The following is a 57,671-nucleotide window of genomic DNA, read 5'->3' as shown; positions in this document are numbered from 1 at the left end:
AGGTCCTTCGTATCCGCGTGGCATGCGCTTGCAGTGCGTTGCGCGGATTCTTGAGGGATTCCCCTGGCCACAGTTCTTGGACCAACTCGTCATAATAGACAATTCGCCCGGCATCGAGGGCGAGGGTGGCGAGCATCGATCGAATTTTTCCTGCCCGCAGTTCGGTACGAATCCCGTCGGCGACCACCGAAACAGAGCCGAGGAGGTCGACTCTTACCGTGCTCGCATCGATTGTGGAACCGACCTGGGCGTTATCGGCTTGCTTGCTGTCGATCATTGTTGATACACCGTCCGTGCTGTGAGCCCCGATCAGTTCATAAGGAAGCCAGATCTAGACGGCATTGCTGGCGGACAACGCCTGGCAAACAGTATTGCATGTCACAGTTGAGTCTTAAACGCTTGAGCTTCGCATGTGACGTGTTCCATAACCAAACCACTTAAGTGGTGTGCATCATACCAGATGGAAGTATCTTGCTTCGGGTTCGTCGCCGAGACGCTGCTCGCAACCAGCTGGTCAGATGCTCAGTTTCGGGATCGGGGCAGGTCGGCCGGTCGGGCCCGGGTGCCATCAGCGGTTCGTCAGCGGTCCTGTCAGCGTCGTGGGCAAGAGTCTGACGCCATGGGTTCGACGGGCAACCGCCGAGAATGCCAGGAATTTGCCGCAAACCTCAGGGAAATCATGACCACTGAGCAGTTTCTTCAGGATTTGATCGTCGATTCCTGGCTGGACGGAAATGGTGACGGGTTGCGCGCGGACACTCCGATCCTCGAGCTGAACATCATTTCATCGGTCGAGATCTTCGAGCTGGTGCATGCGATTCAAAAGGAATTCGCGATCGCGATACCGCTTCCGGATATCAGGCCGGAGAACTTCCGGTCCATCGAGGCGATCGCCGGGTTGATCGAGCGATTTCGAACGAAGGGGAAGGACTCCCGATGACCGACCTCACCCACCAGCACGCACCCGTCGACCGGGTCGATTACGAGGTCCTCGACATGCTCGCGTGCAATACCGGCGCCGCGTCGTCGATCGTCCCGGGGGTGGTGCGGGAGACGGTATCCGAACTGGTTGTCACGACGGCGATGACCTATACCCAGTACCGGCGCGACCAGCTCGCGCTCGATGCTGATCTGGAAGGCGACCTCGGCATCGATTCCGTCGTCCTCATGTCGATCATCGACGATGTGGCGAAGGCGCTGTCGCTGCCCAATGGGCTCGCGGCCGAGATTGATGTCCAGAGTCTGCGCGCGCTGATCGCGGAGCTTGCCGCCCGTTGCGGTGTCGACATGATCGAAGCGCAGCAGGACCACGCGCCGTCCGAACCCGTGCCGTTGGCGGAACTGGTTGTCGGAGAGCTGGATCCGATCCGTCCGCCGGGGACGACGCCGTGGGACGACCGGTCGATGCGGGATTTCATGGATGCCAGCGATCCCGATCTGTTCGCCAAGACCGCGGAATTCGCCGCGCACCGCCGGGCGAGGGAGACCGAACACCTCTACTGGTACGGCATGCCGCTACGTTCCCGCTGCGCGAACCGTGCGCTGATCCACGACGAATTGACCGGGCGTACCAGGGAATTCCTGATGTTCGCGTCGAACAACTATCTAGGCCTGGCGAATCACCCCGAGGTAGTCGACGCGATCTGCACGGCGACCCGGCTGTATGGCGCGACCAACACTGGTTGCCGGATCATCGGCGGCACGAACGAGCTGCACAAGGAACTCGAGCGCAGGCTCGCCGCCTTCAAGGGCCGCCAAGCCGGGATCGTCTATCCCGGTGGGTATGCCGCCAACCTCGGCTGCATCTCCGCGCTGGTCCGCACCAGGGACGCATTGATCGTGGACCGGCTGAACCATATGAGCATCGTCGACGGCGCGAAACTGTCGGGTGGTCTGCGAAAGATCTACCGCCACAACGATATGGCGGACCTGGAGCGCGTGCTGGATCGGTGCGCAGGCCAGGCCAGGGGCATGCTGATCGCCACCGACGGCGTGTTCAGCATGCACGGCGATATCTGCGATCTGCCGGAGATAGTCCGACTGGCCCGTTCCTATGGGGCACGGGTTCTCGTCGACGACGCGCATGCGACCGGGGTCCTCGGTGACCGCGGCACCGGCACCGCCGAACATTTCGACATGAAGGGGGAGGTCGATCTCGAGCTCGGCACCATGAGCAAGACCCTCGCGGGCATGGGCGGGTTCGTCGTCGGCGATGAAGAGGTCATCGACTACCTGCGGTTCTACTCCAACTCGTATGTGTTCGCCGCCACCATCCCGGCGGGGGTGGCGGCGGGCATGATCGCCGCGATCGATGTGATGGAGCGTGAGCCCGAACGAATCACCGTGCTGTGGGCCAACATTCGCCAACTGCACCGGTACCTCACCGATGCCGGGTTCGATCTGGAGGACTCGCGCAGCGCGATCGTTCCCATCGTCGTCGGCGACGAGCGCCGAGCGATGGAAATGGGCCGTGCGGTCCGCGCGCGCGGCTTGTTCTGCCAGACCGTCGTGTTCCCCGGCGTCGGGCTCGGCCATGCCAGGCTGCGCGTCAGCGTGACGTCGGAGCACACGGCCGAGGACCTGGCGCTCGCCGCGCAGATCTTCATCGACGCCGGGCGGGAGACCGGGGTGCTGCCGCCGTCGGGAACTGAGGCGGCGGTGGGCGGCCGACAGACGATGCAGGAGGCCGAGCGCTGGTGACCGCACGACTCACCGACATTCGCGACGATCGCGTGATCCGCCTGCCGGACATCGAATCCGACGACCACGGCGCCCGCAGCGCATTGGTCGGCCGACGCACGGTCACTTACCGCGAACTCGCAGATACAGTCGACCGGCTGGCGGCCCGGCTGCGGGAACTCGGTGCGGCGCCAGGGGATCGGGTCGTCATCTGGATGGCAAAGGGACCGGAATTCGCGCAGGCCATCCTTGCCGCGCTGCAGGCGGGTTGTGCCTACGTGCCGGTCGACGGCGGTCATCCGGCCGCTCGCCTGGACGCGATCCTGTCCGATACCGAGCCGATCGCACTGTTCACCGACGCACGGCATCTGCGGTTGCGGACCGACCCGGCATTGCCCGAGTCCGTGCGCAGCGTCGTAGTGGTCGGCGAGGAGCACGAGGTGCGGCCGTCGATCGCACACGCTCGCGACGCGCCCTTGTCGGACAACAGGACTGCGGTGCCGACCGTCACCTGGGCCGAATTCCTCGGCACACCGCACGATGATGCGCCGCTCTCCGCGCCGCCGACCGACATCACGCCGGATGGTCTGGCCGCGATCCTGTACACGTCGGGGTCCACCGGCGCCCCGAAGGGCGTCCAGATCTCCCATCGCAATCTCATGGCGTTCATCGATTGGGCGCGTAGGGAATTGGCCGTCGGACCCGACGACGTCTTCGCCAATCACGCCTCCTTCAACTTCGATCTCAGCACCTTCGATCTGTTCGTCGCGCTCTCGGTGGGTGCGGCGGTGTGGATCGTCGAGGACGGCGAGGCTCGCGACATCGCGGCGCTCGCCGCAGGCATTCGCGAGCACCGGGTCACGGTGTGGTACTCCGTGCCGTCGATCCTGATGCTGCTGACCGCATCGTGCGCGCTGACACCCGAGGTGATCCGCAGCCTGCGGTATGTGTTGTTCGCCGGGGAGGTGTATCCGACGCCGCGGTTGCGTGAACTCGCTGCGGCGCTTGCCGACTCGGTGCATCCGCCGGTGCTCTACAACCTGTACGGTCCGACCGAGACCAATGTCTGCACCTTCCATCGGGTGACCGACACAGACCTCCTTACTGACGATCCGGTACCCATCGGCCTGCCGGTCGGCAACGCCGAGCTGCTGATCGTCGACGCGGACGGGCGGCGACTCGAGACGCCCGACGCAGTGGGCGAGCTTGTGGTGCAGGGGGATTGCGTCACCCCGGGATACTGGCGCCGGGACTCGGAGCCCGCGGCCGAGCAGCATCGACACGGACGACATCCGACCGGTGACCTGGTCGCCCTGGTCGATGGCAGGCTCGTCTATCGCGGGCGCAAGGACCGCATGGTGAAGCTGTCGGGCTATCGCATCGAGCTCGGCGAGATCGAATCGATGGTGTTGCGGCACTTGTCGATCGACGCGGCCGCGGTGGTGGTGCTTGGGACGGGCGCCAAGGCGCGGCTCGCCCTCTTCTATACCGTCCGCGCCGGAGCCCCCGAGCCGACGCTCATCGATATCAAGGAGCACTGTGCGCGGCACCTGCCTCGATACATGGTGCCGCGCACCGTCACTCGCATGACGGCGTTGCCGCGCAACGGCAACGGCAAGATCGACTATCGGTCCTTCGCCGAGGTGCCGCCGACGCTCGCGCGCAGGCGGTCGAGCGCAAGGCGCGACGAGCCGCGAAGGGGCCTCTCATGAAGTTCGCGACCGTGGCCAAGATGGCCACCGACGGCAATCTCACGCTGCTGATGTCGCTGGCGGCGAAATTCGCCAAGCCGCTGTACCGGGCCAGCTTTCTCGTCGGCGCCTGGCGCGCCGGGATACTCCAGCACCTTGCCGACCAGCCCCGCGCGGTGGAGGCCTGCGCCGACCTACTCGGGGTAGCCGGTGACCGGCATCGGTTGCGTGCCTGGCTCGAGCTCGGCGTGCGCTTCGGTGATCTGGCCGTCGAAGACGGTCGCTATCGGTTACGCAGCCGCACCGCCAAAGCGCTCGCCCGGCCCGGAAGCGACGCTGCCGCAGCGGCTTTGGCAGAGGTCGTGTTGTTCCACGCACCCGCGCTGCTGAATGCGCCGGACATGCTCCGCACCGGTAGGCGGCTGACACTGTCGGATCAGGACGGCTCGATCATCGCCCGATCGAGCCGGGTCGTGCAGCCCTTTGTCGAGGAGGCCATCGAGCGCGTGCTCGACCGGCAGGCGCCGCTGCGGTTACTCGACATCGGCTGCGGCAGTGGGATATACGTTCGGCACGCCGCCATGCTGAACCCGAGGCTGACCGCAGTGGCCATCGATTTCCAAGCTGAGGTTGCCGCCGCGGCGGCCGCCAATGTGCTCGCGTGGGGTTTGGCCGACCGCGTCGAGGTGCGGCGCGCCGATGTGCGCGAGCTGTGGCTGGAACCGCAGTTCGACGTGATCACGATGCACAACAACATCTACTACTTCCCCGTCGCGGAGCGGGCCGCGCTCCTCGAGCACGCGCGGTCGCTGCTCGCGCCGGGTGGACGACTCGTGCTCACCACCTCGTGTCGCGGTGGCACCCTCCCGATGGAGGTGTTGAACCTGTGGTTCGAGTTCGCCGACTTCGGCGGCCCGCTACCGGATGTCGCCGAACTGACCGGCCAGCTGCAAACGGCGGGCTTCGCCGAGATCGACATGCGCCGCCTCATCCCCGGCGACCAGTTCTTCGTTTTCGTCGGAGGCAATCCGCTGGCTGCGGTGCTCCCTGAGCCAGGAAGGCGGACCGCATGACCGGCACCGAGGAGGCGGCCTACGTCAGCGCCGTCGGCGCCGCCGCGCGCGATCTTGTCGTCGTACTCGGCGGGCCGCGCAGATATGCGCCGGAGTCGTTGGGCGGCAAGGGCGCTCGGCTCGACGAGCTGATCAGGGCCGGGCTGCCGGTGCCGGCGGCCTACTGCCTCACGACCGGGTTGTTCGAGCGCTTCCTACGCGGTCTCGGCCTCGATTCGGCGGGCCGGGAACCGGGTGGGATGCGCGAGGCGATCCTTGCGAGCGAGATCCCGGAGGAGATCGCGATTGCGGTGCTCGACGCCTATGCGGAGCTCGGGTGGCCGCGCGTTGCGGTGCGCTCGTCAGCGGGACGGGAAGACTCGGCCGCGCAATCGTTTGCCGGACAGCACGACACGGTGCTCGACGTGAGCGACGGGCACGCGCTACTCGAGGCGGTCAAGGTGTGCTGGGCATCGCTGTGGTCGGACCGGGCCGTCGCGTATCGCGCCGACGCCGACGCGGGCGCCATCGCGGTGGTGATCCAGCGGATGATTCCCGCCGATGTGGCGGGCGTGCTGTTCACCCGTGACCCGATCAGCGGCCGCACGGACCGGTTCGTGGTCGATGCCTGCTTGGGGCTGGGCGAGGGTCTGGTTGCGGGCAAGGTGACCGCGGATTCCTTCGTCGTGGATCCGGGTAGTCGGGACGTTGTCGAGCGCACCGTTCGCTACAAGATCACCAAATGCGCCGTGGTTCGGCCCGGTGTCGTGGAATTGGTCAAGGTGGCCGAGGCGGATCGCGCCGCATCGTCCCTGACTCCGACGCAGCTGAACGAACTCGTGGAACTGGCTGTACGAGTGCGGGATCACTATGGGGCCGACCAGGATATCGAGTGGGCGCTGTGCGACGGCGCGCTCCATCTCTTGCAGGCGCGTCCGATCACCGTAGGCCCGGTGCGGGTCGCGACGGTCAGTCCCTACGCCGAACCGCAGCCGGACGCCGTACAGCACGGGACGCTGTGGTCTCGCATGGACATCGGGGAGATCTTCACCGGCGCGATGACGCCGCTCGGCCTGTCCTTCGCCCGCTACTACCAGTACCACGTGCACGGCGCCTGTGTACGCGGCGCAGGCGTCCGGGATACCGGTGATCCGTCCGTGCAGATGGGCTACTTCCAGAGCTATGTCTACCTGAACGTCTCCTATGCCAGCTATCTGCTGAGCCAGAGCCCGGCGATGCGGGATCAAAGCGATGCCACCGAACGCTTCGCCAGCGAAGAGGTGGACCTGACGTCCTATCGAAATCCCTTCGGCAGCTACAGCATCGGGCCGGACGGTTGGCGATCCGCGCTGTTCTGGCTGCGGACCGCCGCCGCCGAACTGCGGGATATGCGCAAGCGCACCGTGCGGATGGTCGACGCACGACGCTACGAATACGACCGCGCCAGCCGAATCAGGATCGGCGAGTTGGACCGTCGCGAACTGGATATCGAAATGCGGCGCCGCCTGGCGCATTTCCACGATATGCATGTCGGGTACATGCCGTACTTCCTCTATGCCTTCGGCTATCACGACCTGCTCGCGCAGCTGTGCGTTGCCTGGCTCGGCGATGCGGGCGAGCGGCTGCAGAACCGGCTCAAGACCGATATGTCGAACCTGCGCACCGTCGAATGTGCGCGTGAGGTCTGGCAATTGGCCCAGGCGGTCCGGAATCAGCCGAGGGTGCTGGAGATCGTGCGCGCCGGCGCGCCGACCGACGTAGCCGTCCGGCTGCGCGCCGACGCGGCCGGATCGAAGTTCTGGGCGACGCACATGGAACCCTTCCTCCGCGAGAACGGTGTGCACGCCCATCAAGAGATGGAGCTGACGAATCCGCGCTGGATCGACGACCCCACCTACGTATTTCAGTTGATTCGCCGTTATGTCGACGACGGCTGCTCGATCGACGACGTCCTCGAATCGGTGCACGACGCACGCGACGACGAGGCTGCCGCGGCCGTGCGCGGATTGAGCTGGCCCAAGCGTCGCGTGCTGAACGGCGTGATCTGGCTGTACAAGACGTGCAGTTCGCTTCGGGAGACCGCCAGGGTGTCGATGATCGGCTCCATCTGGCTGGTGCGTTCCGCGGTCTACGAGGTGGCCGACCGCTTGCTCGAGACCGGGGTGCTGCGCTCCGTCGACGAGGTCGCCTACCTCGACTTCGCGGACATACTGCGCTATCTGGCGGGGGAGCAGGATCCGCGCGAGATCTTCTCCCGCGCGAACCTGGAGGAGGCCATGCGAATCTCCCGAAACCACGGTCGAATGCCCGCGCCGCCACTGAGTTTCATCGGCGAATGGGATATCACCCGCTCCGTCAAGCCGCCCCCAGACGGGGCCAGGCTCGATGGTCTCGGCACCAGCCAGGGTCGTGCCGTCGGCCGCGTCCGCATCCTGGACGACTTGGCCTGGCAGGCAGACGAATTCCAGGCCGGTGAGATCTTGGTGACCCAGTACACGGATTCCACCTGGACTCCGCTGTTCGCCGTAGCGGCGGGCATCGTCACCGACATCGGCTCGATGCTGTCGCACAGTTCCATCGTCTCGCGGGAATTCCGGGTGCCCGCCGTCGTCAACACCAAATACGCGACGCGCGTGCTGAAGACCGGAGATCTGGTGGTGGTGGACGGGGACCGCGGCGTGGTCGAGGTGATCGAACCCGCCGATCCGCTTGGACGCGGATAGTCAGGGAGCCGCATGCCGCATTTCGACCGAGAACCGATCGCGATCACCGGTATTGCGTGCCTGCATCCCGAGGCCGCCGGTGTCGACGAGTACTGGAAGCTGTTGACGCGGCCTGCCACGGGAGCCAGCCAGGACCGCCTGAACGACGCGGATATCGATCTGGCCCGGTTCGGCATCCCGCCCGCACAGCGCGGCGCGATGAGCAGGCTGCAACTCCTCATGCTCGACGCTGCGCATCGGTGCCTGGCCGACGCCGGATACCCGGCGCGACCGCTCGCCGAGCGCACCGATGTCATCGTCGGCACCTGCTTCGGCTCGGATCGTCAGTACGCCAACGCACTTCGCGTCGAAGGTGCGCGATATGCGCGCCATCTCGGGCAGGTGGTCGCGCTGGATCCCGACGACCGGATCAGCGGGCGAGCCGAGCAGTTGCCCGCGCAGCTGCGCGCCCGGCTCACTGAACGACTCGGTGCGTCGCCGCACGACCGGGTCGGCGAGATGGCGAGTGCGATTCCGGCCCGTATCGCCACCGCATTTCGGCTGACGGGTCGCACGATCGCGGTGGAATCCGCCGACGCGACCCCGTTCGTCGCGCTGCGGCACGCGGTCGACAGCTTGCGCGCAGGCACCGCCGAGGCGGTCCTGGTGCTGACCGGGCAGTGCCGAGAGGGTGCGCTGATCGGCGAAATGCTGGCGGCCAAAGGACTTTCCGCGAACGACATGTTGGCCGAGGGCGTCGTCGCGCTGCTGTTGAAACGCCGATCGTCGGCGCTGCACGATGGTGACCGAGGCTATGCATCGATTCTCGAATGCCGGGTGCGGCACGACCCGCACCCCGGCGTGCTGCGCTATGCGACGGAGGCCGAGCAGTACTACCGGGTCGCCGAGGAGACGCACGCGGCGGCGGGCATCGCGCCCGAGCAGCTCGGGTACATCGACTGGGTCGGCCCGTCCATTCCCGCGGTGACCGCGGCGGGCGTCGATGGTCTCGGTAAGGTCTTCGGTGCGGCCGCGTCGGGGTCGGTGCGGTTCGGCGGCAACGGCGATCGGCTCGGCCACGGTTTGGCCAACGCAGGACTGGCGAGCATCGCGAAAACCGCTCTCGCGCTGGACCATCGCGCATTGCCGCCCGGGTCGCTGCGCGGCGCCGACCTGGCCGCGACGCCGTTCCGATTCCCCGAGGATCTCGAACGATGGCCTGCCGAAACGGAATCCGAGGTGCGATATGCGGCAGTGTGCGGGACCGCGCTCGGTGGCACGGCCTCCTATCTGCTCCTCGAAAGTTACGAACGCTCGTCGCCAGGGCTGCGGCCGAGACCGATGCTCGTCCGGTCGGCACCTGCGACGCCGGAAGCCATCGCGATCGTCGGATTCGGCGGAGCCTTCGCGGACGCACCGGACGCGACCGCCTTCTGGCAGAACATCAGATCCGGTCGGGACAGCCTGCGGCAACTCCCGGACGACGTGCTGGATCGCGACCTCTACTTGGCGCGGGGCGCGCTCACCCTCACTCACACCTACTGCGCGGTGGGTGCGGCGGCGTCGATACCCGAACAGCCGCCGACGTCGCTGCACCTCACCCCACGCCGCTACCTGGCGATGGATCGCGCCCAGCGGCTCGCGCTTTCGGTCGCCGAGGAAACGCTGGCTCGCTACGGTCGGCGGCCGACGCTGTGCGCAGGCGATGGCACCGTGGTGGTCGGGAGCACGCTGAGTCTGTCACGGGAACGCAGTCTCAACGCGGAACGGTCGGTGGGGGAGTTGGCCGATGTCGCTGCGGCGCTGGATGAGCTGGCGGACCTGCCGAGCGAGGACCGCGATCGCATTCTCGCGCAAGCCGGCGAACGATACGTGACCTGGTGTGCGCCCGCAATGCCCGCCGATCTCGACGGCTGTCTAGCCAGCGGCGTCGCGGCCTTGGCTGCCAACGAGTTCCGGCTGTCGGCCGTACCGCTCGTGATCGAGTCGGCCTGCGCTTCGACGCTGGCGGCCATCGATTACGCGGTGACGGCATTGCGCGCAGGCTGCGTCGACTACGCCATCGCCGGTGGCGTCGAATTAGCCTGCAATCCCCGTGATCTGGTGCTCTGTTCGGCGCTCGGCATGCTGTCGCGCAGCCGGATCACGCCGTTCGATGCCGAGGCCGACGGATTCAGTCCCGGCGATGGCTGCGCCATGTTCGTGCTCAAGCGGCTCTCCGACGCACAGCGCGACGGCGACAAGATCTACGGTCTGATTCGTGGCGTCGGCGCGGCCAACGACGCGAAATCATGCATCGCACCGAATGTCGACGGACAGGTGCTTGCCATGCGTCGCGCCTTCGGTCAGGTGGAATTCGAGCCCGCGGCGGTCGACTACCTGGAGGCGCACGGTACCGGGACCCGAGTCGGTGACCGGGTGGAAATCACCGCTGCTGCAAAGGTTTACGGCGGGCGTATCCAGCCATTGGTGATCGGTACGGCGAAATCCTTCATCGGCCACACCTTCGCCGCCGCGGGCGGCGCGGGACTGCTTCGGACCCTGCAAGCAATGCGGGCCGAGACCTTCCCGCCCACTGTGTTGCATACGCGCAATCCGGAATTGCCGCTCGAGCAGATTCCTGCGGTGCTACCGAACGTTGCCGCGCCGTGGCCCGCGGTACCAGGTCGACCGCGCCGTGCCGGGGTGAGTTCCTTCGGCACCGGTGGGATCAACTACCACCTGCTCATCGAGGAATATCAGGAAGACTCCCACCGGGACAGTGCGTCATGAACTTCGACCTCCCACCGGAAACCGAGGCTATGTGCGCCGCGGTGACCGCGTTCGCCCGCCGTGATCTGGGTGGCCCGAAATCCTACGACCCGGAATCGTTCGACCACGACGATTTTCGGCGGCGCTGGCGGCTGGCAGGCAGGCAAGGCCTCGTCGGCGCCACGGCGCCGAGCCCGTACGGCGGCAGCGGACTGGATGCCCTCACCGCCACCGCGCTCATGGAGGCGCTCGGAAAGGGCTGCACCGATACCGGTTTCGCCTTCTCTGTCGCGGCCCACTTGTTCGCCTCGGTGATGCCGATCGTGGAGTTCGGCACGGGCGAGCAACACCGGCAGTGGCTGTCCGGGTTGACCTCCGGTGAGCTCATCGCGGCGCACGCCATCACCGAGCCGAATGCCGGATCGGACATCTTGCACCTGGCCGCGCGCGCCGAATGCGGCGGCGACCATTGGATTCTCAACGGCGTCAAGGCCTTCACCACCAATGCGCCGGTCGCCGACGTCTTCATCATTCAGGCCGCCACCGAGCCGGGTGGTGGCTACTTCGGGCTGACCGCCTTTCTCGTTCCGGCCGGGACGCCGGGGCTGCAGGTCGGTGCGCCGCACGACAAGGTCGGTCTGCGCGGTTCGCCGACGGCCGATGTGCACCTCACCGACTGCCGTATCCCGTTGGACGGGGTGCTCGGTGGGGTGGGGGCCGGGGCGAGTGTGTTCGCCGGTTCGATGAAGTGGGAACGCACCTGCCTGTTCGGCGTGTATCTCGGCGCGATGCGCCGTGTTGTCGACAGCACGATCGAATTCGCCGGGGAAAGAACGCAATTCGGTTCGCCCATCGGCGAATTCCAGTCGGTTGCGCACCGCATCGTCGACATGGTCGCGACCCTGGAGACTGCCAGGCTGCTGCTGATGTTCGCGGCCTGGGAACTGTCTCGGGGTGCTGACGCCGCGGTGTCGTCCGGACTGGCGAAGGTGGCGGTCAGCGAGGCCGCGGTGAAGATCGGACTGGACGCCGTCCAGCTGCGCGGCGCGCTCGGGGTCACCGCGGGGGATGCCGAAACGCTGCTGCGCGACGCACTCCCCGCGCGAATTGTCTCCGGTACCAACGAAATTCAGAAGAACAATATCGCACGTGCGCTCAGGGTTGGTCGCCGTGCTCGTCCGCGTCGCTGAAGGAGCCACAGATCATGGAGCTGATCGTGCATTTGATCCGGTTGCACGCCGATACCGACGCCGCGGCGTTCGAATCGTGGGTCCGCGAGGTCGACTACGCGACCTGCCCTGAGCTGCCGAGTATTCGGTCGTTCAGTGTGCAGCGGATCCCCGATTCGCCCCGCAACTACTTCGAGGTGATCCAGGTCGATGACCTCGCCGAGTTCGAGCGCGATACCCGAACCCCGGCGTTCGCGAGACTGGTGGCCGCATTCGACACAATGGCCGCGGTGACCACCGAGATTGCCGGAACACGGGTCGGCCCCGGCTACTACGCGGCATGACCGCCGCGCCCCGGCGTCTCAGCTCAGAGCGCCAGCACAGCCGGTGGCCTGCGTGGTGCGGGCAGGAACCGCACGGTGGGCCGCCCGAGTCTGGCGACGAAAACGACACGGCCAGGCAGCTGGAACTCGGTCTGGAGTTCGTAGCGCAGATCATCGTGTTGGACGACGACGCTGATCGGGTGCATGGCCAAACCGGCGCCGGTGACCCGCAGCCAATAGTCGCCGAGCAGCGCACCCGCGTCGACCATATCGAAATCCGCATTCTCCCAAGGAGATACGCTGACCGAGACGATGGCGGGCGTGCGCAGCACCAGCCCGGCGAGCTGTCCGGCGATGGTCCGCGGAAAGCTGGTCACGCTGAGCACAGCCATGGCGGCCGGGGTGAACATCAACCGCCGCAGCAGCCGCTGTCGGGCCGAGAGTGGTCCGAACAAGTGGGTGAGCGTGAAACCATCGCCCTTTGCTGCGGCTTCGGCCTCGCTATGCCTGAGGTAGGAATGTGTTTCGCGCCAGGCGGCACGATGCGTGAAATCCCGTTCGGCATGTCGGGCGACGAACGCGGCGAACCGGTGCAGGTCCGGGCCGGAGCTCAGGTATCGGATATGCAGCTGCGGCGTGGGATCCACCTGGGCCGTACCGTTTCGGACGCCCGGCAACCCAGCACGGTTGCGTTGGCCGCGCCGCGTGCGTTTCGCCGCGGTGCGGTTCTCCGCGAGTTTGTCGAGGAGGATCGGTGCGATCGGGCCGTCTTCGTAGGGCCCTCTGTTCGTCTGTCGCCGCATGGCAAGGGTGCGCACTTCGCCGAGGGTTTCGGTCGGCTCGGGGTGCCAGCGAAAGTGCGTCAATCGCAAGGGAACCCACGTCGCTGGGAGGCCGATGCCTGCCAATTGTGCCGGATCGGGGTGCATGTGGTGGCACGCCACCCACCCCTGCGCCGCGAGCGCGCGGTGCAGCAGGTGCCAGAAAAGGCCACAGCTGAGCCGCATTTCGGTGTGGTGCGTCGGCAGCGCGGCGATCTCCCTGGTGCGGTCGACCGCCAGGATGAGGGTTTCGGTCGCGGCCTGGTCCGCCGTCGGTAGGGCACCGATTCGGGTCGCGATGTGGTCGCGTGCGGCGTTGCTGACCAATCGCGCCACCGCCCACGGTTGGCAGTTGTGCGACGAAGGGCTCGTCATCGCGATGGCGAGCGCGGACGTCATGGCTTGGTCGAAGGAGACGAATGTTGCTCGCGGTGAACCGGCTTCGTAGATGATCGGCTCTGCCACGTGGACTCCGCCTTTTCGGGTAATTGGCGTGCTGCGGACTATGTCAATATGCCCACCATCGCTGACAATAGGGCTGATAAACCGCTGACAAGTTGCTGACGAGCGCGTATGCCGCCGACATTGCACGATTCCATTCAGAAAAGTATTGACGGGTCTACGGAGCCGAGGATAGATTGGCCCGGTCGCTCGATCCGGCAATTATGCGGCGGCTGAATCTGGTTTGCTGGAAATTGAGGAAAGCTGTGATCGGGTAACTCATTCGGCCGCTGGACAAACGAATCGCAAAGAGGTACGCATGCAGCCCTTGTCCGTGGACAACGCTGTCGAAGCTGGTAACTGGGTCGATCTTGTCAGGACACGGGCTCGTCGGCAGGGAAACCAAGAAGCATATGTATTTCTCGATGAGAACGGCCGGGAAGCGGATTGTCTGACATTCCAGGAGCTCGATAACCGGGCGCGGGCGGTGGCTGAGCGACTGACCGAAACGGTCGGCCGCGGTGAACGCGCCCTGCTGCTCTATCCGGCCGGATTGGACTATGTCGCGGCCTTTTTCGGATGTCTGTACGCGGGCGTGATCGGCATACCGCTGTTTGCGCCGGGGCGTAACCGATCAGCCCACATCGCTGCCATCGCGGCCGATGCTACGGCCGCGGCCGTGTTGACCACCGCCGAGATCGTGGCTGCGGGGGATACGGGCTTGCCCTTCAGTCGATTACCGCATATCGCGACCGATACGCTCGGCCCGGCGCAAGGCCGCGGTACCGCCGTTGCGGGCATCGTCGCTTATCTGCAGTACACCTCGGGTTCGACATCGGCGCCGAAGGGCGTGGTCATCGATCATGCGATGAGCATCAACCATTGCGGACAGCTGGCCCGGGCTTGGCTGGTCGACAACGAGAGCGTCGTCGTCTCGTGGCTGCCGCACTTCCACGACTACGGCCAGGTGAACGGTATTCTGCTGCCGGTCTACGCCGGTTGCCGTGCGGTGCTCATGGCGCCGACGACATTCGCGAAGAATCCCATCCGGTGGCTGGATGCCGTCACGACCTATCGGGGAACCCACAGTGGTGCACCGAATTTCGCCTTCGACCTGTGCGTGGACAAGACGACGGCCGCGCAGCGTGCCTCGCTGGATCTGCGCAGTTGGCGGCACGTGGGCAACGGCGCGGAGCCGGTGCGCAAGGCCACCTTGGACAGGTTCGAAGCGACGTTCACACCGCACGGACTCGACGGCGCGGTGCTCACCCCCGGCTACGGTCTCGCGGAGGCAACGCTGGTCTTGACCTGTGGTGGCTCGCACGAGCGTCGAGTGGTGCGACGCTTCGACCCGCAGGCTCTCGGTCGGCGCAGAGCCGAAATCGCCACCGCACCAGGTGGACTCGAACTCGTCGGCGTCGGCGCCCCGGTTCCCGGCACCGAAATCGCCATCGTCGACCCGGAATCCGGTCGGATCCTGCCTGACGGCGTGGTCGGCGAGATCTGGGCGGCGGGACCGAGTGTGTCGCCACGGTATTGGGGCAAGCACGACGATTCCGCGCGGACATTCGGCGCCAGGTTCGCCGGCGGCGAGACCCGCTGGTTGCGCACCGGCGATCTGGGCTTCGTCGACGACGGCGAGCTGTTCGTCAACGGCCGCTTGAAGAACATGATGATCGTCAATGGTGTCAACTATTACCTGGAGGACATCGAAGCCACCGCGGTCGGCAGTGCCGAGGCGTTGCGGGCCGGCGGCGTGCTCGCCTTCGGTGTCGGAGAGGCCGCGCAGGAGCGGCTCGCGCTGGTCGCGGAGTATCGCGCCGACGGCCAGGTGGCGCCGCACCAGTTGGCCGCGACGATGCGCGACGCGGTCGCAAGGCGGCACGGAATCGCGCCGATCACAGTCGTATTGATCGTCCAAGGCGCGGTGCCGCGGACGACAAGCGGAAAACTGCGCCGCCAAGAGTGCCGATCGGAATTCCTCGCAGGCCGGTTGCCGGAGATCTACCGCTGGACGGAGGCGACGACGGATACCGAGCCGTTGACAGCGGTCGCCCGTGTTCCCGTTGCTGGTCCGCAGCCGAACGGCCTGCCCACCATGACCGAACTCGTGCGACAGGGTCTGCTCACCCAGGTGTCCGACTGGATCGCCGCCAATGCCGGGCCCGGCGCGCCAGCCGTGGAGGCCGACCGCACGCTCGCCGAACACGGCTTCGGATCGGTCGATCAGATGAACCTGCACCAGCACCTCGAGGACTGGGCGGGTAAGCAATTCGCGCCCGAGCTGATGTGGGATGCCGAATCCATCGGCGCCATGGCCAGCGCGATCGCGGAAGTGCTGACCGGCGTCGAGCCCGGCGAATCGAGCACCGCCGCAACGCAACACGAAGCGGTGGCCTGAGATGCGCCTGCGGTCCGCAGTGGCCGGCCTACCCTCGCGCGTCGTCGACAACGCCGAAATCATCGACCTGATCGGGCAACACAGCTCGGACGGCTTCGACGGTGATCTCGACGGCATGTTGCGGTCCGTCGACCTGTACCTGCGCTATGCGGGCTCACGGGAGCGACGGTGGCTCGACGCGGGCGAGCGTCCGATCGATCTGCTCCGCACCGCGGCGAACACCGCACTGGCGCAAGCAGATACCGGCGTCGACGAGATCGATCTGCTGATCTACACGGGTATCGGACGAGGTTTCCTCGAACCGGGTGGGGCCTACCATTGCGCGGCCGCGCTCGGGCTGGTGAACGCGCAGTGCTTCGACATCATCGACGCATGCATGAGCTGGACCAGGGCCGTGCACGTCGCGGAGGCGCTGATGCGCGCAGGTCGGGCCACCGCGGCCCTGATCGTCAACGCGGAGTTCAGCCTGCGCTTCGGTGGCCACGTCTTTCCTGACCTGTTCCGGGTCGAACGGGCCGAAGCGCTGGCATCGATCTTCCCGGCCTACACCCTCGGTGAGGCCGCCACCGCGACCGTGCTCACCGCCGACGACAACGAACCGTGGGACTTCCAGTTCACCTCCCGCCCGGATCTTGCCGCGCTGTGCAACGTCACGCTCCCCGGCTACGAGGGCTTTTGCGATCCCGACGACAAACTTGCCGCCAATGGCGTCGGACGGTTCAGCTCCTTCGGCTTCGAGATGCACGAGGCGGGCACGGCGGAGGTGCTGGCCGTCTTCGAACGGCTCGAGGTGGACCCGGAAAAGGTGGCGGCGCTTTTCACGCACGCATCGAGTAAACGAGATTGGCAGGCCATGGCCGACAAGGTCGGCCTCGGCGAGGTGATCCACCATGTGTATCCCGAGACCGGCAACATCGTCTCCGCGTCGGTACCGGCGGCGATCGCCTCGGCGATCGATGCGGGCGCACTGCGGCCGGGTGATCGCGCGGTGGGCTGGGTCGGCAGCGCGGGCATGTCCTTCGCTGGATTCTCTTTCGTATTCTGACGATCTCTCCGAACGGATGAATCATGCTCGGACATCTCACCAAAGCGGCAGGTTACGGGCTACTCGGCGGCGTCGAATACCTGCTCGGCGCGATACGCGGGCGTGGGCGCGGCCCCGAGCAGCGCCGGGCGGAGGTGGTTCTGGCCTTCTTGCTCCGGATGGGTCCGATCTACATCAAGATCGGTCAGATCGCCGCGACCAGATCCGATCTGCTGCCGGAATCGTGGGTGCAGACGCTGCGGGTGCTGCAGGACCAAGCCCCGCATATGCCGGTCGACCAGACCAGACGCGCGATCGAGCGTGAGCTCGGCGCCGCGCTCGAAGCCACGTTCGTCTCCTTCGATCCGACGCCGATCGCCAGCGCCTCCGTCGCACAGGTGCACGTGGCCGAGCTGTCCGATGGTCGCAAGGTGGCGGTCAAGCTGGTGAAGGATGCGGTGCCCGAGCAGCTCGAGCAGAGCCTGCGTGCGCTCGCCACGTTGGTGCGGCTGGTGCATCTCGCGGTGCCGCCGGTGCGGAACCTCAACCTGCCCAAGCGATTCGAGGAGCTCGCCCGGCTGCTGCGGCCCCAGGCCGATATGACGCACGAGGCCGATCGGCAACAGCGGATATACGCCAACTTCCGCGCCCACCCGTTCGTGAAGGTGCCCGCCGTCGTGCCCGAACTGGTGACCCGGCGCATGCTGGTGATGGAGTACATGGACGGCATTCCGGGCAAACACGCTGACACCGTGCCGTTTCCGCGCGCCAGGCTCGCGCAGCGGTTGCAGGACGTCATCTACACCATGCTGTACATGCACGGCATCTGCCACGGCGATCCGCATCCGGGCAACGTGATGTTCACCGAGGCAGGCGAAGTGGTGCTGGTGGACTACGGCGTGACGGTGGAGCTGAGCGAGGACGAGAAATGGGGCCTGTCCTCCTTCTATTACGCCTGCAGCCGCAAGGAATGGGAGATCGCCACCGACCGGTTCACCCGGCATTTCGTCATCGCGGGCAAGCCGCTGCACCAACGGCGTTCGGCCTACGACGCGCAGATGATCGAGATACTGCGCCACCACTTCGATCTGTCCACCAACCGCTGGTCGACCGTCGCCTTCTTCAACGACGTCAATGCAGTACTACGCCAGTATGATTCGCGATACACGACCAATTTCACCAAGGTCGAGCTCGTCTTCCTCTCGGGCGAGGGCTTCGCAACCCAGATCGATCCCGATATCGACATCTGGTCGAACGCAAGGAATTTCACCGACCGCTACTCGCCGTATGTGAGCACCGAGGTGGCACAGCGATTCGAAGCCGAGTTCACATTGCAGATGCCGACCTCGCTCGGCCTGCGCGACCGAGCGCGGTCGAGCCTGGTCGCGCCGACCCATATCGACCGCTACTTCTTTCCGAGCGGATTCCCGGTGTTCGTCAAGGAGGCCGCGGGCGGCAGCATCAAGGACTTCGACGGCAACGAATACATCGACCTGTCCGGCGGATACGGCCCGCACCTGCTCGGCTACGCGCATCCGGCGATCACGTCCGCGATCACCGCAGGCGTCGATCGCGGACTGGTCAACGGCATCGGCCACGTCGCCGAGATCGAGCTGGCCGAACTGCTTGTCGACGCCTTTCCCGCGGCGGACAAGGCGATCCTGTGCAACTCGGGCACCGAGGCGATCCTGTTCGCCCTCCGGATCTGCCGAGGGTATCGGCGGCGTACCGCGGTAGCGAAATTCGAAGGCCACTATCACGGCTTCGCCGACCAAGGCATGGTCAGTTCCTGGTTCCGTTTCTCCGGCGACCGCCACCACCCCGAACCCGTCGCCGGGACACTCGGCACCGACCCGGCGACGGTGGCGGGAACCGTTGTCCTGCAATACGGCGACATCGGCGGGCTGGACCGGTTGCGTGCCCATGCCGACGAACTCGCCTGCGTCATCCTCGAACCCATGCCGACCTCGGTGGTCGCGCTCGACCTCGAATTCCTCACCGAACTGCGGCGGGTGTGCACCGAACTCGATATCCCACTGGTCTTCGACGAAGTGGTCTCGGGATTCCGCGCGGCATACGGCGGCGTGCAGGTGCTTGCCGATATCCACCCGGATCTGACCTGCCTGGGCAAGGTGATCGGCGGCGGCCTGCCGTGCGGTGCGGTGATCGGCAAGCAGGCACTGATCGACATGGCGAAGAGCTCGCAGGACCCGTTCAACGACTACGAGAACAAGGTGTTCGCCGGCGGCACCCTGAGCGGCAACTCGCTCACGTGCACAGCAGGTTTGGCCGCGGTGCGCCACCTCGGCACCCATCCCGAGATATACCCGATGCTCGACGCGAATACCGCGCGGCTCGCGGAGGCGATGCGCGAAGCGGTGCGCCAGCGCGAGCTGGCCTGCCGGATCAACGCGCGAAATTCGATGTTCTCCTTGAATTTCAGCCACCGCGAGGCCGGCCTGTATCGAGAACGCATGGCGGGCAGCAACTTCAAGGCGACCATCGCGCTGGCCTACTACATGCGCAAACATCAGGTCTATCTCCCTGAGCTGCACGGCTTCCTGATCAGCGCCGCCCATTCGATCGAAGATCTCGATCAGGTGGCGCACGCCTTCGAGAAGAGCCTCGACGAAATGCTGGCCGACCAACTGTTCGTCACCTGAGGCGGCCGCATGCCTACTTCAGCGTGGTAACAACGACTTTGGTGGCGTCGGCGATCTGCGCGTTGGCCGGTTCGGCGTGTTCCTGGTCCTTCGCCGACAGGACGGCGATGACGAGGGGCGCGTGGCCGGGTGGCCAGGTGACGGCGACGTCGAGGGCGCAACCGTAGGCGGGGGTGCCGGTTTTGTCGCCGACGCGCCAATCGGCAGGCAGGCCTGCGCGGATGCGGGCGGCGCCGGTGGTGTTGGCGACCAGCCAGGTGGTCAGTTGGTCTCGTTCGGGTTTGGCCAGGACGTCGTCGACTACCAGCGCGCGGTAGTCGGCGGCCAGTGCGGCGGGAGTCGTGGTGTCGCGCTCGTCGCCGGGGATGGCCGTGTTGAGGTCGGTTTCCCAGCGGTCGAGCCTGGTGGTCTGGTCGCCGATGGAGCGTAGGAACGCCGTGAAGCCTTCGGGGCCGCCGAGGAGTTTGAGGAGTTGATTGCCCGCGGTGTTGTCGGAGACGGTGATGGCGGCGTGGCAGAGTTCGGCGACCGTCATGCCGGTGTCGACGCGGGTCTCGGTGATCGGCGAGTTGGCGACGATGTCGGTGGCGGGGAAGCGGATGACCTGGTCGAAGTAGCCGGTGGACAGCGGGTGATCGCGGAGAAGGCCGCCGCACGCGAGCCCCTTGAACGTGGAGGCAATCGGGAAGCGTTCGCCGTCGCGCTGGGCGACGGTGCGGCCGGTGCCGGTGTCGACGGCGAAAACGCCAAGGCGCGCACCGTATTTCGCTTCCAGGTCGGTGAAGGGCGCGAAGGATGTCGCCTTGATTGTCTGGGTGGGGGCCGTTGTCGTGTCCGAGTCGGTGCCGCACGCGGCGACCGTGAGGGCGGAGACGGCGAGCGCGGCGGCGAGCAGCCTGCGGCGGCGGAGGGGGTTCAGCACGGGGTTCGTCACCACCGCAGGACATCATCGCCGGGATGGTCGGGGCCAATATCGCACCCTGGCGTGTGCGAGTCGAGATCGGTATCGACACTGGTCGGACGCGCGGTGCGGCCCGGATATGCGGCGCGGTTCGGCTGCGGGGCCGGGGCAGGACGGGCGCGCTGGTTCAATGAATCGCATGGATCTGATCCGCCACCTCAGCTTTTTCGTCTCCGTCGCGGACGAGGGGCACTTCGGGCGGGCGGCGGCCGCGTTGGACATGACCCAGCCGCCACTGTCGCAGGGACTTCGTCGCCTGGAGCGGCATCTCGGCGTCGATCTCATTCATCGCACGCGGCAGGGTGCGGTGCTCACCTCGGCGGGGTTGCAGATGCTGCCGCGGGCTCGGCTGCTCGTCGACGACGCCGAACGCTTCCTCGCGGAATCGAAGCGGATCGCACACGCCCGTGGCGACGTGCATTGGGGTGCGACCGCGGCTTTGCCCGACCGGGTGGTCACCGCCTGCGTGACCGCGCTGCGCAGCCGGGTCGAGGCGGGCGCGGTGGTGTCGACGACCGTGGGAACGACCGTAGACCTCGTTGCCGACGTTCGGGCGGGTCTGTGCGATGTCGCGGTGATCGAACATCCTGCGCTCGTCGACGGGCTCGAGGCCGGGCCGGTGGTCAAGGTGCCGCGCTGGTTGGTCGTGCCGTCGGAGCATCGCAGCGCCGTTGCCGAGCGGCCGACTTTCCGGATGCTTGCCGATCTGAGCTTCGCGCACGCGCCGCGGGCTGCCAATCCGCCTGCGTACGACACTGTTCTCGACCTGCTGCGGGAGCGAGGGCTCGACACGTCGACGGTGGTGGCGGCGGACGAGCGCGCGGTCCTCGCCGCCGTTGCTGCCGGGATGAGCTTCGGGCTGACCGCGACGCCGCCGTCCGCGACGCCGGGTGTCACGTGGCTCGGCATGGCGCCGCAGGCGGTGGCGCTGCGCGTGCGGGTGGTCCGGCGGGCCGGGGTCGACATCGATATCGACGTGGTGGATCGCGTGCTGTACCGGGAGCGACTGCAATGAGAAGGGCCGTGCTCGGGGACGAGCTGACCGGCGTGCGTGCCGCGGAGCAACGCATTCGCGCGGTCTTCGCCGATGCGGGCTGCACCGGGTGGCTGCACGCGCGTCGCTGCACGGACTCCGGCGCCGAGATCTCCGTGGATGGTCGGGACCGGGTGGTCACCGCGTCGGTGTACAAGTTGCTGCTGTTCGTCGCGTTCTGCAGGCACGTCGACACCGGCCGGATCGACGCCACCGAACGACTGACGATCCTGCCGTCCGACTGCACGCCGGGCCCGACCGGCATTGCCGCACTGCATGATTCGGTGACCATGAGCCTGCGCGATCTGGCGACGTCGATGATGACGGTCTCGGACAATGCCGCCGCCGATGTGCTGCTCGGTCAGGTCGGGCTCGGCCCGGTCGCCGATCTGATCGACGAACTCGGCCTCGCCGAAACCAGGGTCGTCGGCGGCACCGCCGACCAGCATCGCAGCCTGGTCCGCGACACCGATACCCACAGCACCGCAGCGGCTTTCGCGGCGCTCGCCGACAACGACGACGCCTGGTCGGTGTCGGCCTACGACCCGTCGTACACCAGTGCGTCGACGCCGGAGGAGATGACCAGGTTCCTGCGGGCGCTATGGTCCGGCACGGTGCTGTCGCCGGAGCAGACCGAGTTCGTCAAATCAGTGATGCGCAAACAGGTTTGGGCGCATCGCATCGCCGCGGCCTTCCCGCACAGCACCGTGCGCGTCGCGGGGAAGACCGGCACCATCGGAGTGATCCGCAATGAGGTTGCGGTGGTGGAGTTTCCAGGCGAATACCCCGTCGCGGTTGCGGTGTTCACCCGGGCGGCCCGTGCCGACCCGAACTTGCCCGTCGTCGATGCGGCGATCGCCGAGGCCGCCCGCATCGCGGTCACCGAACTGCGTCGGCCACTTTCGGAGGAATGAGCGCTAGCTGGGCTTCGTCGCCGCAACGGCGTACAGCAAAGGGATGCGAGTGTCTGTCGGCGGTAGGCGCCACCATCCGCTGTCGTCGTCGCGGATCATGCGGTCGAATCGGGGATAGGGCAGTAGTTCGGTCTCTCGCAGTCGGGTAATGGTCAAGCCTGCGTTGATCAATGCGGTGACGACCTCGCCGATGCCGTGCGCCCATTCGTAGACCGCGGCTGCGGCGACCGGAAGTTCCGGGCCGTCGGTGTAGGTGTGGGTGCTGGTGTGATCGATGGGGCCGCGACCTTCCAGGTAGTCGTTGCGCAGCAGCAACTCTTGCCGGTTCGGGTCCGGCTTGGGGCCGAGAGAGGCGAGGATGGGGTGGAATTCGACGATGTAGGCGACGCCGCCCGGCTTCAGCAGCTCGGCGACCACCGCTGCCCAGCGATCCAGATCCGGCAGATAGCACAGCGAACCCTTGGCCGCGTAGACGATGTCGAACGTGCGGCCGCCGAGCGCAGGCACCGCCTCGTACACATCGGATTTCACGTAGTCCACCGCGACACCGTGCCGGTCTGCGATGCGGCGCGCCTGCTCGATCGCCCGGCCGGAGAAGTCGAGTCCGACGGTGCGTGCGCCGCGTCGGCCGAAAGCGATTGTCTCCGTACCGAGGTGGCATTGCAGGTGCACCAGGTCGCGGTCGGCGAGTGGACCGAGGTCCTCCCATTCGAACGGCGCGAACCACGACTCCGCCGGGGTCGTGCCGTCCGCGCCGTAGAATCGGGAGGCCGCGTGGATCGGGGCGCGGGCGTCCCAATTCCGCTCATTGGCGCGCATCAGTTCGACAGTGCCAGAATCGAATCCGCTGTCCATCTCACCCCTTGTCTCGTTACCGCATACGTCCCGCAGGCCACCATATCGACTCGTCGCCGAACCCATTGGCGCAGTGCGGGGTACGCGAACGTACCAGTGATGTGTGCTTATCCGACAAGCGTTGATACCCGGCTCATCAATCGTCCGATGATCGCCGGTTTTTGCGACGTTATTCTGACGACACTCGGTCAGATCCACGATAAGTGGATGGGTGGCTTCGTCGATGAACCGCTGGTGCCTCTGGTGAGTTCGGCAAGGAGCGTGGCAATGTCCACCGGTGTAGCTCCGGAAGGCTCACGAGAGTCGCGGCAACACAGGGCGACCGCTTTTCGCGGTCGGCACGACCGGGCACGCGAGATATTGGCTGAACGGGTTGCCGCCGGGTCGCCGAACATGGTCTTGGCGAGCACCTACGTCCCGCCGGAGGGCGCCGTGGCCGCATACCTGCTGCACCGGCTGCTCAGCCGCGGCGATTCCACCGGCACCGCATGGCATTCGGTGTTCGTGAACTCCGGTGTCGAGGCGCTCGGCACCGTGACGAAGTACGTGCGCAACCGGCACAATCGCGGCGCCGCCGAGGGGATGTGCCGCATCCTGGTGCTCGACCCGACCTGGACCGCGCGCTACGCCTTCGGGCATACGGTGCCAGGGTTGCGCGCCACGGTCACCGACGGCATGGCGATCGTCGGCACCCCCGGCGAGTTCCTCGGCCTCTGTGGCGCGGGCTGGAATGCCTATGTGGTCGTCGTCGACGGGCTCACCGACGATCAGCTGGCGCCGGTGCGCACTGCGCTAGAGGCGGTGCGCGCGAGCGATTGTCCAGTTGCTTTCGGCCTGCTCGGTGACGTGGCGGCGCTGGCACCGTTGCGTTCCTCGGTGGCTTCCGCCGATATCGTGTTCCTGGGTGAGGTCTGCGTGGACAACGAGATGCCTTGTGGCACTGTCTCGTTCACGCGAGAGATGTTTGCGCTCTGGAACAACACGATGGACAGCATCGCGCACGTGTCGACGTTCGGCGGCAACGGGCTCGCCATGCACATGCTGTGCGAGACGTTGACGCGCTGGCGGCCGACGGACCGGCACGAACGCGCGGCGATCGAACGAATGCGGCGGGGCAGGCTCACCCGGAGCGCCCGGCTGCGCATGCACAGCAATACTTGGCAGACCAGGGCAATCGATCTTGCGGCCATCAACATGACGTTCGACCGGGCCGAGGGAGTCACCTATCGTCGCGGCGAACAGTCCTATGTCGACCTGGCTTCCGGCACCGGTCCCGCGTTCCGTGGACACAACGTGCAATCGATCGAGGCGATCCGGACGGCAGGCAGCGCGGGCGACGACAATGCGCGCCTGGAAAGCACGCTCGCGCGGCTCACCGGTTTGCCGTTCATGCTTCCCGCGGTGAGCGGGCAGAGTGCTGTCGATCTCGCCGTCCTCGCCGCGCTGTGTTGCAGGCCGGGCCGCGGCGCTGTGCTCACGCTGCGTGGCAACTATTCGGGCAAAGGCCCCATTTCGCTGGCGTTGAGCAGGACGAGTTCGTTCTTCCGCGACCGGGACGAGCATGCCTTCAGTCCCTACCCGGTCGAGGTGATCGAGGTCGATCCCGAGGACATCGCCGGGGTGCGGGCGGCGCTGCGCCGCGACGATATCGCCCTGGTCTGGTTGGAGATCGTGCAAGGTTACGACTGTCGCGAGATAGCGCAGGAGGTCCTCGACGAGATCGAGCTTCGGCGTGCGACCGCCGGGTTCCTGGTCGGTGTCGACGAGATATTCACCGGCTTCTGGCGGTGCGATCTCGACCATTTCCTGGCTTGCACCGGTCGCGGGTTCCGGCCGGATCTGGTCGCCTTGTCCAAAGGGCTGAGTGACGCACTCGTGCCGATCGGCGCCGCCATGGTCTCCGCCGATGTCTTCGCCACGCTCACACGCACGGCACCGGAAACGGCGAACTGGGTACGCGCGCACTACCGCAACGACATGGCGGCCGCGCTGGCGCTCGCGGCGATCGAAGCGGCCGAGCCCGCCAGGCGCGACGCCGCGCAGGTAGCGGAGGCCATGGAGGCCATGCTGCAACGCGCCTCGCGCGCACCGTTGTTCGCGGGATATCGGCGGGTCGGCCTGCTCGGGCGGCTGGTGCTTTCGCCGCGGGCGATCGGTGCGCGGCCGCGGCCTTCGGTGCAGAACTATGCCGAGGCGGTGATCGCGCGGCTGATCGTAAAGCAATGCGGCGCAATTACTTTGCAAATGCGGATCGTGCCGAGTGTGGCCGGTGACGGCGCCGCCGAGTTGATCGCGGCCATGGCCGAAGTCGGTGAATTCCTGGAACGAATGCCGCGGTGGACCGTTGATCGAACCACGCTCGCCGCATTAGCGGGCACCGTCGGCCGGGAAATTGCTGCGACCGTGTTGCGGATGCGTGAGGCATACGGTGATCGAAAGGGACGCATTGCGAATTGATTATCGGCCGCCATGAATCAGCAATGTGCACAGCAAGAATCGTTGATTTGTACATTGTTTCGTCGCTGAAACAAAGCGGTGTCCGAACGGTAGCGTGCTACCCTGGTTTGCGTTCGCTGGTTAATGATGGGAGCGTGAGATGTCGTGTCACGCAATGGAAACGGGCCAGCGGATCTCCGTGCTCGGCAATCGTGCGACACAATTGTGCCACTCGTCCCCATTCCGACGGTGAACGAGTGCCGTCCGCAGGGCGCCGCGACGTATAAACAGGTCGTCATCCGCGTCGTGGTCTGTGCGGATAGTCCGCTGATGCGCAGAGGGCTGTGCGCGCAATTCGACCGCGAGCCGGATATTCATGTGGTGGACGATGTTTCGGGCGGCCACAGTCTGCTCGGCGCCGTCAAAGCGCACGCACCCGACGTGGTATTGCTCGTCGGTGCGATCGAAGGAAAACATCGCCTCGCCGAGATTGTCGCCGCCTCGAAAGTAATCATGGTCTTGACCGAGGAAGATGTCGCACGCGCTGTCAAACTCGTTCGGGCCGGGGTGCGTGCGCTATTGTCCTCGGGCTGCTCGCCGTTCGAGCTGCTGTGCGCTATTCGGGTGGTCGCGGTCGGCAATCGGCTCGTGGTGCCGCCCCAGATCGTCGGCGGGCTCGACCATGTCGTTGCGCCCGCGGTCGCGCGGAACTCGGATATGCAGGTGGCCGGGAGCCTGACCCGGCGCGAGGCGGAGGTGCTCGGGCTGCTCGCGCACGGTCGGTCGAACGCGGAAATCGCACGGCAGCTGTCGGTTTCGGCGACCACCGTGCGCAGCCACGTCCACCACGTGCTGCAGAAGTTAGCGGTCGGCACGCGCGGACAAGCCGTCGCGGTGGCCTATGAAACCGGGTTGATCGCGCTGCTCGACGACAGCGCGGGCAACGGGCACGCCCGCGGGCCGCAACAGAGCGTCGAGGTGCGCCGCGCCCCTCAGTGGCCATCTGAGAACTCCGCGATTGGTCGGCGTGTGGCGCCCGGTATGTAGGGGACTCCCGGCAACCACCGTCTGGCACGCGCGATCAGCGACGCTGGTTGGGCCGAGTTCGCGCGGCACGTTGTCAGTGGCCCATGCCGAGCCCGCCGTCGACCGGGATCACTGCGCCGGTGATGTAAGCGGCATCGTCACCGGCGAGAAACGCCACTACCCTGGCGATCTCGGCGGCGTCGGCGATCCGGCCGAGCGGGATCTTCTTGGTGACCTCCGCGCGCCACTTCGGCGTCAGCGATGCGGTCATGTCTGTGTCGACGAACCCGGGGGCGACCACATTGACAGTGATGTTGCGGGAGCCGAGCTCGCGCACCAGCGACCGCGCCAGCCCGATCATGCCCGCCTTGGACGCCGCGTAATTCGTCTGCCCCGCCGAACCGAGCAGCGCCGTCACCGACGACACCAGGATGATCCGGCCGCGCCGCTGCCGGATCATGGTCCGCGCGGCCCGGTTGATCACCCGGAAGGTGCCGACCAGGTTGGTGTCGACCACGGATGCGAAATCGTCCTCGGTCATCGCTGCCAGCAGCACGTCCTTGGTGATGCCCGCGTTCGCGATCAGGACGTCGACCGGGCCGAGTTCCTGCTCGACCATGGCGAAGGCGGCGTCGACCTGCCGCTCGTCGGTGACATCGCATGGCACGCCGAACAATCCGTCGGGCGGTGCACCCTTGCGCGTCGTCACCGCCACCGCCTTGCCGCCGCGCGCGAGTTCACGGGCGATGGCCAAGCCGATGCCGCGGTTGCCACCGGTGACGAAGGCGGAATGGTTCATCAGCGCATGTCCTTCCGCGTCAATCGGACCGTTCGCGCAGGATCGCGGCGAGGTCGAGGGTGCGGACGGCACGCAGCCCAGGGAGCAGTGACACGGTCGCGACGCACACGACGGCGAGCGCCGCGATGCCGAGCGTGCCCGGCCGGACGACCAGGTCCAGCTGGAATTGGTCGTTGCGGTAGGTGTCGAGGAAGCTGCGGCCGCCGAGGACGCCGAGAACCAGGCCCGGTGCCACGCCGAGCATGGTCATCAGCAAGTTCTCGCCGGTGATCAGCCGCGCGACCATGCCGGGCGGCATCCCGCCCGCCCGCAGCACACCCACCTCGCGCCGCCGCTCGACAATGTTGATGGACATGGTGGTGAAGATGATTGCGAAGGCCATCAACCCCCCGAGCGCCAGCATCACGCCGATGAACACGAAGAAGAATCCGGCGTAGCGGTCGATGAGCCGGTTCACCTGATCGAGGTCCTCGAAGGCCGCGATGTCGGGGCGATCCGACAGCACACGGCGGATCTGGTCCGGATCGGTGCCCGGCGCGAGGCGAAGCAGTGCGGAGTTGACCGGAACGGGCGCACCGGCCAGCGCGTCGAGTTGTTCGATGGTGCAGTAGGCGAAGGTGCCGATCGGCTCGTCGAGCACACCGGCTATCGGCACCTGAACAGCCTGTGCGCCAGACACATTCACCTCGACGGTGGCGCCGAGATCGACGTGCAGCAGCGGCCGGATGCCCTTGCCGACGAGGATGCCGTTCGCCGGACGGGCGGTGGGTGAGCCTGCGACGGGACGCAGTCCGTGCATCGTAGTGTCCCTCGGCAGCGCGATCAGCACGGTCGAATAGGAATTGCCGCCCGAACGCAGGGTGACGGGAAGCTGCACCATCGGTTCGGCGGCGGTGACACCCTCGGCCGCGGTCAGCTCGGCCAGGCGGCGCTGATCGACCGGAGTGGTGAAATCGACTCGCGCGTCGGCGGTTTGCACCTGATGGAAGGACACGTCCAACGCCGTGGTCATGGTGTCGAGCATCGTCCACGAGGTGAGGATAACCAGTAACGACAACGCGGTGCCGAGCACGGTGCTCCAGGTCCGCCGTGGGCTGCGGCCGATATTGCGCAGGACGAGCAGCCAGCGTGCCGGGAGCCGGCGCAGCACCGGAATCAACCGCTCCGGCAGGCTGATTCGGCCGGACCCCGAGGGTGTGGCACCGCGCATCGCCGTCGCAGGCGGGGTGCGGAATGCGAGCAGCGCCGGCGCAAGCGCGCCGAGCGCTCCGGCCGCGACGCCGAAAGTCACTCCGCCGAGCAGGGTTATCGGCAGCACCTCGACCACCGCCGCCGACGCGGGCAGGTCGATCGCCCGAAGGTAGACGCTGGTCAGCGCGCCGGATCCAGCCAGCCCGAGCAGGATTCCGCCGAGCGCACCGGCCAGCCCGGTCGCGATCCCGTACTGCAGGTAGTGCCACAGCAGCGTCGCGCGACCGACACCGCCTGCCAGCAGCACACCGATGACCGGACGCTCGGCGCACACCCGCCGATGCAGCAGCACATAGGCCACCAGACCGGCGACGCTCAGGAACAACAGCGGGAACAGGTAGGAAAGCTCACCGAAGGCGTTGATGTCCATGCGCAGCAGCCAATTCGACGGCTGGTCGGCCCTGCTGACCACCTCCTCAGCGCCGTGCGCGGCGGCCAAGTCCTTGATCCGGTCCGCCGTGGCGACGCTCGGCGGTTCGGCGAATCGGATCAGTGCCTGTTCGGTGCTCTCCGGCGCAAGTGCGGTGGCCAACGGCTCCGCCGCGAAGAGCACGCCGAAGTTGTCGGGCAGCGGAAACATGTCCCGGCGGCTACGGGCGGGCCAGAGATACTCGGCCGAGGACGCGACGCCCGCGACCGAGACCTCGCGCCAGCCGTCGGTACCGAGCACCGAGAGCGTTGCGCCACTGCGCAACCCGAAGTGTTCGGCCATGTGGTGCTCGACCAGCACTTCGTTCGCGGCAGGATAGTGGCCGGACAGGATCGTCGGCGCGTTGACGGCGGGCGGCCGGTCGGCGGGCAGGCCGACGAGCCGGCCGCGCAGTTTGTCCGCGCCGACGCGCAGCGGCAGATCCGCCTGTCTGCGCACGACGGCATCGGCGACGCCAGGCACGGTCCGCGCCTCGGCCGCGAAAGCTGGTGCCGCGCCGCCGGTCACCCAGACATCAGCGAAGCGCTCCGTCTCGAACGTTCCGCTGTAGGAGGCGTTGAGATTTCGGTACGCCCCGTAAGCGGCCGTGAACAGGGCGACGCCGAGCACGATGATCAGCGTCTGCGCGGCGAACTGCGGCCACTGGGTGCGGATGTCGCGCAGCAGTTTCCGCCGCAGCGTCGGATGCCAGATCACCAGGAGACCTCGCTCGCGGTCAACGGGGCGTCCTGGCGGACCGCCTCGACGATGTGCCCGGAGCGCATGCGCAGCACGCGGTCGGCGATGGCGGCGATCGCGTGGTTGTGCGTGACGAGCACGACGGCATGACCGTCGCGGTGGCAGAGCTCTTGCAGGAGGGTGAGCACGGTGCGACCGGTGTCGAGATCGAGTGCGCCCGTAGGCTCGTCGCACAGCAGCAGTCGTGGCCGGTTCACCAGTGCCCGTGCGATCGCGACCCGCTGCTGCTGCCCGCCCGACAGCTGCGCCGGAAAACGGTGCGCGTAGTCGGCGAGGCCCACCTCGGCCAGCACCTGATGCACCCGGACCGCGACCGAGCCGCCGGTCAATTCGGCGAGGACCGCGATGTTCTCGGCGGCCGTGAGTGTCGGCACGAGACCGAAGAATTGGTAGACGAAGCCGAGCGATTCCCGGCGCAGTGCCGACATCCCCTTCGCGTCGAGGCCGGTGAGCGCGCGGCCGTCGATGGTGATCGCACCGGAGGTCGGGGTCTCGATGCCGCCGAGCACGTTGAGCAGTGTCGTCTTGCCGGATCCCGACGGCCCGAGCACGACGACCAGTTCGCCGGCGGCGATGGTCAGATCGCACGCCGCGAGCGCGTGCACCGCAGTGCCGCCGCTGCCGAACGTCTTCGAAACATCGTGCAGCACAGCCAGTGCAGCCTCCGCGGGCAGCGTGGCGGTGTGGTGCTCGCGGCCGGGGGAGTGTGCCATCGGCTACGCCGGCCCGCGGGTGGCGTGGACGCGGACCTGGCCGAGCCTGCCTGCCGCTCCCTGCTCGCCGAGCGTCTCGAAGAAGGCAAGCCCGTCGTCGAAAAGCTTGTCGCCGAGCACCTCTCGGCCTTGCGTCTCGAAGATCCGATAGGACTCGGCCCAGCGCCGGTTGATCGCGACGAACATCGCGGTGCTGTCCTGTATCTCGATGTCGACAAATCCGGCGTGCGCAAGCAGGCGCCGATATCCTGCGGGTGTCTGGGCGAACAGGCGGCCGTAGACGGTCAACGCCCGCAGCGTCTCCGGGTCACGCGGAAACGGGCCGGTGAGCACCTCGTCGGTGAAGGCAAGGCGGCCATTGGGTTTGAGCACCCGCGCACATTCGGTGAGGACCCGGTGCCGGTCCGGTACGATGACGAGGCTGTCCACACTGAGCACGGCGTCGAATGTCGCGGCAGGATAGGGCAGGTCACGAGCGTCGCCGTGGTCGAAACGGATCGGTGGCTCGGTGGTGACCCGTCTGGCGATGTCGATCGCGGGCTCGGAGTAGTCGAGGCCGGTGAATGTCGCGCCGGTGGTCGCGGCGAGGTAGCGCGCGATTCCGCCGGTGCCGCAACACAAATCGAGCACGGCTTGCCCCGGCGCCAATCCGGCGGCGCGGGCGATCTCGCGCAGCTGGTCCCTGGTCGTCCAGCTCAGCTGGCCGACATAGCCGCCCCAGTTCCGCCAGAGATAGGCCATCATGGCCTGCCCGGACGGGGTGAGCGTGATCTGACGGTGGGTCAGGTCGTAGATGCCGCGGGTCTCCTCGATCACGGTGCGCACGAGAGCTTCTCCTAATCGTTGGTTCTCATGACGTCAGCGACGCGCCGCCGTCGGCGGTGATGGTCTGGCCCCTGATCCAGCTCGCGTCGTCGGTGCACAGGAACGCGACCACCTTGGCGAGGTCCTCGGGTCTGCCGATCCGCTTCATCGGACCGACCTCGGCGACCTGGCGCATCCACTCGTCGGCGCCGGCAAGCGCGCGAATGGATTCGGTCTCGATGAGCCCGCCACAGACCGTGTTGACGTTGACGCCCGGCGCGAGTTCGACTGCCAGATATCGACCCATCGATTCGATGGCGGCCTTGCACACACCCATCCCGCCGTAGCTGGGCAGATAACGGCGGCTACCCATGCTCGACAGCAGCACGATGGCGCCGCGCCCCTCCGGCATCAGCTCGTAGGCCGCGCGGCAGCCGAACAACGCCGCGGTGATGTTGGTGTCGAGGGTGTAGCGCCAGTGCGGGGCCTCCATGGCGAACAGCGGTTTCATGATCGCCGACGCCGCGTTGTTGATGTAGAAGTCCAGTGCGCCCCACTGCTCGGCGATATCCGCGAAAAGCTTTTTCAGCTGGTCCCTTTCGCCGACATCGACGCGAAGGGCGAGTGCGCGCCTGCCCTTGCGTTCGATCTCGGTCACCACCTCGCGGGCCGCGGATCGTCGGCGCCAGTAGGTGAGGATCACGTCCGAACCGCGGTCGGCGAACTCCAGTGCGATCGCCCGGCCGATGCCTCGGGAACCGCCGGTCACCAGGACGGTGCGCCCTGCCAGATCCGCTGACATACCCGTTGCCTCTCTTTCGATCTCACACCGCGCCGAGGACCAGCGCGGCGACCTCGGGCCCGTCCACGTTGCGGCTGAGCGTGAGCAGATACGGTGCGTCGAGCGCCGACGGCCGGTCGACGATCTCGACCTCGCGCGCACAGTTGTCGGGCACACCGAGATTGAGTGTCGGCGGGACGATGCCGTCGCGGATGCTCAGGCAGGCGAATGCCGACTCGGCGACATCGGTGGCGGGGCCCATGTGCCCGGTCGCGGCCTTGGTGCCGGTGAGGCGCGTCCGGCGTTGGCGCGCCAGGGTTTCCGCGATGCCGCGCAGCTCGGAACGATCGCCGTCCGCGGTGGCGTCACCGTGTCCGTAGACATAACCGACCTGGCGGGGATCGACGTCGGCGTCGGCGATCGCGCGCGCGATCGCGTCACGGACGCCGCTGCCCTCGGGATCGGGGGCGAGCGGACGCCCGCGATCGGTGGCGGCGCCGAAGCCGACGATCTCGGCCAAGACGTTCGCGTCGTTGGCGCGTGCCAGGTCGAGATCGGCGAGCACGAGCGCGGCCGCGCCCTCGGCACAGACGTATCCGTCGCGGTGCAGGTCGTACGGCCGGACCGAGCGAACACCGTCGCGGCAGGCGGAGGTCAACCCGAACTCGTGCAGGGCCAGCCGCGCGAATTCATCGGCGCCCGCGTCGGTTCCACCGCAGACGGCGACGTCGACGCGACCGTCGCGCACAGCGCGGAAGGCCCGGCCGACGGCACACAGACCCATGGCCGATCCGTCGACCAATGTGCTGTTCGCGCCGCAGATCTCGTGGCGGATGGTGATCTGGCACAGCGCGGCATTGGGCAGACCGGAGAGCAGGAAGTCCGGCTTGGCCCGGCGCAGCGCGGCCTGGCCGAGCTGGTGGTAGTCGAGCGTGCCGTCCGAGCGGCGTGCGGTGGCCAGCACCGGCGCGAACCGCTCGAGATAGTTCTTCTCGTCCTCGTTTTCGTTGGAGCCGATGTAGATGCCGCGTCGCGGCGCCGCGGCTGCACGGAAGACGGGTCCCGCGTCCGCGACCGCCAGATCTGCCGCGAACACACCGAGCCGGGAGGCCCTGGTGAGTCGTTTGAGATGCTTGCGATCTATAGGGGCAATCGGGTGTTCGGCGTCATCGACCGCGCCGAAGTACCCGAGCTCGGGCGCAGAGTCGTCGTCACGGCGCCGTAAGCCGGTCTCGGCGGCCAGAATTCGCTGCCACTGTCGGCGATAGTCGGTACCGAGGCACGACAGCACGCCCGCGCCGACGACGGCCACCCGGCGCCTCATTGCCCGTTCACCTTCGACCCGTTGAGCAGCAGGACCTGATAGTGCCGACGGGTGGCCTCGGGATCCTCGAATTCGGCCAGTGGATAACTCCGGCAGCGGAAGGTCGCGGTCGCGATCTTGCGGCCGTGGGCCTGCGCCGTGCCGCGGAACTCCATCTCGGTCCCCGGGACCGGCGAGGTGCCGCCGTCGAGGTTGTCCACTTCGACGGTGAGCCGGTCGCCCGGCACGGCGAAGTCGATGAACTTGCTGTGCTGTACTGCGCTGAGCACGACCGTCGTCTGGAACTCGCTGCCGATGACGACCAGCCAGCGCGCGAGTTGGGTCATCGCCTCCAGCACGAGCACACCGGGCAGAATCGGCTGCTGGGGAAAGTGATCGGCGAAGTAGTCTTCGCTCATCGCGGCATTCTTCACACCGACGGCTCTGCGTCCGCCGTCCAAATCGGTGATCGCGTCAACCATGAGGAACCGCACGCCGAACTCCTATCCCACTCCGCCGACCAGAATGGCCTGCCCATTGAGGTATGCACTGGCTCGCGCGCCGAGAAAGACCGCGATATCGGCGACGTCGTCGGGCGCGATCGGGCGCGGCATGGCCGCTCGTCGCGCGAGATAGCCTGCGACCGCGCGGATATCGACGTCGAAGCCGCCGAAGTACTCCCGGCTGACGCCGCTGTCGGCGAGCGTCGGGCAGATCGCGTTGACGCAGATGCCGCGGCGCCCGACCTCCTGTGCGACGCTGCGGGTGAAGCCGATGACCGCGGCCTTCGCGGTCGCGTACGCGACTTCGTCGGCGCCACCGGTCAATCCGAGCGCCGAGGACACGGTGATGATCCGGCCACTGCGACGTGGCAGCATCCGGCGCACTGCCTGCCTGCTGCAATAAAAGACGGTATCGAGGTTGGTCCGGAGCATCCGGTGCCAGTCAGCGTCGGTGTGGAAGACCAGCGGCGAGCGCAGTGCACCGCCCGCGTTGTTGATCAGGACGTCGATCTTGCCGAAGGTTTCGTCGGTGTGCTCGAACAGCCCGGCCACCTGGTCCGGCGCGGTCAGGTCCGCGACGAAGATGGAAATCGGCACGGCGGCAACGGCTTCGACCGCCTTGGCGGTGGTCTTCAGCCGGGTCTCGTCCAGATCGGTGAGCACCAGCGACGCGCCTTCTTCGGCGTAGCGCGTGGCGATGGCCGTGCCGAACACGCCTGCGGCGCCGGTCACGAGGGCGACGGAATCACTGAGCCGGTTCATCGGTGCACCGCCCCGGCCAGCAGCACGTAGGCAACGGCGTAGTCACCGTCGTGGCTCAGCGCCACTGCGGCGCCGGTGATGCCGAGCCGCCGGGCGAGCGCCATCATGCGGTGGTGCAGCAGCAACCGTGGTGCTCCGGTGGACCGGCAGACCTCGATATCGCGCAGGCGCTTGGTCGCAGGTGGCACGCCCAGGCCGACATGTAAGGCCTTCAACGTGGCCTCCTTGGCGCTGAACCGTGCGGCGAAATGCGGTGCCGGGTCGCGGAATCCGGTGCAGTAGGCGATCTCGTCGGGTTGGAACACTTGATCGGCGAACGCGGTGCCCGCGGCGAGCAACGTGCGCACCCGACCGACCGCGGCGATGTCGACGCCGGCCGTCATCCCGGTGCTGCCCGAGATCGCGGGCAGCAGAAACGATGTCGCTACGGCCCGGGTCACGACAGTTGCTCCGCGTCGTGCGGGGCGCCTGCCACGCTGACGGTCGCACCGTAGTGCCGCTCGACGGCACGCCGGTAGGCCAGGTTCAGGCCGATGACGGCCCGCTTCTTCGCCGCGGACTGCGGGCCGGGCAGCGGGGTGTTCATGCGATAGCGGCGCAGCCGCTGCCGGGTGATCTCGCGGGAATAGGCTCTGGTGTAAAGGTATTCGAGACCTTCCTCGAGCTGACCGACGGTCATCGACACCGGAGCCACCGAGGCACGCAGATGCGAGGGCCCGCCGGGGCCCGGGTCGACCATGCGACCCTCGCGCAGATGCTCCGCGTACAACGGCACGCCCGGTCCGCTGCCGAGCGGATTGAAATGGCAGATCTCGATCTCGTTCTCGACCACGAACTCCAAGGTCCGCTCGAACACGTCCGGTGTATCGCCCGCGAAGCCGAAGACGAACGACCCGATAACCCCGATGCCCGCATCGTGCAGGCGGCCGATGAGCATGCGGTAGTCGGTCGGACGGCTCCAGCCCTTGTCCGAGGAGATCAGGTTCTCCGGGCGCACCGACTCCAAGCCGAGGAAGACGAGCATGCAGCCCGCGCGACCGGCCGCCTCGGTCAGCGCCGGGCGTTGGGCGATGGTGATCGTCGCCTGACTACCCCACAGCAGCTGCCTCGGCTCCAGCTCCGCGAACAATGTCCGCGCATAGCGCGGATTGCCCACGATGTTGATATCCGAGAACTGGACGAAATTGCCGGTGCGCGCGTCGATCTGGGCGAGCACGTGCTCGATCGGGCGGGTGCGGAACGCCTCGTGGTGGTACCGGGTCTCGATGCAGAAATTGCACGAGAACGGGCAACCCCTGGTGGCTTCGACCGGAAACACATAGTCGTGTGGCGGCAGATGTGCGGGACCGTACTGCGGCAACGTCGCCAGATCCACAGGGCCGCCCAGGTATTGGGGGAGCAGGCGGCCGCTGCTCGCGTCGTCGAGCACCTGCGGCCACACCCGCTCGACTTCCCCTCGGATCACCGAGGCGGCGCCGATGTGGCCTGCCTCGGGGTCGTAGCTGGGGAAGTAGCCGTCGATCACCACCGGTATGCCCAGTGCGCTGAAACCGCGCACCAATTCGCCGGTTCGGCGCTCGCCGAAGAACTTCGAGGTGACGGCCACCAGGTCGACCTCGGCGAAGCGGGCGAAATCGGTGATGGGCGTGGAGTTCTCGTCGATCACCGTCACTTGATGCTCGACCGAGGTCATGGCCGCGCGATAGGCGAGGTTGACCGGAACGGGATTGAGCATGCGGTTGCCGTAGATCACGCTCTTGTCCCGGACGTCGGGGTTCACGAGTAGTACGTGCATATGCGCCATCCTCAGACTGGTGTCATCGCGTCGTCGGCGGCGCGGCGCACCACCAGGGTGCCGTTCTGTCCGCCGAGACCGAACGAATTGGTCAGCGCCACCTCGACCGGCAGCTGCCGCGCGGCGCCTGGCACGTAGTCGAGATCGCACTCGGCATCGCGATGGCGATAGTTGACCGTCGGCGGCACGGTGCCGGTACGCACGCTGAGCACGGTGCTGATGAATTCCACCGCGCCACAGGCGGCGATGAGATGGCCGGTCATCGACTTGTTCGCGGTGATCGCGAGTTGTGCCGCCGCGCTGCCGAAGACGTGTTTGATCGCGATGGTCTCCACCCGGTCGTTGAGCAGGGTGGCGGTGCCGTGTGCGTTGACGAGCCCGACCTGCGCCGGGTGCACGTCCGCGTCGGCCATGGCCGAGCGCATCGCCAGTGCCGCGCCTGCGCCGGCCGGGTGCGGTTCGGTGAACCGGTGTGCGTCAAGCGATCTGCCGAATCCGGCGACCTCGGCATACCAGGGGGCCGAGCGGCGGCGGGCGTGCGCCTCGGTCTCCAGCACGACCATGCCCGCGCCCTCACCGACGACGAAACCCGTTCGGGTGGCATCGAACGGCCTGCCGGTCCGGCCGGGAAGATTGTCGAAGGACGGTGCGCCGAGCGCAACGAGCCCGGCCATGCCGAGCGGGTTGATCATGGAATCCATTGCGCCGCACAGCACGACGTCGAGGTCACCGCGGCGGAGCTGCCGGAATGCGGTGCCGATCGCGTGTGCGCCCGCCGCGCAGGCCGAGGTGATCAGGGTGGTCGGGCCCGCGACACCGAGGTGACTGGCCAGCAAGCCGATCACCAGGTCCTGTGGGTCGCGGATCAGCGACACCGGATCGATCGCCGCCAGATCGGCCAGCGGCATCGGCACACGGAACCGTCCGTCCGCCCCGAGATGTCCGGCGATATCGACCATCCGGACCAAGCCGAGCCCCGCGCCGAGCACCAGCCCGACCCGGTCGGTGTCCGCCGCGATCGGCTCGCCCGACCGACGCAGGCCGCTGTCGGCGAGCGCCATGGCGCAGGCCGCGAGTGCGAAGCGCGCCTGCCTATCGTCGCGTAGTGCTGCCGGAAACGGCCCGTCCCAATACTCTTCGACGTCGAAGTCGGCGACCTCGGCGGCGATGCGGGTCGGCAGCGAGGACGCGTCGAACAGGGTGATCGGCGCCTCGCCGGAGATGCCTGCGACCAGGCTGTCCCAGAATTGCTTGTGGCCCAGCCCGATCGGGGTGACCGCGCCGAGTCCGGTGACCACCACGCGATTCACGAGATCACCGGCTCGGTCGGTACGGCCCTGATCTGTTCGAGCGGCCAGCCGGAGTAGTAGCGGAACCGATTCTCCTCGGCCGCGATCTCGCGGGGATCGGTGATGTCTTGCAGGACATAGTTGAACCGCGCGACGCGGGCGATCGGCGTCGCGTCGTCGTAGGCCGCACAGCTGAGCTGGGCCCACCGCTTGCTCAGACTGAGCATCCGCGTCTCGACCCGCATCGCCTTGCCCGGCGCGAGCTCGCCGACGATCTCAGCGCGATCGATAATGCAGAGGAACGCGGAGACGGTGAAATCGGTGCTGTAGTGCACCAACCAGCCCGCAACCTGCGCCATCGATTCGAGCAGCAGCGAACCGCTCAGCAGCCTGCGGCCCGCGTAGCCCGCGCCGAGATGATCCTCGGTGAGCGAGACGTGCTTGACCGCGACCATGGTTTCGCCCTTGGTCGCCTCGAGCACCCGGTCATAGAGCAGGAAACGCATCACGCCACCTTCGCTTCGTACGCTCCGAACACGACGCATTCGCTTTGGCCTTGGAAGCCGGCGGCGAGGCACGCGACGGTATCGCCGTTCTGTACCTGTCGTGGGTCGCCGCGTACCAGATCCAGGTCCGAATCAAGCTCGGGATTAAGGAGATTGGCGACCGGCGGGACATAGTGCTCGGTAAGGGTGTGCACGGCGAAAACGCTCTGCAACGGCAGCGCCGCGGCCAGCGGATGGCCGGTGGCGCCCTTCGTGGACGTCACGGGAACTGTGCCGGCGTGCGTGCCGAGCACGGCGCTGATCGCGGTCGCCTCGATGCTGTCGCCCGACGGCAGTCCTGGCGCATCGGCGTACACGCAAGCGAGCCGGTCCGGTGTCACCGCGGCGTCGTCGAGCGCCGCGGCGAAGGACCGTTCGATGGCCCGGCGCGGCGGATACGGTTCCCGATCCGGCGCCCCGAGGGCGGCGCCGTGGCCGAGCACCTCGGCGAGAATATGTGCGCCCCTTGCCTTGGCGTGCGTGAGTGTCTCCAGCACGAGCATCGCCGCGCCCTCGCCCGGCACGGTTCCGGTGCGGTCGCGATCGAACGGCCGGCACGACACGGCAGCGGGATCGGTGGTCGTCGCGACGATGCCGAGGTAGAGAATGCGTTGCAGCGCGGACAGATTCAACCGGGGGCTGACGCCGCCCGCTAGCATGACCTCGGCCTCGCCTTCCTGCAGCATGCGCAGCGCGGCGCCGATGGCCTGCCCGCCCGCTTCACCGAACGGGCTGAACGAGGCATTCGGTCCGTGCAAGCCGTACTGCATGGCGATCTGGCAGAGCGTTGCGTTGTTCAGCATCACGATCGACACCATGGGGGAGATCGAGCGCCACCCGCTGCCGCAGAACCGGTCGACGTCGAATCCGCCTGTCCCGTCCATGGATCGGCGTGCCGCGAGCTCGAGATCGGCGATGTCGTAGTCGATCATCGTGACGCCGAGGGTGATGCCGGTCGCGTCGGCGTCGATGGTGTCGCGGTCGAGCGCGGCGGCGGCCAAGGCCTGTCCGGTCGCGGCGAACGCCATGTGCGTGTGCAGCCGCATGGCGCGGGCGGCTTTGCGATCGGTGATCCACTCCCGCGGGTCGATGCCGCGTACCCGGCCGGCGGCCAGCGGCCGGTCTGCGTCGTCGTGCAGGGTGAGGTTTTCGGCGAGATCGTGCAGCGGTGCGACGCCGGATGCGCCGCGCAGCAATGCTTTCCACTGGCTGCGCGGATCGTTGCCGAGCGCGGACACCGCGCCGACGCCGGTCACCACCACGCGGTCACGCATGACCGTTGCCCTCCGCAGCGCCCGGCCAGCGGCGCAGCACGATGCTCGCGTTCTGGCCGCCGAAGCCGAACGAATTGCTCATGGCGACCTGTACCTGCTGCGCACGAGCGACATTCGGCACATAGTCCAGATCGCAGTCCGGGTCCGGGAATTCGTAGTTGATGGTCGGCGGCACCAGTCCGGTGTGGAGCACGTGCAGGCAGGTGACGCATTCGATCGCGCCCGCGGCGGCGATCGAGTGACCGATCATCGACTTCTGCGAGCTGATCGGAATCGAGGTCGCGCGATCGCCGAAAACCTTGTGTACGGCCCGGGTTTCGGCCCGATCGTTGATCAATGTCGAGGTGCCGTGCGCGCTGATGTAGTCGATGTCCTCGGCGCGTAACCCGCCGTCGATGAGGGCACCCGACATCGCCAATACGGCGCCCTCACCGTGCGGCGGGCTGTCGGTGATCCGGTAGGCATCACAGGAGGTGCCGTACCCGGCCACCTCGGCCAGCGGTTGGGCGCCACGGCGGAGTGCGTGTTCGAGCTCCTCGAGGACGACGAACGCGGCGCCCTCGCTCATCACGAAGCCGCAGCGTCGGCGATCGAACGGACGGCTGGCCGCCGAGGGCCGGTCGTTGAACTTGGTGGCCAGCGCGGTGAGCAGATCGAACGATGAGATGCCGAGGAAACTGAGCAGCGAATCGCAGCCGCCAGCGAGCACCACCTCGGCGTCGCCCTCGCGGATCCACAGGGTCGCCTCGCCGATCGCCTGGGTGCCCGACGCGCACGTCGCCGATACCGTCATGGTCGGCCCCGCCGCGCCGCACGCGTTGGCCAGCGTCGCCGCCGGCGCGTTCTTGCGCAGGGTATGGCGTTGCGCGGCAAGCATTCCGACGAACTCCCGGCCAGGACCGCCTGCGCCCGTGGTGAGTTGCCTGGTGTGCAGAAGCCCGTCCAGCGCGCCGATGTCATACATCTGACCGGACGTGCCGACACACACCCCGAACCGCTCGGCAGGCGTCTCGGTCAGCCCAGCCCGGTGCACCGCGGCGGTGCCAGCGGCAAGCCCGAGTTGGACCACCCTGGGTGCCGCAGCAGCCAATTTCTCGGCGTCCGCCAGATATCCGGCCGCGGCCGCCGCCGCGAGGAACCCGTCCTCGACCTCACCGGCCACCTGCGAGCCGAGCCCGGACGCGTCGAATCGGGAGATCGTGCGAATTCCGGAGCGGCCGTCGACGAAGCCACGGAAGGTCGTCTCGGCGTCCCAGCCGAGTGGAGTCACCATCTCGGCCGCGGTGATGACCACCCGCCGCGGGTGCGCTTCGCCGGGCATCGCTCACTCCGAGATCGCGCCGGCCGGCGCGGGATCGCCCGCCTGTGCCGTCGCGGCGGCCGCCTCGGCGGCCTGCGCGCGACTCTGCTCGACCAACCGCGCCACCTCGTCGAGATCCCGGATCTCCTCGAACCAGTTCTGGTTCAGCTCATCTCCGGGGATCGCGGTGAGTTCGGTGGCGCACTTGTCGCATTCGGCGTGGAACTCGCCGTCCGCGTTGCGCACGAAGGTGCGGTTGCCGCCGCAGGACGGGCACGTCTCCGGGATGGTGTCGAGCAGCCGCTTGCACAGGCCTCCCCAGGTCTCGACCGTCCATAGCGCGGCAACGTCTTCGACCCGCATCCCCGGCTCGACCTTGCTGAGGTCGACACCGAGCAGGCGCTCCCGGACCAGGTAGGCGCCGAGCGGGGTCAGCCTGCGCAACGTATCGACGGCAGCGCCCGCGCCGAAGACGTCCTCGGCCTGTTCGTTCAGATCGTCGCGTGGCACGGAGATCGGCAGGAACTGCTCGAGCCGGAACGTGATGTCCAGGAAGTCGATCGATTCCGCGCCGAGCTCCGGAATCAGCAGTCTGTCCGACGTCACGTCGTCCAGTTCGACGGCGAGCGCCAAAGCGACTGCGCTGCGTACGATGTCGGAGAGTTCGTCCGAACTCAGCATGGAACTCACAGCGTTCCTCCTCGGATCGATGTACGGGGGGTTGGTTCTGTCTGGGGGTGGATTCAGCCCTTGGCCGTGAGCCGGGAGTACCGGGCAAGCACGCCGTCGAGGCGTCGGTAGAGCTCGTCGACCTCGTCGGTCGTGATGGTGAGCGGCGGCACGATGCCGATGGTTCCGCCGAGGCCTTCGGCGCCCTGGCTGCCGATGATCAGTCCGCTCAACGCGAGCCGGTCCTCGATCACCTGCCATTGCTGTTGCGGGATCGGCTCTTTGGTCGCGCGGTCCTTCACTAGTTCGATGCCCATCAGGAGTCCCGCGCCGCGGATGTCCCCGACGATCGGGTGCTCGCGCAGGTTCTCGAACTTGTCGAACAGGTACTTGCCGGTCTGGCGCACCTGGTCGACGATGCCGTCGCGCTGCATGATGTCGAGGGTGGCCAGCGCCGAGGCGCAGCACAGCGGGTTGCCGTTCGTCGTGCTCCCGGTCGCGATGAAACCGTCCACCGCGGTGAGGAATTCGCGATACACGGCGTCGTGTACGACAACGGCGCCGAACGGCAGATAGCCGCTGTTGATGCCCTTGGACAGCGCCAGGAAATCTGGACGCACCCCGAAGTAGTCGGCGCCGAACCATTCACCCAACCTGCCGAATCCGGTGATCACCTCGTCGTAGGCCAGCAAAATGTCATTGCTGTCGCAGATTTCGCGAAGCCGTTCGTGATATTCGCGGGTCGGCACAATTGCGCCGCCGACACCGAGTGCCGGTTCGATCAGGACACCCGCGATATTTCCCGCACCGAGCCGCTCGATCATGGTCTCGACGGCGTCGGCACAGGCGAGGCTGCATGTTCCGGCGCAGCCGGATTCGCAGCGGTAGGCGTACGGCGATGGTGCGTGATGGAAGCCGGGCATCAGCGGCTCGAATTGCTGACGGAACCGGCGGAAGGCCGAGCCGGTGGCGCTCAACGCGCCGTAGGTGACGCCGTGATAAGCCCGATCCAGCGCGATCACACCGAGTTTCGTGGTGTCCTGGCCGAAACGGATCCGTTGATACTGGCGCATCATCTTGAGAATGGTCTCGTTGGCCTCGGATCCGGTGGAGGCGTAGAAGACGGTGTTCATCCCCTCCGGCGTCACCGCGGCCAGCCTGCGGGCGTATTCGTCGGCGGCTTGATGCGTTGCGCGTTCGATGGGGAAGTAGAGCAGTTTCCCCGCTTGTTCGCGGATGGCCTCGATGATTTCCGGATGCGCGCCACCGAGGCTCAGATTGCACAATCCGCCGAAAGCGTTGAGATACTTGTTGCCTTCGGTATCCACCACCCACACGCCGTCGGCGGAGGCGATACTGATGCCGCGCTTCCGGAAACCGCGCATATTGGTGAATCCGTGCCAGAATGTCGAATCTGTCTCCGACTCAATCTGATTCGGCATGACACTCCTCGCGTCGCCATTTCGAAGACGGACCGGAATGGAAGATGTTCTGAGCGAACCGGTCTCGTGTTGGAATGACGATAGCGTTGGGTACGGACCCGTTTCCTCAGCCGTACGATCACACCTGACTCAACGCTTGGTGGATGCTGTCGCGGCGCTCAGCTGAGCATTGAGAGAATCTGTCGATGAGACGGCCAACGTTGCGAGATCCCATCCGGCCCTGCGACACTGGAGTCCGGCCGCAGTGGCTTCGGCGAGGATGGTACGCATGTCCATCGCCCACCACTCCTGGGTGCTGATCGACTCCCGGACCGTCCGATCGTCCCGCAGCACCCGGCAGATCGTGGTCAGCTCGATCCGGCCGGAAACCGCCGCAGGCCGTGAGCCGAGCCAGATCTCGTGCCTGCATTCGCCGAAGCGCGCTGCGCCGACCCGGATCGGCCGGACCGTTCGCGTCGCGGGAAAGGGCGCGGCGTCGACGACGGCACGGCAGCCGGGGGCGAGTCGGTCGGCGAGCAACTGCCACAACCGATGTCGATCCTGCGGCGTCAGATACCCGAGCACGCCGCAGGCGACCACGCCGCCGAGTCGGTCGGGGAGGGCGGTTTCCTCCAGGGTGGTCGCGGCGATCGTCACCCGCCGCGCGAGCGCGGGATCCGCTTGCACCCTGCTGGCGAGTGCGGCCCGCATGGCAGGGGAGGGCTCGATCGCGAGGATCGGCACGTCGGCCAGTGCGGCGCCGACGATCTCGACGACGAGGCCGGTGCCGGCACCGACATCGACGATCGGTGAATTCGTCTGTGCGGCAGGGGTCATGGCGTTCGCCAGTGCGGTGGCGCGCGGCTTCCAATAGGGGCGACCGGCGATGTCGTAGAACTCGGCGGCGTCGCCGTAGATATCGGCCATGACGGTTCACCGTCCCCCGGTCGGCAGCGGTTGCGTGCGCAGGCGATGTTCGAGGATCTGTTGCATATTGCGGAGTTCCAGCACGTCGCACGCATGGAACAGTGGCCACATCGTGCCTGGCCAGCTCCGGCGGCCGCGGGGAGACAAGTGCGGGTACGGATTCTTGTCGTAATACGGGTGCCGCCAGATCGTCCACGACACGAGCGCGCCGCTGCGGTTCTGCACGTGGCGCGCGGACAAGACGCGGCCGCAGAACACCATCCACAGATCCTCGCCCTGGTCGAACGCCGATTCGTAGTCCACGGTGCCGACCTCACGATTGCCGATGATGCGCAGGTGGATCTTGGTGTCGGGATCGGTGGCGTCCTCGCCGATGTAGCGTCCGGTGTCGCCGTCGGGCCGGAAATTGCGCATGCTGTAGGTGTATTCCTCGACGCTGCGGATATCGACGAGATAGTCGTAGAGCACCTCCGGCGGACAGTCGACGTATTGATGCACGGTGTACACGTCGGCGTCGACGGTGCGGCCACGCAGCTGCTTGGTCAGCGCGAGCAGCGTGGCGGTCGCGTCGGCGCGGGAGACCGTTTCGCACCGGAACAGTCCGGGGATGTCGTCCAGCGGCATGGTTGTCATGAGATGCTCCCTCGGGATCTACATGGGGATGTTGTTCCAGCGGTCGAGTTCGCGGCAGATCACCGGTGTCGGGAAATAGCGCAGCCCCAGATCGCGAAAGTGCCGGGCGATCGGCGATTCGAGCATCATCACGTCCCCGACCACTCGGGCACGGTGCTGTTCGGCGTCGACCCTCGGCATGCGGCGGCGGGCGAATCTGGTGAGGGCGATGTCGATGTGCGCGGTGTCGACCCGCACCAGCTCGTCGTCGAGCACCGCTGCCGACTCCATCGCCAGCGAGGCGCCGATGCCGGTGGTCGGAACCAGCCCAGCGGCGGCATCGCCGAGCAGCACGATTCGTCCCCGGATCCACTGGGGCACCGTGACTTCCACCAGATCGATACATTCCACCCGGTCGGCCTCGCGCAGTGTGCGCAGGATCAGGCTGTCGCGGCTCTCATCGTTCGGCGGCCATGGCTCGGTGCCTGTGTCGTTGAACGACCGGGAGATCGCGACGAAGCAGGCGACGCGATCCTGTGTCGGATAGGCCGAGACGATCTGGCGCAGACCCCACGTTTCGTGCAGCTCGCCGGGCGGCGTCACACCGCGCCGCGCCCACCAGCACCAGATGCGCCAGCCGAATCGGTGCTCGGCGGTATGCAATTCGGCCTGCTGCCTGGTTCGGGAACGGATGCCGTCCGCGCCGACAACCAGATCGAAATCGCGCTCTCTGCCGTCGTCGAACCGGACGCGCACGGTCGAGCCGATCTGGCGCATCATGGCCACCTCGGTCTCCAGATCGACCGGTGTGCCGCCGTTCGCCGACTCCAGGATGGCGAGCAGCTCGGCGCGGGGCGCCGCGCGCGGCAGGCCGTCTCGCTTGCCGAGCCGGTCGAGGTCGAAGGTGCGCAACACCTTCCCGTCGCGATCGTGCACGACGTAGCGCTGCAGTGGCGCGCTGGTGTGGATGAAGGAGTTCCACAGGCCGAGACCGTGCAACACCCGACTACCGGTGGGCCACACCGTGATAGCGGATCCGGCATGGCCGTAGCTGCTGATCGTGTCGATCACGGTGGGGCGCAGCCCGCGTTGGCGCAGCCGCGCGGCCAGGGTCAGCCCGGCGATGCCGCCGCCGACGATCAGGATTCTCACCTGGTGGCTCCCTGAGGCAGCGGCGCGGAAAGCAGTGTCGCGGCGGCGGCTTCGCCGGAGCGGCAGCATGCCTCCAGCGAGGTGCCGAGCAGATAGTCACCGGCCAAGGCGATGCCGGTGTGCGGAGCGGTCGCGGCGGTGAGCGCGTCCAAGAAGTCGCCGTAGTGCGGCAGGTAGCCACAGTATGCCTGCGGCCAATGCCGGATCGCCGCAGCCGTGCTGGACTGCGGTGCGATGCCGAGGTGGTTGCGCAGTCGCCGCTCGGTGTCGGCGACCAGGTCGAGGACCTCGGTGTCGGTGGGATCGGTCAGGCGGCCGCGTCTACCGGAAAAGGTATAGCGGACCAGGTTTCTCGTCGCTCTGCCATAGCTGCCCGCGTTGCTGCACGGCTGATCGTCCAACGCGATGGCGCGGACGTCGGCGGCGAAGACATCGTGCACGTAGTGCACGACGGCGACCGTTGCCGGGAAGTATCGGACCGAACGGAGCAGTCCCGCAAGGGGTTCCGACAGCGGCGCCAGCATCGGCGCGGCCGCATGGGCCGGGGTGCAGACGGCGACGGCGTCGTAGCGCGTCCGTGTCGGTCTGCCGTTGGCGTCGACGAGGTCGAGGAGCACGTCGCCGTCGGCCTTCGTGATGCCGGTAACCGCTGTGCGGTACCGGATTTCGACGAGCGACTCGACCCGTGCCAGCAACGCGGAGAGTCCGGTGGTCGGCTGGTCGAAGCGGTCGATCAACATGCCCATATTGACGGCGAAGTTGCCGAAGTAGGCTTCGTCGGGTTCGGCGCCGTTCATCCGGACGGTGATCGGACGCAGGAAGTGGTCGGCGGTGTTGCGGTGAAAATGCGCGGACAGCGGCCGATCGTCGTGGCGGCCGAGCTTCCTGGCCAGATCGGAGCCGAGGAAACGCGCCGACTCCGTTGTCCGCACCTTTCGCGCGATGCCGTCCAGTTTGATCAGGTCACGCCAATCGCACATGCGCACAATGGCGCCCATCGCCTCGGTGCGATTCTCGCTGTCGAGGCTGACCAGCTTGCCTGCGACGATCCGCGAGGTGTTGATGCCGAACGGCTCATATCCGGTACCGCCGAGGCGTTCGAGCAGCGCGCGCAACCGGGTGTAGCCGCGCCCGATGTTCTTGCCGCCCAACAGCACTTCGCGGTCGCCGAGTGCGGCGACGCCGATCCGGCCGCCGATCCGGTCGTCGCGTTCGACAATCTCCACCGCGCAGCCGGCCTGATGCAGCGCCAGCGCGGCGGAGATACCGGAAACACCGGCCCCCACCACCGCGACTCGGTCCGGTGTCGTCATCGGCTTGCCCTCCTCAGCCTGAACCGGATTCGTCGAGCACGTCCAGGGTGATCGCGCCGAGCGACTCGCCCGCCTGCTCGAAGCCGACGCGCACCCGATGTCGGTCCGAAGTCGCACCGGCGGAAGTGGTTTCGGCTACCGTTGCCTGGCATCGGGTGAGCAGATCGGGTTCGCAGAAGTTGCCGAAATCGACATCGCAGCCGACGATCAGGCAGTGGTGCGCCGCGGTGCCCCTGTGCTCGACGAGCGTCGCCAAGCAAGCCTGCCTGGCAGCCTCCAGCATCAGCATGCCCGGCACGTGATCCATCGGATGGTCGAAGAAGAACGGATGGGCGGGATCGAAGGTCAGCAGGAACGTCATCCCGCTGTCCGTCGTCCGCGCCCCCTCGGCGAGCAGGACGTTCTTCGGATGATGGCGACCGACCCGGTCTGGGGCGAGCATGGACGAGGGATCGACCGCGCGCGTCGGTTCGGGGTTGCGTCCGAGCGTCTTCGTGCGCGCCCGCTGGCGGATGTACTCGTAGTAATGCAGTGGTAGCGGCAGCCAGCGCCCGCCGGCCCGCGCACACTCGTTGCCGTCGACGATGATGGTCACCGGGTGCTTGGCGAGTCCCTCGGAGGTGCGGGCGTTGACGATGGTCACCACCCGCGCGGGATCGGGTCCGGTGCGCAGTCTTTCGGGCGCGAAGACGTCGATGCGCATATCGCGAAAGACCAGGAACTGGTTGTCCGGCACCTTGACGAATTCGTGCGCCACATACTCGGTCACCTGCCTGGTGACCTCCATGATCGCGATGGTGTCCAGATAGTCGGGATTGCCGCCGTCGTTGAAGAGCATGTGGCTGCGCGGGAGCATCGCGGCGACTGCCCATTCGCGCTTGCCGATGACCGCCGCGTCGGTGAGGAATACTTCGTTGACCGCGCTGCGATGCACCAGCGAGCGCGGCACCGTCTGTTCGAAGCGCAACTCCGACAACGCGTTTCGATCACCATCCGGCGTAGGCCGGGTTGTCACTGCTGTGGTGTCCACGGTTCCCCTCCTGCGAGGCGCTTATCCGTGCCGCAGCCGCCTGGCTGCGCGTTCGTCTCTCGGGGAGCGTATCGACGGGGCCGGCGCGAATCATCGTGCGTTCGCTGACGTGATCTCAACGTCTGACCGAATACCGGTGCCGCAGCGGGCGATACGCTCGTGCGGTGCTCGATACGCGCTCGGCCCAGTGTGCGTTGATCTTCCCGGGTCAAGGCGCACAGCGACCGGCCATGGGCGAGCGTTGGCGGGATACGCGCCAGTGGCGCATCGTCGGTCAGGTATCCGAATGGACCGGATACGACGTGGCCGAGTTGGTGCTGCGCACCGGCGAAGAGCGGTTGCGGAGCACCGATGCGGCGCAGGTGTCGATCTTCACGATGTCGTTGATGGCGCTGGACTATTTGACCGAGCACCGGCTGATCGGGCAGGTGCGTGCGTGCGCGGGGCACAGCTTGGGGGAGTACACGGCGTTGGTGGCGGCGGGCGCGTTGTCGCCCTCTGCGGGTGCGCGACTGGTTGCGGCGCGTGGCGCGGCGATGCGGGTCGCCACCGAGCGGCTACCGGGGACGATGGCGGCGATCCTCGGCGCGGGTAGCGATGTCGTCGAACAGTTCGCCGCCGCGGCGCGTGCGGAGGGTGCGCAGGTGTGGGTGGCCAACGTGAACGGGCCGCGGCAGCTTGTGGTGTCCGGGACTTCGCCGGGTGTCGACGCGGTCGCTCAGGCGGCGAAGCTGGCCAGGCTGAAGGTCGTGCGGATTCCGGTCGGTGGGGCGTTCCACACGCCGCTGATGGCGTCCGCGGCGCCGCCGCTGCGCCAGGCGTTGGACGCGGTCGACTTCGAGGCGACCGGAGTCGACGTGGTCGCGAATGTCGACGCCGGCCTGTATTCGGCTGCGCGGTGGCGTGATCTGGCGGAGCGGCAACTGACCGCGCCGGTGCGGTGGACCGCCGTGCTCGCGACGCTGAGCAGGCTCGGTTGCACGCGGCTGGTGGAGGTCGGGCCGAGTCGGGTGCTGGCCAAGGCGATCGGGCGAGGCGAACAGGCACCGTCGGTGCGGTACTTCGGCTATCCAGGAGAGTGGGAACCGTGAGAGGCAGCTTCAGTGGCCGGGATCGCCTGACCGAATTGGATTGTGTGCATTTGCGTCTCGACAGCATCGGTCATCCGATGCACTGGATGCTCGGGCTCTCGCTCGAACCCGGCGAGCCGATCACCATCGAACAGCTGCGTGCCAGGGTGGCCATGCGGGTGCGCGAGCACGAGATGTATCGGCTGTGCCTGCCGGAGCGGCTTCGCAGGCGCCCCGCGTTCGTGCATGCCGACGCCGCGGAACCACACACCAGGGTGCGGCGAGCGGTGGTGGCGGATCGCATTGCGCTGTTGCGTGCGGTCGAGGAACTCATGGCGACGCCGATGAGTCGCACCGCGCCGCTCTGGGACGTCACGCTCGTCGATGAGGAGGATCGAGGGAGCCAGACGGTGCTGCTCCGGGTGCACCACTGCCTGAGCGACGGCGTGGCCGCACCGGGATTCGCTGCCCTTGTCGTCGATGCAGACGGGGTCGGTGATCACGCCAGATTCGTTACCGCGCCGCGGTTTCCGTTCAAGCGGGCGCTCACGTGGCGCACCTGCGTCGAGATGCCTCGGCAGTATTGCGCCGCGCGTCCGGTGCGCAGAGGCGGGCGGGCGGCGCCCTTTCCGCCGGCGGACTGCGTCAGGGCGGTCGCGGAATTCTCGATTCCGATACGGCGGTTACGGCAAGGCGCGGCGAGCGCAGCAGGGTCGAGCACCGAGTATCTGCTCGCTGCCGCCGCCGAAGCCTATCGGCAGATGACCGCGCGGGCCACGACCGACGGCCTGCGCATCATGGTGCCGGTGACCCTCGACTCTGAGTTGCGCCACACCGGCAACGCCACCGCGTCCGCGTTCCTCGATGTCGACACGTCGGGCGCGCGAATGACCGATCGGGTTGCGGCAGTACGGGAACGGATGGCCGCCATCGATCCGGTCGATCAGGCGCGGGCGCTCGCGTCGGCGAGTGTGGATCTGCAGTACCTGCCGTGGCGCGGGCAGAGCTGGCTGATGGCTCGGATGGTGCGCGACACGTGCCAGCTCAGCGTCAGCATCACGCCGGGATTCACCTTGCGGTACACCGTATTCGGGCGTGCCGTGCGTACGACGCTGCCGTTGTCGCCGCTGATGGCCGACGAGCTAATGGTGACCGCGTTGATCCTGCGCGATCAACTGACCGTCGGCGTGGTGGCGGACCCGCGGGTACTGCCCTGTGCTGTCACGGATTTCGCTGAGTGCTTGCGCGAGCTGCTGCTCGATGCCGACGAGGTGTCGCGAGCCGGCTAGTTTGTCATGGCTGCGGATTCCAGCGGGTGATCTCCGAGATCACCATGTTCTCGGGCATCGCGCGCACCACGGCGTTGCGTACCGCGGTCCCGAATCTGGTGCGGCGCTGCATGACAGGGATCAGCCAGCGGGAGCGATTCTGCACCGCGTCGACTCGGGTCCGGCGGCGGCCGACGTACCGCCGCAGCGCGTCGGGTACCTGGGCGGCATCGACCTTCGACAGCTCCTCGGCGAGCACGAGGGCGGACTCCATCGCCATCGATGCGCCGACACCGGCCGTCGGCAGGAACGCCGCGCCCGCGTCGCCGAGCAACACCACTCGGCCGAAGCGCCAGTTCGGCAGCCGCAGATCGTCGAGATCGAAAGAGCCGACACGGTCGATGTCGCCGAGTGCTTCGATCATCCAATTCTGCTGTCCGGCAACGCCGTATAGCCGGTCGCGCAGCTGCGTCGGCGTGGTCGGTGCGCCGGAGGCGCGGAGGGCGGCGGCGCAGCCGACCTGTCCGGTCGTCGGGTTGTAGCCGAAATATCGTCCTACACCCCAGAACTCGTGGGACTCGTCCGGAGCGACGCCGAAACCCGGTGTCCACCAGGTCCACAGCCGGAGCCCGCTGCGACGCATCGGCACGTTGCCTGCGACCAGCCTGCGTATCCCCGAATCGATGCCGTCGGCGCCGACCACCGCGTCGAACTCGGCTGTTGTGCCGTCATCGAAACGGACCAGGACGACGTTGTCGTCTTGGTCGAGGCCGGCCACTGTGCGCGCCATGCGCACCTCGGTGCCCCCGCCGAACGACCCGAGCAGTTCGATCAATTCGGACCGCCGCAGCGCCCTCGGGACACCGTCGTCGCCTAGGCGGCCGCGGAAATCGAAATCGCGCAGCCTGCCGCCGCCGTCGGTATGGGTGGAGTAGGCGTTGATCGGCACGGTCAGCGCCTCGAACCGGTCACCGAGTCCGAGGTGGTCGACCACCAAGCGTCCCATCGGCCACAGGGTGATCACGTAGCCGACATCGCCGTACCTGGCCACCTTCTCGACAACCGTCGGCTCGATACCGTTGCGCCGCAACGCCGCAGCCAAGGTGAGGCCTGCGATACCGCCGCCGACGACCAGAATTCGCGGTGTGCCCGGCATCATGATCGTTCCTTCCTCGCCGATCCCGCCAAGCGTATTTCCAGGACCGGACCGGATCATCGTCCGACAGTTGATCTCTGCGCCGAACCGGACCATTCGTTGAGCACAGTCGGATCATTGGGCCCAGGACCGCCGCGACGCCGGTCGATACGCTCGCTGTGCCACCCGCATTCCGAACCTCGCGCGGCTGAGGAGGTCCCTTGACCGACGCCACGTTGCACGTGCTGCTCGACATCTTCGAGACCGATCTCGGCATGGAAGTCCCACACGCCGACCCCGCGGAAATCCTCATCGGCGACCTGGGATTCGACTCCGTCGCCGCCGCCATCGGGATAGTCGCCATCGACGAACGTCTCGGTGTCCGCCTGACCGAACAGGAGTTGGTCTCCTGCTGGACGATCGCGGACATCGTCGACCTGATCGACGCGGGCCTGCTCTCGAAGAGTGCCGCGCCTGACCCTCGGCCCGAATAGGTTCACAGAGGCTCGGCGCTATTCACAAGGGTTACAAACTCTGTGAACAGTCGAGATGGTTTGTGGGAGTTCATTCCGGTCGCCCGGATCGCGGACAGGCTGCTGAATCCGGGGGGCCGTTCGATACGACGGGCAGCACTTGGTCTTCGGGCGACGATGCCGGGATCGGGTGCTGGTTCGTTCAGCGGACTGCGCCTGGACTGGTGGTCGCTCGCTGGGCAGCATGGGTTGTGTAGTCGCAGAGCCGAATTCGATGGCGGCGACGCTCCATTTTCGGGCCATCGACCCGATGCATCCGTGCTTCCGGGTGGTTCACGAAAGGGCATGTGGGACATGAGAATCGCATCATTGCTGCGTTCGGCGGCGGTTGTCGCCGCCGGTGTGCCGATCCTGCTCTTCTCAGCGGGACCCGCATACGCGGGCACCCAATGGTTCAGTGACGGGGATCCCTACACCGTCACCGTCGCATGCGCCCTCGACGACGCCCAAGTGTGGTGCGTAGCCTCCTTCGCCACATACCAGCTCCCGATCCCGGCCCCGACCTGCGAGGCGCCCGCCGTCCCATTCCCGAAGTTCACCCTCGCCAGAACCGGCACCACCCAACTGAGCTACGCATGCGGAACAGGCATCTACCGCCCCGGCCCCCAATTGCCTCCCGGCAACACCATCACCAACGGCCCCATAACCTGCACCGGCCAACCCCCAACCCAGGGCATCCAGTGCACGAACGGCCAGCACACCTTCCGAATCTCCCGCACCCAATACACCTTGACGTAAACCCAAATCGACTGCGAGGCAGGCCAGTAGCCGAGGTCGACACCTCCCGGGTAGCGGCGGAGTGCCCGCAACCGCACCCACGTCCCACTCGACGAGACACACCCGCACGCTACCCACGCGAACGGGACATGGCTGCACCAACTCTCGCGCCGGAACCATGCCTAGCAGGCGAGCCTCGCATCGACGTCAGAGAATTGGTCGTTGACCCGCATTGACGGGAGAGAAATGGTTGCCGAGCGGCGTTGACGGTAGTCGAATGGTTGCCGAGCGGCGTTGACGGTAGTCGAATGGTTGCCGAGCGGCGTTGACGGTAGTGAAATGGTTGCTGCGCGCCATTGACGGGAGTCCTATGGTTGCCACCCGCCCGAAAACGGCCACCATACGACTCCCGCCAACCTCCCTCGAGATCACTTCCCCGAAAAGATCTTTGAACCGGACCACAGCCAAGCAACCCGGCTGGGACGAGAGAACCCGTGACTGACTGCGGAGGTCAGCCGGGTACGGCACACGACGCCACCACGCTATCCAGTGCAAACCCCGAAACTGTCCTGCTCGCCAGGAGACCGTTCAACCCGCGGATAAAACCACCACCCCAAACGCAACACGCCCTACGAAACCCACACCAACCCCCAAAGCCGCGCGTCCGAGACCGCGCGCTTCCGAGGCCGCGGCCCCACGGGTCGGGTTGGATTGTGTCCGTGCCGCTTTGGGCTCGGCGAAGGCAAAGCTCCTTCGGCTCCACGGTCTCCTGACGAGTACGGCAGCCCAGGGTTTGCACCCGATTAGCGTGGTTGCGTCGTCTGCCGTACCCGGCTGACCTCCGCAGTCGCTCACGCGTTCGCTCGTCCCAGCCGGGTCACTTGGCTGTGCTCCCGTTTCGAGAATCCCAAGATCAAAGATAGAATCACCACCCCAAACGCAACACGCCCTACGAAACCCGCACCAACCCCAAAGCCGCGCCCGTCCGAGGGCGCGCGTCCGAGGCCGCGCCCCACGGGGCGGGTTGGTCTGTGGCCGTGCCGCTTTGGGCTCGGCGAGGGCAAAGCTTCCTCGGCTCCACGGTCTCCTGGCGAGTACGGCAGCCAAGGGTTTGCACCGGATTAGCGTGGTTGCGTCGTCTGCCGTACCCGGCTGACCTCCGCAGTCGCTCACGCGTTCTCTTGTCCCAGCCGGGTCACTTGGCTGTGCTCCCGTTTCGAGAATCCCAAGATCAAAGACTCTGTCCCGCATACCGTTTGATTTCCCGAACAGCGAATCGCCGACGAAACCGTGTGCGGGAAGGCAAAGGTATGCGGGTTCGGGGGTGGGGGCTCGGCGGCTACTTGGAGTGCTTGATCTCCGAGTCGTTCTCTTGCTCGAGCTTCGTGATCTTTCCGGCCTGGTCGTCTTGTTGCTGGGCGAAGCTGCCTACCGCGGAGTGCAAGGCATTGCCGATCTCTGTCGCGGCAGGTGCGGCTTCCTTGAGGCGGGCTTGGATGTACTCTGCCGCTTTTGTGTACGCGTTCCAGGTCCCGATGAACAGGGGGCCGAACTGCAGTTGCGAGTACTTCAGCTCGTCGATAGACGTGGCTGCTTTCGTCAGGGCCGGCGACACTTCGTTGATCCAGGATTTGGATACGTCCTCGAGTGCGCCGAGTTCTACCTTCAGGTCTTTGGTCATGACATCTCATTCCCTCATGAGTTCGTGCCGGAGCGCTGATCGACGGGCGGCCTCAGTCCGGGGGCTTGGGGGTCCATATCGCAAATTCGGCCTCCCTGGACGGGCTGCCGTCCCACGGGTGAGCTTCGAAGTTCTCGTCGGTGATCAGGACGCGTTCCTTAGCGGCCACCAGTCCACCCATGTTGTTCACGTCCAACACGGCCGTTCGTTGCCCGATTTCCGTCTTCTTCAACAGATGGGCGACATCGGTAGCGATCGGGCGCAGGTGGTCGGGGAGAGTCGGGGCCGGCATGCGGAAAGCCACAGTGACCCACAACTTCCCGGCATGTCGACTCGACGGAGATGCGTACACATTGAAGTAGCAGGTACCCAACGGAAGCTGCAGTTTTGCGAATTCCGTCGACAGGGCCTGTGCGTCAGGCCCGTTCGGTTCTGCTGAGGGCGGGCACTTCTCGGCCGCTGCGGGCGGCTCTTGGATGCTCGAGATCGTTGTGTCCGGTTTCGGGCTGCAACCTGCTATCACGCAGACGGCAGCGGCAAGAGCCGCAATCGTGGTGACTCGTGATGCGCTCATTTGTCCTCGCCGTCCAAATGCCAGTCGTCATCCTTGTTGTCGAACTGCGTCTTCTCAGTGGTCGGCCAGACGTCCTTGCCGTCTTTGGAAATTCCGATGCCGGTCGGATGCTTGATGAGATTGGTGAGCTCGTTCGACGCCTTGTACACCTTCGTCTCCACTTCGACGAACTTGGTGATCGCCTCGACCACGAGCTCAACGGCAGCCACGACGGCATTGTTGAGGTTGTTGACCGTCCAGATGGAGGCAGCGCCTGCCGTTGCGGGTGTCTCAGCCGCGAACGTTGCGACGTTCGCAATGATCGTCGCCAGCTTGTTGACGATCAGCGTGTACAGTCCGCGCCCTTCTTCGGCAACGACCAACAGCTCGTCGTGGATCTTTTCGCACATCGACCGCATGGTCACCATCGCGGTCTGCTGGCCTTCCTTCGTGGTCTTGTAGGCCTTGTATGCGCTACCGTCCCACCGGCCTTCGAGATTTACCGTGCGATTGTTCGAGAAGCCGTAGGCATTGCCGACTTCGGTGCCGACTACCTGCCACTTGGACGCGTAATCGACGAACAACCAAGGAGCCCACATTCCCTCAGTGGCTTCCTCGAGCTTCTTGAACAGCTCTTTCAGCTTGTCCTGAATATCATCCCTGACATCAGTCACGATCACCCATGCCGGATAAGAAAACCATTTGAGATCGTCCACCGTGTCATTGATCGTGTCAGGAACCTTCTTTACTTCCTCGAGCTTCTTTTCGTAATCTTTCCTGAGCTTTTCAAGAACTTCTGTGGTCAGATTATCGCCCATTACACATCCCCACTCATCAAGACTCGTTCCTCAGCAGATACCGTTCGTGCTCGACCATGCGACCTGCCAGCTGCTTGGTGGACTCTTGATCGAGGTAGACGTCCCGGACGATTTCGGGTCGCTTGGCCCTGATCTGCGTGCAGCAGTCGAGAATGTCTTGCGCGATGTAGTTCGGGTCGATCGACGCGGCCCAATTCGGATCCAGTTTGATCGCAACGAGTTTCGACAGTGTCGCGGTGACGGTCAGCGTCGGTTCGCCGTGCGCGTTGTATCCCGGCCCGTGCACCGTGTACGGATGCTCGATGTACAGGTGGTCGTAGAGTTCGCGGAACTCGTCATAGGTGCGGGTGCGCAACAGCAGCGGCGTGGCGTCGCGGAGCGACGGGACGGTCGTCGGCGGCAGCGTCCTGGCCTCGATCAGGCGCGCCGCCAGCTCGACCACCGCGTAGTCGTAGGCGTCCATGATCGACTTCGCGTACTGCGGCGGCTCGTAGGTGTTCTGCCAACTGCGGCCGAACTTGATGCTTGTCGGGAGGCGGTCGAGGCCGACCACCACGTCTACCAGGGCAGGCTTGGGCGGCGGCGTGATACCGACGGCGGCGAAGTGGGACTCCGGCCCGCTCGGTGCCGACTGCGGAGCCGGGCTCGGCGGAGGTGGCGGCGTGACGGGAGGCGGCGGCGTAGGCGTGGATCTGGATTGCGGGGCGAGTGGTTCCTCGTCCCAGAACTCATCCGGATCGTCGTAATGGTTGTAGAAGCCTTTGGCAGCCATCACCGCACCTCACTGCGAGCGCCGGCCGCTGATGCGGACAGCATTCTCTTCCCAGGAATCAGCATCAAACCCCCATTCGAGTAACCCACCCACCGCTCCGGCGGCCGAACTTACCCTGTCCGGCCGCATTCGTTTTGTCAAATGGGCAGTTCACGCAGATGTCGCCCTATTCGACAGCTGGCGTGGACAACAACAGCAAGCGCCACAACAACTCCCGCCCGTGCGACCGGTCCGCGCACCGCAGGCCGCAGTGGACTGCCAATATTCTTTGCCGGATTTGGCAGTGCGGTATCGCGGCGGTAGCGCACGGGAGTACAAAACTTCTCCGCAGGCCTCTCTCTGCGCGCATTCGAACGCGCAATGCGGCGGCGATTAGGCCACGAAGCCCTATGGCTGACCGAGCTTTTCGTGCCCCCAGGCCCGACTCTCAGCTGCTCCCGAGCCTCTTGCATTGCCACATCGTCCAGTATAGTCACCTCAAACGTTCAGTTTACTGAACCTTCGTCAAGTCTCTGTAGCCGGAGGAAGGCCCGCATGACCCCCAGTGACCCCTACCAACGCCTCATCGACTTCCTCGACGCCGGCGAAGCGAAGTACCGGCTGATCGACCACGAGCCGGAGGGCCGAACCGACCTGGTGAGCCCCATGCGCGGAAACGACCTGCACGACGCGGCGAAATGCATGGTCGTGATGGTGAAGATCGGCAAGAAGTCGAAGCGCTACGTGCTGGCCGTGGTGCCTGGCGACGCGAAGGTCGACCTCACGGCGGTC

Annotated in this window: 50 protein-coding genes (2 of these 50 cut by a window edge); 20 read left to right on the top strand and 30 right to left on the bottom strand. The window is 66.6% G+C overall.

The window, feature by feature from the left end:
• Positions 1–277: the 5' portion of a BTAD domain-containing putative transcriptional regulator gene (locus tag ACGFNJ_RS32355; protein WP_393456865.1), read on the bottom strand. It extends 593 nt beyond the left edge of the window; only the first 277 of its 870 coding nucleotides appear in the window; its start codon is at positions 275–277; its stop codon lies off the left edge, out of view.
• A 342-nt stretch (positions 278–619) separates the two neighbouring features.
• Here ACGFNJ_RS32355 and ACGFNJ_RS32350 point away from each other — a divergent pair, with 342 nt between their 5' ends.
• The 8 genes from ACGFNJ_RS32350 to ACGFNJ_RS32315 are packed head-to-tail and all read left to right on the top strand — an operon-like array spanning position 620 to position 12,388.
• Positions 620–940, top strand: coding sequence for an acyl carrier protein (locus tag ACGFNJ_RS32350; RefSeq protein ID WP_393456862.1), 321 nt, complete (start codon positions 620–622; stop codon positions 938–940).
• Complete coding sequence (locus tag ACGFNJ_RS32345; protein ID WP_393456859.1) at positions 937–2,700, top strand: aminotransferase class I/II-fold pyridoxal phosphate-dependent enzyme; 1,764 nt, start codon at positions 937–939, stop codon at positions 2,698–2,700. Before ACGFNJ_RS32350 ends, ACGFNJ_RS32345 begins: the two co-directional genes overlap by 4 nt.
• Positions 2,697–4,391, top strand: a complete 1,695-nt coding sequence (locus tag ACGFNJ_RS32340) for an amino acid adenylation domain-containing protein (protein WP_393456856.1) — start codon at positions 2,697–2,699, stop codon at positions 4,389–4,391. The genes ACGFNJ_RS32345 and ACGFNJ_RS32340 overlap by 4 nt, the downstream gene beginning before the upstream one ends.
• Positions 4,388–5,443, top strand: a complete 1,056-nt coding sequence (locus tag ACGFNJ_RS32335; protein WP_393456853.1) for an SAM-dependent methyltransferase — start codon at positions 4,388–4,390, stop codon at positions 5,441–5,443. The genes ACGFNJ_RS32340 and ACGFNJ_RS32335 overlap by 4 nt, the downstream gene beginning before the upstream one ends.
• On the top strand, positions 5,440–8,145 hold the full coding sequence (locus ACGFNJ_RS32330; RefSeq protein ID WP_393456850.1) for a PEP/pyruvate-binding domain-containing protein: 2,706 nt from the start codon (positions 5,440–5,442) through the stop codon (positions 8,143–8,145). The genes ACGFNJ_RS32335 and ACGFNJ_RS32330 overlap by 4 nt, the downstream gene beginning before the upstream one ends.
• A 12-nt stretch (positions 8,146–8,157) precedes the next feature.
• Entirely contained in the window at positions 8,158–10,896 is a 2,739-nt protein-coding gene (locus ACGFNJ_RS32325) for a polyketide synthase (RefSeq protein WP_393456847.1), read from the top strand.
• Positions 10,893–12,065: an L-prolyl-[peptidyl-carrier protein] dehydrogenase gene (redW, locus tag ACGFNJ_RS32320; RefSeq protein ID WP_393456844.1), complete on the top strand. Its 1,173-nt coding sequence runs from the start codon at positions 10,893–10,895 to the stop codon at positions 12,063–12,065. The genes ACGFNJ_RS32325 and redW overlap by 4 nt, the downstream gene beginning before the upstream one ends.
• 14 nt (positions 12,066–12,079) lie before the next feature.
• The gene (locus ACGFNJ_RS32315) at positions 12,080–12,388 is read left to right on the top strand and encodes a hypothetical protein (protein ID WP_393456841.1); all 309 of its coding nucleotides are present in this window, start codon (positions 12,080–12,082) and stop codon (positions 12,386–12,388) included.
• 23 nt (positions 12,389–12,411) lie between these two features.
• Here ACGFNJ_RS32315 and ACGFNJ_RS32310 read toward each other — a convergent pair whose 3' ends face one another.
• A complete protein-coding gene (locus tag ACGFNJ_RS32310) occupies positions 12,412–13,653 on the bottom strand; it encodes a hypothetical protein (RefSeq protein WP_393456838.1) in 1,242 nt (413 codons plus the stop codon).
• A gap of 295 nt (positions 13,654–13,948) precedes the next feature.
• On the opposite strand from ACGFNJ_RS32310, the gene ACGFNJ_RS32305 reads away from it, so the two are divergent.
• From ACGFNJ_RS32305 to ACGFNJ_RS32295, 3 genes are read left to right on the top strand one after another with little or no spacing between them, the layout of a single operon-like run.
• Positions 13,949–16,030 (top strand): AMP-binding protein, encoded by a 2,082-nt coding sequence (locus ACGFNJ_RS32305; protein ID WP_393456835.1) that lies wholly within the window; start codon positions 13,949–13,951, stop codon positions 16,028–16,030.
• A gap of 1 nt (position 16,031) precedes the next feature.
• Positions 16,032–17,075, top strand: coding sequence for a 3-oxoacyl-[acyl-carrier-protein] synthase III C-terminal domain-containing protein (locus ACGFNJ_RS32300; RefSeq protein WP_393456832.1), 1,044 nt, complete (start codon positions 16,032–16,034; stop codon positions 17,073–17,075).
• A 23-nt stretch (positions 17,076–17,098) separates the two neighbouring features.
• A complete protein-coding gene (locus ACGFNJ_RS32295; protein WP_393456829.1) occupies positions 17,099–19,717 on the top strand; it encodes an aminotransferase class III-fold pyridoxal phosphate-dependent enzyme in 2,619 nt (872 codons plus the stop codon).
• Between the two features lie 13 nt (positions 19,718–19,730).
• Here the strand turns inward: ACGFNJ_RS32295 and bla are convergent, their stop codons facing one another.
• Positions 19,731–20,639, bottom strand: coding sequence for a class A beta-lactamase (gene bla / locus ACGFNJ_RS32290; RefSeq protein WP_393457451.1), 909 nt, complete (start codon positions 20,637–20,639; stop codon positions 19,731–19,733).
• A gap of 178 nt (positions 20,640–20,817) precedes the next feature.
• Here bla and ACGFNJ_RS32285 point away from each other — a divergent pair, with 178 nt between their 5' ends.
• Together ACGFNJ_RS32285 and ACGFNJ_RS32280 are read left to right on the top strand one after the other, a co-directional pair.
• The gene (locus ACGFNJ_RS32285; RefSeq protein ID WP_393456826.1) at positions 20,818–21,693 is read left to right on the top strand and encodes a LysR family transcriptional regulator; all 876 of its coding nucleotides are present in this window, start codon (positions 20,818–20,820) and stop codon (positions 21,691–21,693) included.
• Positions 21,690–22,625 carry a serine hydrolase gene (locus ACGFNJ_RS32280; RefSeq protein WP_393456824.1) on the top strand — a complete coding sequence of 312 codons (936 nt, stop codon included), beginning with the start codon at positions 21,690–21,692 and terminating at the stop codon, positions 22,623–22,625. Before ACGFNJ_RS32285 ends, ACGFNJ_RS32280 begins: the two co-directional genes overlap by 4 nt.
• Positions 22,626–22,628: 3 nt before the next feature.
• Here the strand turns inward: ACGFNJ_RS32280 and ACGFNJ_RS32275 are convergent, their stop codons facing one another.
• Positions 22,629–23,444 carry a class I SAM-dependent methyltransferase gene (locus ACGFNJ_RS32275; RefSeq protein ID WP_393456821.1) on the bottom strand — a complete coding sequence of 272 codons (816 nt, stop codon included), beginning with the start codon at positions 23,442–23,444 and terminating at the stop codon, positions 22,629–22,631.
• 303 nt (positions 23,445–23,747) lie between these two features.
• Between ACGFNJ_RS32275 and ACGFNJ_RS32270 the strand changes: the two genes are divergently transcribed.
• Positions 23,748–25,937: an aminotransferase class III-fold pyridoxal phosphate-dependent enzyme gene (locus ACGFNJ_RS32270; RefSeq protein WP_393456818.1), complete on the top strand. Its 2,190-nt coding sequence runs from the start codon at positions 23,748–23,750 to the stop codon at positions 25,935–25,937.
• Between the two features lie 228 nt (positions 25,938–26,165).
• Complete coding sequence (locus ACGFNJ_RS32265) at positions 26,166–26,963, top strand: response regulator transcription factor (protein ID WP_393456815.1); 798 nt, start codon at positions 26,166–26,168, stop codon at positions 26,961–26,963.
• A 73-nt stretch (positions 26,964–27,036) separates the two neighbouring features.
• Here the strand turns inward: ACGFNJ_RS32265 and fabG are convergent, their stop codons facing one another.
• The 21 genes from fabG to ACGFNJ_RS32160 all read right to left on the bottom strand — a co-directional run bounded on the left by fabG (position 27,037) and on the right by ACGFNJ_RS32160 (position 48,353).
• Positions 27,037–27,741: a 3-oxoacyl-ACP reductase FabG gene (fabG, locus tag ACGFNJ_RS32260; RefSeq protein ID WP_069160487.1), complete on the bottom strand. Its 705-nt coding sequence runs from the start codon at positions 27,739–27,741 to the stop codon at positions 27,037–27,039.
• A gap of 19 nt (positions 27,742–27,760) precedes the next feature.
• Positions 27,761–30,118 carry an ABC transporter permease gene (locus ACGFNJ_RS32255; protein ID WP_393456812.1) on the bottom strand — a complete coding sequence of 786 codons (2,358 nt, stop codon included), beginning with the start codon at positions 30,116–30,118 and terminating at the stop codon, positions 27,761–27,763.
• Positions 30,115–30,873 (bottom strand): ABC transporter ATP-binding protein, encoded by a 759-nt coding sequence (locus tag ACGFNJ_RS32250; RefSeq protein ID WP_393456809.1) that lies wholly within the window; start codon positions 30,871–30,873, stop codon positions 30,115–30,117. Before ACGFNJ_RS32250 ends, ACGFNJ_RS32255 begins: the two co-directional genes overlap by 4 nt.
• 3 nt (positions 30,874–30,876) lie before the next feature.
• The gene (locus ACGFNJ_RS32245) at positions 30,877–31,698 is read right to left on the bottom strand and encodes a class I SAM-dependent methyltransferase (RefSeq protein ID WP_393456806.1); all 822 of its coding nucleotides are present in this window, start codon (positions 31,696–31,698) and stop codon (positions 30,877–30,879) included.
• Between the two features lie 25 nt (positions 31,699–31,723).
• Positions 31,724–32,479: an SDR family oxidoreductase gene (locus ACGFNJ_RS32240; RefSeq protein ID WP_393456803.1), complete on the bottom strand. Its 756-nt coding sequence runs from the start codon at positions 32,477–32,479 to the stop codon at positions 31,724–31,726.
• Positions 32,480–32,501: 22 nt separating this feature from the next.
• Positions 32,502–33,782, bottom strand: coding sequence for a beta-ketoacyl-[acyl-carrier-protein] synthase family protein (locus tag ACGFNJ_RS32235; protein ID WP_393456800.1), 1,281 nt, complete (start codon positions 33,780–33,782; stop codon positions 32,502–32,504).
• Positions 33,779–34,255 carry a 3-hydroxyacyl-ACP dehydratase FabZ family protein gene (locus tag ACGFNJ_RS32230; RefSeq protein WP_393456797.1) on the bottom strand — a complete coding sequence of 159 codons (477 nt, stop codon included), beginning with the start codon at positions 34,253–34,255 and terminating at the stop codon, positions 33,779–33,781. The genes ACGFNJ_RS32235 and ACGFNJ_RS32230 overlap by 4 nt, the downstream gene beginning before the upstream one ends.
• Positions 34,256–34,264: 9 nt before the next feature.
• Complete coding sequence (locus tag ACGFNJ_RS32225) at positions 34,265–35,026, bottom strand: SDR family NAD(P)-dependent oxidoreductase (protein WP_393456794.1); 762 nt, start codon at positions 35,024–35,026, stop codon at positions 34,265–34,267.
• Entirely contained in the window at positions 35,023–35,466 is a 444-nt protein-coding gene (locus tag ACGFNJ_RS32220; RefSeq protein ID WP_393456791.1) for a holo-ACP synthase, read from the bottom strand. Before ACGFNJ_RS32220 ends, ACGFNJ_RS32225 begins: the two co-directional genes overlap by 4 nt.
• Positions 35,463–36,821 (bottom strand): B12-binding domain-containing radical SAM protein, encoded by a 1,359-nt coding sequence (locus tag ACGFNJ_RS32215; protein ID WP_393456788.1) that lies wholly within the window; start codon positions 36,819–36,821, stop codon positions 35,463–35,465. The genes ACGFNJ_RS32220 and ACGFNJ_RS32215 overlap by 4 nt, the downstream gene beginning before the upstream one ends.
• An 11-nt stretch (positions 36,822–36,832) precedes the next feature.
• Complete coding sequence (locus ACGFNJ_RS32210; protein WP_393456785.1) at positions 36,833–38,131, bottom strand: beta-ketoacyl-[acyl-carrier-protein] synthase family protein; 1,299 nt, start codon at positions 38,129–38,131, stop codon at positions 36,833–36,835.
• Positions 38,128–38,616, bottom strand: a complete 489-nt coding sequence (locus tag ACGFNJ_RS32205; RefSeq protein WP_393456782.1) for a hypothetical protein — start codon at positions 38,614–38,616, stop codon at positions 38,128–38,130. The genes ACGFNJ_RS32210 and ACGFNJ_RS32205 overlap by 4 nt, the downstream gene beginning before the upstream one ends.
• Entirely contained in the window at positions 38,616–39,929 is a 1,314-nt protein-coding gene (locus ACGFNJ_RS32200; RefSeq protein WP_393456779.1) for a beta-ketoacyl-[acyl-carrier-protein] synthase family protein, read from the bottom strand. The genes ACGFNJ_RS32205 and ACGFNJ_RS32200 overlap by 1 nt, the downstream gene beginning before the upstream one ends.
• Complete coding sequence (locus tag ACGFNJ_RS32195; protein ID WP_393456776.1) at positions 39,922–41,250, bottom strand: beta-ketoacyl-[acyl-carrier-protein] synthase family protein; 1,329 nt, start codon at positions 41,248–41,250, stop codon at positions 39,922–39,924. The genes ACGFNJ_RS32200 and ACGFNJ_RS32195 overlap by 8 nt, the downstream gene beginning before the upstream one ends.
• A gap of 3 nt (positions 41,251–41,253) precedes the next feature.
• A complete protein-coding gene (locus ACGFNJ_RS32190; RefSeq protein ID WP_393457448.1) occupies positions 41,254–41,910 on the bottom strand; it encodes an acyl carrier protein in 657 nt (218 codons plus the stop codon).
• Between the two features lie 62 nt (positions 41,911–41,972).
• Positions 41,973–43,340, bottom strand: coding sequence for an aspartate aminotransferase family protein (locus ACGFNJ_RS32185; RefSeq protein WP_393456773.1), 1,368 nt, complete (start codon positions 43,338–43,340; stop codon positions 41,973–41,975).
• A 129-nt stretch (positions 43,341–43,469) separates the two neighbouring features.
• Positions 43,470–44,246: a class I SAM-dependent methyltransferase gene (locus tag ACGFNJ_RS32180; RefSeq protein WP_393456770.1), complete on the bottom strand. Its 777-nt coding sequence runs from the start codon at positions 44,244–44,246 to the stop codon at positions 43,470–43,472.
• A 6-nt stretch (positions 44,247–44,252) separates the two neighbouring features.
• Complete coding sequence (locus ACGFNJ_RS32175; RefSeq protein WP_393456767.1) at positions 44,253–44,879, bottom strand: SRPBCC family protein; 627 nt, start codon at positions 44,877–44,879, stop codon at positions 44,253–44,255.
• 18 nt (positions 44,880–44,897) lie between these two features.
• A complete protein-coding gene (locus tag ACGFNJ_RS32170) occupies positions 44,898–46,010 on the bottom strand; it encodes an FAD-dependent oxidoreductase (RefSeq protein WP_393456764.1) in 1,113 nt (370 codons plus the stop codon).
• The gene (locus ACGFNJ_RS32165) at positions 46,007–47,323 is read right to left on the bottom strand and encodes a protoporphyrinogen/coproporphyrinogen oxidase (RefSeq protein WP_393456761.1); all 1,317 of its coding nucleotides are present in this window, start codon (positions 47,321–47,323) and stop codon (positions 46,007–46,009) included. The genes ACGFNJ_RS32170 and ACGFNJ_RS32165 overlap by 4 nt, the downstream gene beginning before the upstream one ends.
• A 13-nt stretch (positions 47,324–47,336) precedes the next feature.
• Positions 47,337–48,353 (bottom strand): ScbA/BarX family gamma-butyrolactone biosynthesis protein, encoded by a 1,017-nt coding sequence (locus ACGFNJ_RS32160; RefSeq protein ID WP_393456758.1) that lies wholly within the window; start codon positions 48,351–48,353, stop codon positions 47,337–47,339.
• 164 nt (positions 48,354–48,517) lie between these two features.
• Between ACGFNJ_RS32160 and ACGFNJ_RS32155 the strand changes: the two genes are divergently transcribed.
• On the top strand, positions 48,518–49,444 hold the full coding sequence (locus tag ACGFNJ_RS32155; RefSeq protein ID WP_393456755.1) for an ACP S-malonyltransferase: 927 nt from the start codon (positions 48,518–48,520) through the stop codon (positions 49,442–49,444).
• The gene (locus ACGFNJ_RS32150; RefSeq protein ID WP_393456752.1) at positions 49,441–50,712 is read left to right on the top strand and encodes a wax ester/triacylglycerol synthase domain-containing protein; all 1,272 of its coding nucleotides are present in this window, start codon (positions 49,441–49,443) and stop codon (positions 50,710–50,712) included. Before ACGFNJ_RS32155 ends, ACGFNJ_RS32150 begins: the two co-directional genes overlap by 4 nt.
• A gap of 4 nt (positions 50,713–50,716) precedes the next feature.
• Here the strand turns inward: ACGFNJ_RS32150 and ACGFNJ_RS32145 are convergent, their stop codons facing one another.
• On the bottom strand, positions 50,717–51,850 hold the full coding sequence (locus tag ACGFNJ_RS32145; RefSeq protein ID WP_393456749.1) for an FAD-dependent oxidoreductase: 1,134 nt from the start codon (positions 51,848–51,850) through the stop codon (positions 50,717–50,719).
• Positions 51,851–52,047: 197 nt separating this feature from the next.
• Here ACGFNJ_RS32145 and ACGFNJ_RS32140 point away from each other — a divergent pair, with 197 nt between their 5' ends.
• The gene (locus tag ACGFNJ_RS32140; protein WP_393456746.1) at positions 52,048–52,320 is read left to right on the top strand and encodes a phosphopantetheine-binding protein; all 273 of its coding nucleotides are present in this window, start codon (positions 52,048–52,050) and stop codon (positions 52,318–52,320) included.
• A 333-nt stretch (positions 52,321–52,653) separates the two neighbouring features.
• Complete coding sequence (locus ACGFNJ_RS32135; RefSeq protein ID WP_393456743.1) at positions 52,654–53,097, top strand: hypothetical protein; 444 nt, start codon at positions 52,654–52,656, stop codon at positions 53,095–53,097.
• A gap of 1,318 nt (positions 53,098–54,415) precedes the next feature.
• Here the strand turns inward: ACGFNJ_RS32135 and ACGFNJ_RS32130 are convergent.
• The 4 genes from ACGFNJ_RS32130 to ACGFNJ_RS32115 form a co-directional block, all read right to left on the bottom strand.
• A complete protein-coding gene (locus tag ACGFNJ_RS32130) occupies positions 54,416–54,757 on the bottom strand; it encodes a hypothetical protein (protein WP_393456740.1) in 342 nt (113 codons plus the stop codon).
• A 52-nt stretch (positions 54,758–54,809) separates the two neighbouring features.
• Positions 54,810–55,049 carry a hypothetical protein gene (locus ACGFNJ_RS32125; protein ID WP_393456737.1) on the bottom strand — a complete coding sequence of 80 codons (240 nt, stop codon included), beginning with the start codon at positions 55,047–55,049 and terminating at the stop codon, positions 54,810–54,812.
• 278 nt (positions 55,050–55,327) lie between these two features.
• Positions 55,328–56,128: a hypothetical protein gene (locus tag ACGFNJ_RS32120; RefSeq protein WP_393456734.1), complete on the bottom strand. Its 801-nt coding sequence runs from the start codon at positions 56,126–56,128 to the stop codon at positions 55,328–55,330.
• A 16-nt stretch (positions 56,129–56,144) separates the two neighbouring features.
• Entirely contained in the window at positions 56,145–56,900 is a 756-nt protein-coding gene (locus ACGFNJ_RS32115) for a hypothetical protein (protein ID WP_393456731.1), read from the bottom strand.
• Positions 56,901–57,434: 534 nt separating this feature from the next.
• On the opposite strand from ACGFNJ_RS32115, the gene ACGFNJ_RS32110 reads away from it, so the two are divergent.
• Positions 57,435–57,671, top strand: the 5' portion of a protein-coding gene (locus ACGFNJ_RS32110) for a YbaK/EbsC family protein (RefSeq protein WP_393456724.1). The gene runs 258 nt beyond the window's last position; the window shows 237 of its 495 coding nt (coding positions 1–237); the start codon lies at positions 57,435–57,437; its stop codon lies off the right edge, out of view.

The organism is Nocardia sp. NPDC049149, from assembly GCF_043197455.1.
Classification (GTDB): Bacteria; Actinomycetota; Actinomycetes; order Mycobacteriales; family Mycobacteriaceae; genus Nocardia.
This window is presented reverse-complemented; position numbering and strand designations above follow the sequence as displayed.

What these genes read in the sequence shown, in the direction of transcription:
- ACGFNJ_RS32350 (WP_393456862.1), top strand. Translation starts at nt 620, where the DNA reads ATGGGTTCGACGGGCAACCGCCGAGAATGCCAGGAATTTGCCGCAAAC.
- ACGFNJ_RS32345 (WP_393456859.1), top strand. Translation starts at nt 937, where the DNA reads ATGACCGACCTCACCCACCAGCACGCACCCGTCGACCGGGTCGATTAC.
- ACGFNJ_RS32335 (WP_393456853.1), top strand. Translation starts at nt 4,388, where the DNA reads ATGAAGTTCGCGACCGTGGCCAAGATGGCCACCGACGGCAATCTCACG.
- ACGFNJ_RS32330 (WP_393456850.1), top strand. Translation starts at nt 5,440, where the DNA reads ATGACCGGCACCGAGGAGGCGGCCTACGTCAGCGCCGTCGGCGCCGCC.
- ACGFNJ_RS32325 (WP_393456847.1), top strand. Translation starts at nt 8,158, where the DNA reads ATGCCGCATTTCGACCGAGAACCGATCGCGATCACCGGTATTGCGTGC.
- redW (WP_393456844.1), top strand. Translation starts at nt 10,893, where the DNA reads ATGAACTTCGACCTCCCACCGGAAACCGAGGCTATGTGCGCCGCGGTG.
- ACGFNJ_RS32315 (WP_393456841.1), top strand. Translation starts at nt 12,080, where the DNA reads ATGGAGCTGATCGTGCATTTGATCCGGTTGCACGCCGATACCGACGCC.
- ACGFNJ_RS32305 (WP_393456835.1), top strand. Translation starts at nt 13,949, where the DNA reads ATGCAGCCCTTGTCCGTGGACAACGCTGTCGAAGCTGGTAACTGGGTC.
- ACGFNJ_RS32300 (WP_393456832.1), top strand. Translation starts at nt 16,032, where the DNA reads ATGCGCCTGCGGTCCGCAGTGGCCGGCCTACCCTCGCGCGTCGTCGAC.
- ACGFNJ_RS32295 (WP_393456829.1), top strand. Translation starts at nt 17,099, where the DNA reads ATGCTCGGACATCTCACCAAAGCGGCAGGTTACGGGCTACTCGGCGGC.
- ACGFNJ_RS32285 (WP_393456826.1), top strand. Translation starts at nt 20,818, where the DNA reads ATGGATCTGATCCGCCACCTCAGCTTTTTCGTCTCCGTCGCGGACGAG.
- ACGFNJ_RS32280 (WP_393456824.1), top strand. Translation starts at nt 21,690, where the DNA reads ATGAGAAGGGCCGTGCTCGGGGACGAGCTGACCGGCGTGCGTGCCGCG.
- ACGFNJ_RS32275 (WP_393456821.1), bottom strand. Translation starts at nt 23,444, where the DNA reads ATGCGCGCCAATGAGCGGAATTGGGACGCCCGCGCCCCGATCCACGCG.
- ACGFNJ_RS32270 (WP_393456818.1), top strand. Translation starts at nt 23,748, where the DNA reads ATGTCCACCGGTGTAGCTCCGGAAGGCTCACGAGAGTCGCGGCAACAC.
- fabG (WP_069160487.1), bottom strand. Translation starts at nt 27,741, where the DNA reads ATGAACCATTCCGCCTTCGTCACCGGTGGCAACCGCGGCATCGGCTTG.
- ACGFNJ_RS32250 (WP_393456809.1), bottom strand. Translation starts at nt 30,873, where the DNA reads ATGGCACACTCCCCCGGCCGCGAGCACCACACCGCCACGCTGCCCGCG.
- ACGFNJ_RS32240 (WP_393456803.1), bottom strand. Translation starts at nt 32,479, where the DNA reads ATGTCAGCGGATCTGGCAGGGCGCACCGTCCTGGTGACCGGCGGTTCC.
- ACGFNJ_RS32235 (WP_393456800.1), bottom strand. Translation starts at nt 33,782, where the DNA reads ATGAGGCGCCGGGTGGCCGTCGTCGGCGCGGGCGTGCTGTCGTGCCTC.
- ACGFNJ_RS32225 (WP_393456794.1), bottom strand. Translation starts at nt 35,026, where the DNA reads ATGAACCGGCTCAGTGATTCCGTCGCCCTCGTGACCGGCGCCGCAGGC.
- ACGFNJ_RS32215 (WP_393456788.1), bottom strand. Translation starts at nt 36,821, where the DNA reads ATGCACGTACTACTCGTGAACCCCGACGTCCGGGACAAGAGCGTGATC.
- ACGFNJ_RS32205 (WP_393456782.1), bottom strand. Translation starts at nt 38,616, where the DNA reads ATGCGTTTCCTGCTCTATGACCGGGTGCTCGAGGCGACCAAGGGCGAA.
- ACGFNJ_RS32200 (WP_393456779.1), bottom strand. Translation starts at nt 39,929, where the DNA reads ATGCGTGACCGCGTGGTGGTGACCGGCGTCGGCGCGGTGTCCGCGCTC.
- ACGFNJ_RS32195 (WP_393456776.1), bottom strand. Translation starts at nt 41,250, where the DNA reads ATGCCCGGCGAAGCGCACCCGCGGCGGGTGGTCATCACCGCGGCCGAG.
- ACGFNJ_RS32190 (WP_393457448.1), bottom strand. Translation starts at nt 41,910, where the DNA reads ATGCTGAGTTCGGACGAACTCTCCGACATCGTACGCAGCGCAGTCGCT.
- ACGFNJ_RS32185 (WP_393456773.1), bottom strand. Translation starts at nt 43,340, where the DNA reads ATGCCGAATCAGATTGAGTCGGAGACAGATTCGACATTCTGGCACGGA.
- ACGFNJ_RS32180 (WP_393456770.1), bottom strand. Translation starts at nt 44,246, where the DNA reads ATGGCCGATATCTACGGCGACGCCGCCGAGTTCTACGACATCGCCGGT.
- ACGFNJ_RS32175 (WP_393456767.1), bottom strand. Translation starts at nt 44,879, where the DNA reads ATGACAACCATGCCGCTGGACGACATCCCCGGACTGTTCCGGTGCGAA.
- ACGFNJ_RS32165 (WP_393456761.1), bottom strand. Translation starts at nt 47,323, where the DNA reads ATGACGACACCGGACCGAGTCGCGGTGGTGGGGGCCGGTGTTTCCGGT.
- ACGFNJ_RS32145 (WP_393456749.1), bottom strand. Translation starts at nt 51,850, where the DNA reads ATGATGCCGGGCACACCGCGAATTCTGGTCGTCGGCGGCGGTATCGCA.
- ACGFNJ_RS32135 (WP_393456743.1), top strand. Translation starts at nt 52,654, where the DNA reads ATGAGAATCGCATCATTGCTGCGTTCGGCGGCGGTTGTCGCCGCCGGT.
- ACGFNJ_RS32130 (WP_393456740.1), bottom strand. Translation starts at nt 54,757, where the DNA reads ATGACCAAAGACCTGAAGGTAGAACTCGGCGCACTCGAGGACGTATCC.
- ACGFNJ_RS32125 (WP_393456737.1), bottom strand. Translation starts at nt 55,049, where the DNA reads ATGCCGGCCCCGACTCTCCCCGACCACCTGCGCCCGATCGCTACCGAT.
- ACGFNJ_RS32120 (WP_393456734.1), bottom strand. Translation starts at nt 56,128, where the DNA reads ATGGGCGATAATCTGACCACAGAAGTTCTTGAAAAGCTCAGGAAAGAT.
- ACGFNJ_RS32115 (WP_393456731.1), bottom strand. Translation starts at nt 56,900, where the DNA reads ATGGCTGCCAAAGGCTTCTACAACCATTACGACGATCCGGATGAGTTC.